The 55,000-nt window shown below is 66.3% G+C and carries 53 protein-coding genes and 2 pseudogenes (2 of these 55 running past the window's edge); 34 read left to right on the forward strand and 21 right to left on the reverse strand.

The window, feature by feature from the left end; translation table 11 throughout:
• From ATF69_RS21625 to ATF69_RS21675, 11 genes and pseudogenes are all read left to right on the forward strand, one after another.
• Positions 1-214, forward strand: the end of a protein-coding gene (locus tag ATF69_RS21625; protein ID WP_244303787.1) for an alpha/beta hydrolase family protein. Its footprint begins 1,043 nt before the window's first position; the window shows 214 of its 1,257 coding nt (coding positions 1,044-1,257); the start codon falls outside the window, past its left edge; its stop codon occupies positions 212-214.
• Between the two features lie 110 nt (positions 215-324).
• On the forward strand, positions 325-1,104 hold the full coding sequence (locus tag ATF69_RS21630; protein WP_146872238.1) for a FadR/GntR family transcriptional regulator: 780 nt from the start codon (positions 325-327) through the stop codon (positions 1,102-1,104).
• Positions 1,105-1,403: 299 nt separating this feature from the next.
• Positions 1,404-2,780 carry a GntP family transporter gene (locus ATF69_RS21635; protein WP_146872239.1) on the forward strand — a complete coding sequence of 459 codons (1,377 nt, stop codon included), beginning with the start codon at positions 1,404-1,406 and terminating at the stop codon, positions 2,778-2,780.
• A gap of 34 nt (positions 2,781-2,814) precedes the next feature.
• Positions 2,815-3,726, forward strand: a complete 912-nt coding sequence (gene ltnD, locus ATF69_RS21640; protein ID WP_146872240.1) for an L-threonate dehydrogenase — start codon at positions 2,815-2,817, stop codon at positions 3,724-3,726.
• Positions 3,723-4,994: a 3-oxo-tetronate kinase gene (otnK, locus tag ATF69_RS21645; RefSeq protein ID WP_146872241.1), complete on the forward strand. Its 1,272-nt coding sequence runs from the start codon at positions 3,723-3,725 to the stop codon at positions 4,992-4,994. Before ltnD ends, otnK begins: the two co-directional genes overlap by 4 nt.
• A 17-nt stretch (positions 4,995-5,011) precedes the next feature.
• Positions 5,012-5,702: pseudogene (locus ATF69_RS21650) on the forward strand (class II aldolase/adducin family protein).
• A 56-nt stretch (positions 5,703-5,758) separates the two neighbouring features.
• Positions 5,759-6,826 carry an alpha/beta fold hydrolase gene (locus tag ATF69_RS21655; protein WP_146872242.1) on the forward strand — a complete coding sequence of 356 codons (1,068 nt, stop codon included), beginning with the start codon at positions 5,759-5,761 and terminating at the stop codon, positions 6,824-6,826.
• 24 nt (positions 6,827-6,850) lie between these two features.
• Positions 6,851-7,648 (forward strand): 2-oxo-tetronate isomerase, encoded by a 798-nt coding sequence (otnI, locus tag ATF69_RS21660; RefSeq protein ID WP_146872243.1) that lies wholly within the window; start codon positions 6,851-6,853, stop codon positions 7,646-7,648.
• Positions 7,649-8,011: 363 nt separating this feature from the next.
• A complete protein-coding gene (locus tag ATF69_RS21665) occupies positions 8,012-9,040 on the forward strand; it encodes an ABC transporter substrate-binding protein (RefSeq protein ID WP_056747381.1) in 1,029 nt (342 codons plus the stop codon).
• Positions 9,041-9,053: 13 nt separating this feature from the next.
• Positions 9,054-10,052: an isopenicillin N synthase family dioxygenase gene (locus ATF69_RS21670; RefSeq protein ID WP_146872244.1), complete on the forward strand. Its 999-nt coding sequence runs from the start codon at positions 9,054-9,056 to the stop codon at positions 10,050-10,052.
• Positions 10,049-10,465, forward strand: coding sequence for a VOC family protein (locus ATF69_RS21675; protein WP_146872245.1), 417 nt, complete (start codon positions 10,049-10,051; stop codon positions 10,463-10,465). The genes ATF69_RS21670 and ATF69_RS21675 overlap by 4 nt, the downstream gene beginning before the upstream one ends.
• A gap of 94 nt (positions 10,466-10,559) precedes the next feature.
• On the opposite strand, the gene ATF69_RS21680 is transcribed toward ATF69_RS21675, so the two are convergent.
• Positions 10,560-11,555 (reverse strand): isopenicillin N synthase family dioxygenase, encoded by a 996-nt coding sequence (locus ATF69_RS21680; protein ID WP_146872246.1) that lies wholly within the window; start codon positions 11,553-11,555, stop codon positions 10,560-10,562.
• A gap of 450 nt (positions 11,556-12,005) precedes the next feature.
• Between ATF69_RS21680 and ATF69_RS21685 the strand changes: the two genes are divergently transcribed.
• The 13 genes from ATF69_RS21685 (at position 12,006) to ATF69_RS21745 (ending at position 22,749) form a co-directional block, all read left to right on the forward strand.
• A complete protein-coding gene (locus tag ATF69_RS21685) occupies positions 12,006-12,521 on the forward strand; it encodes a nucleoside deaminase (protein ID WP_369750496.1) in 516 nt (171 codons plus the stop codon).
• A 65-nt stretch (positions 12,522-12,586) separates the two neighbouring features.
• Positions 12,587-13,243, forward strand: coding sequence for a TetR/AcrR family transcriptional regulator (locus ATF69_RS21690; protein ID WP_146872294.1), 657 nt, complete (start codon positions 12,587-12,589; stop codon positions 13,241-13,243).
• A gap of 189 nt (positions 13,244-13,432) precedes the next feature.
• Positions 13,433-13,735, forward strand: coding sequence for a 2Fe-2S iron-sulfur cluster-binding protein (locus ATF69_RS21695; protein WP_099729425.1), 303 nt, complete (start codon positions 13,433-13,435; stop codon positions 13,733-13,735).
• Between the two features lie 32 nt (positions 13,736-13,767).
• The gene (locus ATF69_RS21700) at positions 13,768-14,355 is read left to right on the forward strand and encodes an NAD(P)H-dependent oxidoreductase (protein WP_044398955.1); all 588 of its coding nucleotides are present in this window, start codon (positions 13,768-13,770) and stop codon (positions 14,353-14,355) included.
• 23 nt (positions 14,356-14,378) lie between these two features.
• Positions 14,379-15,698 carry an amidohydrolase family protein gene (locus tag ATF69_RS21705; protein ID WP_146872247.1) on the forward strand — a complete coding sequence of 440 codons (1,320 nt, stop codon included), beginning with the start codon at positions 14,379-14,381 and terminating at the stop codon, positions 15,696-15,698.
• The gene (locus ATF69_RS21710) at positions 15,695-16,159 is read left to right on the forward strand and encodes a RidA family protein (protein WP_146872248.1); all 465 of its coding nucleotides are present in this window, start codon (positions 15,695-15,697) and stop codon (positions 16,157-16,159) included. The genes ATF69_RS21705 and ATF69_RS21710 overlap by 4 nt, the downstream gene beginning before the upstream one ends.
• 29 nt (positions 16,160-16,188) lie before the next feature.
• A complete protein-coding gene (locus tag ATF69_RS21715) occupies positions 16,189-17,052 on the forward strand; it encodes a creatininase family protein (protein ID WP_146872249.1) in 864 nt (287 codons plus the stop codon).
• An 86-nt stretch (positions 17,053-17,138) separates the two neighbouring features.
• Complete coding sequence (locus ATF69_RS21720) at positions 17,139-18,137, forward strand: ABC transporter substrate-binding protein (RefSeq protein ID WP_425291797.1); 999 nt, start codon at positions 17,139-17,141, stop codon at positions 18,135-18,137.
• A 197-nt stretch (positions 18,138-18,334) separates the two neighbouring features.
• Entirely contained in the window at positions 18,335-19,165 is an 831-nt protein-coding gene (locus tag ATF69_RS21725; RefSeq protein ID WP_146872250.1) for an ABC transporter ATP-binding protein, read from the forward strand.
• The gene (locus ATF69_RS21730) at positions 19,162-20,082 is read left to right on the forward strand and encodes an ABC transporter permease (RefSeq protein WP_370641382.1); all 921 of its coding nucleotides are present in this window, start codon (positions 19,162-19,164) and stop codon (positions 20,080-20,082) included. The genes ATF69_RS21725 and ATF69_RS21730 overlap by 4 nt, the downstream gene beginning before the upstream one ends.
• A 101-nt stretch (positions 20,083-20,183) precedes the next feature.
• The gene (locus ATF69_RS21735; RefSeq protein WP_146872251.1) at positions 20,184-21,569 is read left to right on the forward strand and encodes an FAD-binding oxidoreductase; all 1,386 of its coding nucleotides are present in this window, start codon (positions 20,184-20,186) and stop codon (positions 21,567-21,569) included.
• A 92-nt stretch (positions 21,570-21,661) separates the two neighbouring features.
• A complete protein-coding gene (locus tag ATF69_RS21740) occupies positions 21,662-22,498 on the forward strand; it encodes an urease accessory protein UreD (protein WP_146872252.1) in 837 nt (278 codons plus the stop codon).
• A gap of 23 nt (positions 22,499-22,521) precedes the next feature.
• A complete protein-coding gene (locus ATF69_RS21745; RefSeq protein ID WP_146872253.1) occupies positions 22,522-22,749 on the forward strand; it encodes a hypothetical protein in 228 nt (75 codons plus the stop codon).
• Positions 22,750-22,793: 44 nt separating this feature from the next.
• Here ATF69_RS21745 and ATF69_RS21750 read toward each other — a convergent pair whose 3' ends face one another.
• Both ATF69_RS21750 and alaC read right to left on the reverse strand, forming a co-directional pair.
• On the reverse strand, positions 22,794-23,171 hold the full coding sequence (locus ATF69_RS21750) for a DUF4288 domain-containing protein (RefSeq protein ID WP_056747367.1): 378 nt from the start codon (positions 23,169-23,171) through the stop codon (positions 22,794-22,796).
• 148 nt (positions 23,172-23,319) lie between these two features.
• Entirely contained in the window at positions 23,320-24,546 is a 1,227-nt protein-coding gene (alaC, locus tag ATF69_RS21755) for an alanine transaminase (RefSeq protein WP_146872254.1), read from the reverse strand.
• 174 nt (positions 24,547-24,720) lie between these two features.
• Here alaC and ATF69_RS21760 point away from each other — a divergent pair, with 174 nt between their 5' ends.
• Complete coding sequence (locus ATF69_RS21760; RefSeq protein WP_146872255.1) at positions 24,721-25,467, forward strand: haloacid dehalogenase type II; 747 nt, start codon at positions 24,721-24,723, stop codon at positions 25,465-25,467.
• 28 nt (positions 25,468-25,495) lie between these two features.
• Here ATF69_RS21760 and ATF69_RS21765 read toward each other — a convergent pair whose 3' ends face one another.
• Both ATF69_RS21765 and ATF69_RS21770 read right to left on the reverse strand, forming a co-directional pair.
• Complete coding sequence (locus ATF69_RS21765) at positions 25,496-26,578, reverse strand: adenylate/guanylate cyclase domain-containing protein (protein WP_056060658.1); 1,083 nt, start codon at positions 26,576-26,578, stop codon at positions 25,496-25,498.
• 314 nt (positions 26,579-26,892) lie between these two features.
• Positions 26,893-27,681 (reverse strand): metallophosphoesterase family protein, encoded by a 789-nt coding sequence (locus tag ATF69_RS21770; RefSeq protein ID WP_244303788.1) that lies wholly within the window; start codon positions 27,679-27,681, stop codon positions 26,893-26,895.
• Positions 27,682-27,878: 197 nt separating this feature from the next.
• On the opposite strand from ATF69_RS21770, the gene ATF69_RS23515 reads away from it, so the two are divergent.
• Positions 27,879-28,496 carry a hypothetical protein gene (locus ATF69_RS23515; protein WP_425291798.1) on the forward strand — a complete coding sequence of 206 codons (618 nt, stop codon included), beginning with the start codon at positions 27,879-27,881 and terminating at the stop codon, positions 28,494-28,496.
• On the opposite strand, the pseudogene ATF69_RS23520 reads toward ATF69_RS23515, so the two are convergent.
• Positions 28,490-28,816, reverse strand: a pseudogene (locus ATF69_RS23520) (diacylglycerol kinase family protein); the annotation flags it as partial. The gene ATF69_RS23515 and the pseudogene ATF69_RS23520 overlap by 7 nt on opposite strands.
• A gap of 312 nt (positions 28,817-29,128) precedes the next feature.
• Here ATF69_RS23520 and ATF69_RS21780 point away from each other — a divergent pair.
• Positions 29,129-29,980 carry a phosphatase PAP2 family protein gene (locus tag ATF69_RS21780; protein ID WP_146872257.1) on the forward strand — a complete coding sequence of 284 codons (852 nt, stop codon included), beginning with the start codon at positions 29,129-29,131 and terminating at the stop codon, positions 29,978-29,980.
• A 22-nt stretch (positions 29,981-30,002) separates the two neighbouring features.
• Here the strand turns inward: ATF69_RS21780 and ATF69_RS21785 are convergent, their stop codons facing one another.
• Genes ATF69_RS21785 through ATF69_RS21795 form a run of 3 tightly spaced genes read right to left on the reverse strand, consistent with a single transcriptional unit; the run spans position 30,003 to position 33,922 of the window.
• Positions 30,003-31,904, reverse strand: a complete 1,902-nt coding sequence (locus ATF69_RS21785; protein WP_244303789.1) for a CocE/NonD family hydrolase — start codon at positions 31,902-31,904, stop codon at positions 30,003-30,005.
• Positions 31,905-31,917: 13 nt separating this feature from the next.
• Positions 31,918-32,874, reverse strand: coding sequence for a Bug family tripartite tricarboxylate transporter substrate binding protein (locus ATF69_RS21790; RefSeq protein WP_395458123.1), 957 nt, complete (start codon positions 32,872-32,874; stop codon positions 31,918-31,920).
• A gap of 34 nt (positions 32,875-32,908) precedes the next feature.
• On the reverse strand, positions 32,909-33,922 hold the full coding sequence (locus tag ATF69_RS21795; RefSeq protein WP_146872258.1) for a porin: 1,014 nt from the start codon (positions 33,920-33,922) through the stop codon (positions 32,909-32,911).
• Positions 33,923-34,121: 199 nt separating this feature from the next.
• Here ATF69_RS21795 and ATF69_RS21800 point away from each other — a divergent pair, with 199 nt between their 5' ends.
• Positions 34,122-35,042: a LysR family transcriptional regulator gene (locus ATF69_RS21800; RefSeq protein ID WP_146872259.1), complete on the forward strand. Its 921-nt coding sequence runs from the start codon at positions 34,122-34,124 to the stop codon at positions 35,040-35,042.
• 119 nt (positions 35,043-35,161) lie between these two features.
• Here ATF69_RS21800 and urtE read toward each other — a convergent pair whose 3' ends face one another.
• The 5 genes from urtE to urtA form a co-directional block, all read right to left on the reverse strand.
• The gene (gene urtE, locus ATF69_RS21805) at positions 35,162-35,854 is read right to left on the reverse strand and encodes an urea ABC transporter ATP-binding subunit UrtE (RefSeq protein ID WP_056060636.1); all 693 of its coding nucleotides are present in this window, start codon (positions 35,852-35,854) and stop codon (positions 35,162-35,164) included.
• Between the two features lie 76 nt (positions 35,855-35,930).
• Positions 35,931-36,806 carry an urea ABC transporter ATP-binding protein UrtD gene (gene urtD / locus ATF69_RS21810; RefSeq protein ID WP_056060633.1) on the reverse strand — a complete coding sequence of 292 codons (876 nt, stop codon included), beginning with the start codon at positions 36,804-36,806 and terminating at the stop codon, positions 35,931-35,933.
• Positions 36,803-37,942, reverse strand: a complete 1,140-nt coding sequence (gene urtC / locus ATF69_RS21815) for an urea ABC transporter permease subunit UrtC (protein WP_146872260.1) — start codon at positions 37,940-37,942, stop codon at positions 36,803-36,805. The genes urtD and urtC overlap by 4 nt, the downstream gene beginning before the upstream one ends.
• Before the next feature lie 20 nt (positions 37,943-37,962).
• Entirely contained in the window at positions 37,963-39,543 is a 1,581-nt protein-coding gene (gene urtB, locus ATF69_RS21820; protein WP_146872261.1) for an urea ABC transporter permease subunit UrtB, read from the reverse strand.
• 153 nt (positions 39,544-39,696) lie between these two features.
• The gene (gene urtA, locus ATF69_RS21825; RefSeq protein ID WP_056641426.1) at positions 39,697-40,959 is read right to left on the reverse strand and encodes an urea ABC transporter substrate-binding protein; all 1,263 of its coding nucleotides are present in this window, start codon (positions 40,957-40,959) and stop codon (positions 39,697-39,699) included.
• 417 nt (positions 40,960-41,376) lie between these two features.
• Here urtA and ATF69_RS21830 point away from each other — a divergent pair, with 417 nt between their 5' ends.
• Positions 41,377-42,561 carry an MFS transporter gene (locus ATF69_RS21830; RefSeq protein WP_108497591.1) on the forward strand — a complete coding sequence of 395 codons (1,185 nt, stop codon included), beginning with the start codon at positions 41,377-41,379 and terminating at the stop codon, positions 42,559-42,561.
• On the opposite strand, the gene ATF69_RS21835 is transcribed toward ATF69_RS21830, so the two are convergent.
• Both ATF69_RS21835 and ATF69_RS21840 read right to left on the reverse strand, forming a co-directional pair.
• Positions 42,558-42,896 (reverse strand): darcynin family protein, encoded by a 339-nt coding sequence (locus tag ATF69_RS21835; protein ID WP_056747353.1) that lies wholly within the window; start codon positions 42,894-42,896, stop codon positions 42,558-42,560. The two genes, ATF69_RS21830 and ATF69_RS21835, sit on opposite strands and share 4 nt — an antisense overlap.
• Positions 42,897-42,950: 54 nt before the next feature.
• Entirely contained in the window at positions 42,951-43,727 is a 777-nt protein-coding gene (locus ATF69_RS21840; RefSeq protein WP_158641503.1) for an SDR family NAD(P)-dependent oxidoreductase, read from the reverse strand.
• A gap of 125 nt (positions 43,728-43,852) precedes the next feature.
• Between ATF69_RS21840 and ATF69_RS21845 the strand changes: the two genes are divergently transcribed.
• The 3 genes from ATF69_RS21845 to ATF69_RS21855 all read left to right on the forward strand — a co-directional run bounded on the left by ATF69_RS21845 (position 43,853) and on the right by ATF69_RS21855 (position 47,325).
• On the forward strand, positions 43,853-44,452 hold the full coding sequence (locus ATF69_RS21845; protein ID WP_146872263.1) for a Crp/Fnr family transcriptional regulator: 600 nt from the start codon (positions 43,853-43,855) through the stop codon (positions 44,450-44,452).
• Positions 44,453-44,572: 120 nt separating this feature from the next.
• On the forward strand, positions 44,573-46,843 hold the full coding sequence (locus tag ATF69_RS21850; RefSeq protein ID WP_146872264.1) for a xanthine dehydrogenase family protein molybdopterin-binding subunit: 2,271 nt from the start codon (positions 44,573-44,575) through the stop codon (positions 46,841-46,843).
• Positions 46,844-46,863: 20 nt separating this feature from the next.
• Complete coding sequence (locus tag ATF69_RS21855) at positions 46,864-47,325, forward strand: (2Fe-2S)-binding protein (RefSeq protein WP_146872265.1); 462 nt, start codon at positions 46,864-46,866, stop codon at positions 47,323-47,325.
• On the opposite strand, the gene ATF69_RS21860 is transcribed toward ATF69_RS21855, so the two are convergent.
• Positions 47,316-48,371, reverse strand: coding sequence for a sensor domain-containing diguanylate cyclase (locus ATF69_RS21860; RefSeq protein ID WP_225580894.1), 1,056 nt, complete (start codon positions 48,369-48,371; stop codon positions 47,316-47,318). The genes ATF69_RS21855 and ATF69_RS21860 overlap by 10 nt on opposite strands.
• Positions 48,372-48,428: 57 nt before the next feature.
• Positions 48,429-49,613, reverse strand: a complete 1,185-nt coding sequence (locus tag ATF69_RS21865; protein WP_146872266.1) for an S-methyl thiohydantoin desulfurase domain-containing protein — start codon at positions 49,611-49,613, stop codon at positions 48,429-48,431.
• A gap of 167 nt (positions 49,614-49,780) precedes the next feature.
• Here ATF69_RS21865 and ATF69_RS21870 point away from each other — a divergent pair, with 167 nt between their 5' ends.
• Positions 49,781-50,467, forward strand: a complete 687-nt coding sequence (locus tag ATF69_RS21870; protein ID WP_056062049.1) for a DUF3334 family protein — start codon at positions 49,781-49,783, stop codon at positions 50,465-50,467.
• A 207-nt stretch (positions 50,468-50,674) separates the two neighbouring features.
• Positions 50,675-51,001 (forward strand): hypothetical protein, encoded by a 327-nt coding sequence (locus ATF69_RS21875; protein WP_056060603.1) that lies wholly within the window; start codon positions 50,675-50,677, stop codon positions 50,999-51,001.
• A 24-nt stretch (positions 51,002-51,025) separates the two neighbouring features.
• On the opposite strand, the gene mgtA is transcribed toward ATF69_RS21875, so the two are convergent.
• The 3 genes from mgtA to ATF69_RS21890 form a co-directional block, all read right to left on the reverse strand.
• A complete protein-coding gene (gene mgtA / locus ATF69_RS21880) occupies positions 51,026-53,752 on the reverse strand; it encodes a magnesium-translocating P-type ATPase (protein ID WP_146872267.1) in 2,727 nt (908 codons plus the stop codon).
• 283 nt (positions 53,753-54,035) lie between these two features.
• Positions 54,036-54,281: a hypothetical protein gene (locus tag ATF69_RS21885; protein ID WP_146872268.1), complete on the reverse strand. Its 246-nt coding sequence runs from the start codon at positions 54,279-54,281 to the stop codon at positions 54,036-54,038.
• Between the two features lie 398 nt (positions 54,282-54,679).
• Positions 54,680-55,000: the 3' end of a response regulator gene (locus tag ATF69_RS21890; protein ID WP_146872269.1), read on the reverse strand. Its footprint extends 750 nt past the window's final position; only the last 321 of its 1,071 coding nucleotides appear in the window; the start codon falls outside the window, past its right edge; the stop codon is at positions 54,680-54,682.

The following is a 55,000-nucleotide window of genomic DNA, read 5'->3' on the forward strand; positions in this document are numbered from 1 at the left end:
GACAAAGGGGCAGTTGCAAAAACCCATTCTGATGGTGAACGGGATCCACGAAGACCTGGTGTCCAAGGAGGAGCCGTCTTCTCTGGCCGCGCTCGGCTTCAACGTGACCCAACTGGTCTATGGGGACGATGGGCACACGGCGGAGCTGCACATGCGGGAGCACTTTGATTTCACGGCGAACTGGCTGATGCAGCGGCTCAGGGTGGTGAATTGATATGACCAGGCGCGACCGGGGGTGCGTCCGGCACGGCGCCTTGCGCCGACGCTTGGGGTACAGTCGGCCGTCCCTCGGGACTGCTGCCGCCACCTCTGCCCGCCCCACCCATGTCTTCGCCGTTCTCCGCCGTCAAACCCAGCGCCAAGCTCTCCGACCAAGTCGCCAGCGCGCTGGAGGCCGAGATCCGCGCGGGCCGCATCCAGGCTGCGCAAAAGCTGCCTACCGAGGCCGTGTTGGCGCAGCAGTTTCAGGTCAGCCGCACAGTGGTGCGCGAGGCCATCTCGCGCCTCAAGTCGTTGGGGCTGGTGGACTCGCGCCAGGGCAGCGGCGTGTATGTGCTGGCGCCGGGCATCGAGCCGCTGCAGTTCGATGTACCCCTGGCAGCATCGCGCGAGGCGGTGATGCAGATCGTGGAGGTAAGGCGTGCGCTGGAGGCCGAGGTGGCCGAGCTGGCGGCCCTGCGGCGCACCGATGCAGACATGGCCGCCATACGCGCCGCCATGCAGCACATCGCCGACGCCGTGCGTGCAGGCCGCGACGGGGTGGAAGAAGATGTGCTGTTCCACCGCGCCATCGCCCGGGCGGCAGGCAACCCGTTCATGATCAGCACGCTGGACTATCTGGCGCAGTTCCTCAAGGGCGCCACCCGCGTGACCCGTGCCAACGAGGCGCGCCGCACCGACTTTGCCGATGCGGTGACCCACGAGCACAGCCACATCGTGCGCGCCATCGAGGCGGGCGACCCGGTGGCCGCGCGGGAGGCTGCCGCGCAGCACATGAAGAACGCACTGGCCCGCATCGAGCAGGCCGACCTCACGTTCTGGGCCCAGGACGGCGCTCGGCTGGCCCAGCCGCTGGTGGCCGCATCCACACCGCTGGTGTTTTGAGCCACGTCCCAAGCCTGTGCGCCGGGCTTGCGTCTCAACACATCAGTGATCTGCTACATATTTGGTAGCTGCTCAGGCATATTGCACTAGCGCTTGAGCACCAAAACGCCTCAAAACCGCTTCACCCACCATGCCCACGCACTGGCAGACGCGGGTTAACCCGTGGCAGTGCCGTGCGCGATAATTTGTATGATAACCATATAAACATACCAACCAAGGTGCAGATGAAAACCCCTGCAAGGCCGTTTTGAGCGGCTCCAGCCTGGGTCAGCCCCTTCCATCCCGGAGATATCTCGTTCATGTCCACCCTCGCACTTCTCGGCATCGGCGCCGGCAGCATTGCCCTGCTCCTGTTGCTCATCATCCGCTGGCAGGTCCACGCCTTCGTGGCGATGATGCTGGTGAGCTTTCTGGTGGCGTTTGCCACGCAGATGCCCATTGGCGACATCATCAGCACGCTGATTGCGGGCATGGGCGGCACGCTGGGTTCGGTCGCCATCCTGGTGGCGCTGGGCTCCATGCTGGGGCGCATGATCGAGGTCTCGGGCGGTGCGGCCAGCCTGGCCAACCGCTTCACACAGCTGCTGGGTCCCACACGGGTGCCCATGGCGCTCACGGCCGCCGCGCTAGTTCTGGCCATCCCGGTGTTTTTTGACGTGGGCTTCATCATCCTGGTGCCCATCGTCTATGGCTTTTGCAAGGCAGCGGGCGTCAATCCCATCAAGTTCGGCCTGCCCGTGGCGGGCATCATGCTGGCCGCGCACGTGGTGGTGCCGCCGCACCCCGGCATCGTGGGTGGGGCAGCCATCGTCAAGGGCGACATTGGCTGGATCACCATCATTGGCCTGGCCATCTGCATCCCGCTCGCAGCGCTGTCGCAGGTCGTGTCGGGCTGGCTCAACCGCAAGGGCTACCCCATGCTGCCAACCACGGCAGAGCAGTTTGCGGCCTTTGGCAGCAGCCAAGAAGGCGCGGACTCCAAGGACCCCAAGGCTGCCGTTGCCCCCGGCGTGGGCACCATCATGGCGCTCATCCTGATCCCACTGGCCCTCATCATGGCAGGCACCACCGGCGCCACGCTGCTGCCCAAGGGCGACAGCCTGCGCAACGTGCTGGGCTTCATCGGCTCGCCCATCTTTGCGCTGATGGTGGCCGTGGGCCTGGCCATGTTTCTGCTGGGCCGCAACCAGGGCTGGAACCGTGAACGCACCAACGCCATCATGGAATCCGCGCTGCCCCCTGCCGCCACCGTGATCCTGGTGACGGGCGCAGGCGGCGTGTTTGCCAAGGTGCTCACCGCCAGCGGCATTGGCACGGCGCTGTCGCAAAGCCTCACCGCTACTCACCTGCCGCTCATCCTGCTGGCGTTCATCATCTCGCTGGCGCTGCGCGCCGCCCAGGGCTCGGCCACCGTGGCCATCATCACCACCTGCGGCCTGCTGGCCGACGCCATTGCAGGTGGCGGGTATTCCCCCTTGCAAGTGGCGCTGCTCACGGTTGCCATCGGCTTTGGCAGCCTCGGGCTGTCGCACGTCAACGATTCGGGCTTCTGGATCGTGACCCGCTACCTGGGCCTGAGCGTGGGCGATGGCCTGCGCACCTGGACCGTGCTGACCACTGTGCTGGGCATCGCAGGTTTCGCAATGACCGCCCTGCTCTGGGCCCTAGTGGCCTGAGCCCCCTTGACCGTTTTCTTGAAGGACTGACAACATGACAAAACCCACCGTCGGCATCATCGGCCTGGGCGCCATGGGCGCTGGCATTGCCAAGACCCTGCGCAACAACGGTTTCACCATCCACGTCTGCGACGTGCGGCCCGGCGTGGCCGATGCGTTTGTGGCTGAAGGCGGCACCGCCCACGCCACCACGGCGGCGCTGGCAGCGGTGAGTGATGTGGTGGTGTCGGTGGTGGTCAACGCCGCGCAGACCGAGAGCGTGCTGTTCGGCGACGATGACAAAGGCGGCGCAGCAGCGGCCATGCGCCCCGGCAGCACCTTTGTGATGTGCTCCACCGTGGACCCCAACTGGTCCGTGGCGCTGGAAGCCCGTCTCAACGCCCTGGGCCTGCACTATGTAGACGCACCCATCTCCGGCGGCGCCGCCAAGGCCGCATCGGGCCAGATGACCATGATGACCTCCGCCAAGCCCGAGGCCTATGCCGCAGCCAACGCCGTGCTCGACGGCATGGCCGGCAAGGTGTACCGCCTGGGCGACAAGGCGGGCGCGGGCAGCAAGGTCAAGATCATCAACCAGCTGCTGGCCGGTGTGCACATCGCCGTGGCCGCCGAAGCGATGGCCCTGGGCCTGCGCGAGGGCGTGGAAGCCAGCGCCTTGTATGAAGTGATCACGAACAGCGCGGGCAACAGCTGGATGTTTGAAAACCGCATGGCACATGTGCTGGCGGGCGACTACACACCGCTTTCAGCCGTCGATATTTTTGTGAAGGACCTGGGCCTGGTGCTGGACACCGCACGCGCCAGCAAATTCCCCCTGCCTCTGGCGGCCACCGCGCACCAGATGTTCATGCAGGCATCCACCGCAGGCTTTGCCAAGGAAGATGACAGTGCCGTGATCAAGATCTTCCCTGGCATCACGTTGCCCGAAGGAAAGGAGAAGGCATGACACGCGCGTTGCTGGGCTGCATTGCCGACGACTTCACGGGCGCGACCGACCTGGCCAACAACCTCGTGCGCGCAGGCATGCGCGTGGTGCAGGCCATGGGCGTGCCCACGGCCCCGCTGGATGCGGAGGCCGATGCCATCGTGGTGGCACTCAAGTCGCGCACCGTTCCCAAAGACGAAGCCATCGCCCAGTCGCTGGCCGCACTGCAGTGGCTCAAGGCACAGGGCGCCGAGCAGATCTATTTCAAGTACTGCTCCACGTTCGACAGCACGGCCGAAGGCAACATCGGCCCCGTGACCGATGCGCTGATGCAGGCGCTGGGCACCGACTTCACCATCGCCACACCTGCCTTCCCCGACAACAAGCGCACCGTGTTCAAGGGTTACCTGTTTGTGGGCGATGTGCTGCTGAACGAGAGCGGCATGCAAAACCACCCGCTCACGCCCATGACGGACCCCAACCTGGTGCGCGTGCTGCAAGCGCAAACACCCAGCCGCGTGGGCCTGATCGACCACAGCGTGGTCGCACAGGGCGAGGCCGCCATCCGCGCGCGCATCGATCAACTGAAGGCCGAGGGCGTGCGCATGGCCGTGGTCGATGCGGTGTCGAACGCCGACCTGCTGCGCCTGGGCCCTGCGCTCAAGGGCATGCCGCTGGTCACAGCGGGCTCCGGCGTGGCGATTGGCCTGCCGGGCAACTTTGGCGTGTCCCCCAGCAACGAAGCCGCCCGCCTGCCTGCCGCGCAGGGCCTGCAGGCCATCGTGTCGGGCAGCTGCTCGGTGGCGACCAACCAGCAGGTGATGGATTTCATCAAGGCAGGTAAGCCAGCCCTGGCCATCGACCCGCTGCGCATCGCCGCAGGCGTGGACGTGGCCGCCGAAGCGCTGGCTTGGGCGGAAGGCCACATGGGCCAGGGGCCGGTGCTGGTGTATTCCACCGCCGAGCCCTCGGCCGTGCGCGCCATTCAGGGCAAGCTCGGTTCTGAGAAAGCCGGTGCCATGGTGGAAGAAACCATTGCCGCCGTTGCTCGCGGCCTGGTGCAGCGCGGTGTGCGCCAGCTCATCGTGGCGGGCGGTGAAACCTCGGGTGCCTGCGTGCAGGCCCTCGGCATTACGCAGATGCGCATTGGCGCGCAGATTGACCCCGGCGTGCCGTGGTGCCATGCCGTGGCCCCCGACGCCAAGGACGGGCTGCACATCACGCTGAAGTCGGGCAATTTTGGTAGCACCGACTTTTTCACCAAGGCTTTTGCACAATTGCTGGCATGACCTCTACCCCCGCCTTCATGGATGAGCGCCAAGCCCGCGACGAAATCTGCCGCGTGGGTCGCAGCCTGTTTGAGCGGGGCTATGTGCATGCCACCGCAGGCAACATCAGCGTACGCCTGGCCGATGGCTACCTCATCACCCCTACCGATGCCTGCCTGGGCACGCTACAGCCCGAGCGGCTGGCGCGCCTGGACGCACAGGGCCAGCAGGTGGCGGGCGACCGGGCCAGCAAGACCATTGCGCTGCACCGGCAGATTTACGAGACATCGGCATCGACAGCAGCCCCCGCGCGCTGTGTGATCCACACGCACAGCACGCACCTGGTGGGCTGCTCGCTGCAAGCCGACACCGCTGCAGGTGGCCAGCTGGCGCCCGATGCGCAATTGCTGCCCCCCCATCACGCCCTACTTTGTGATGAAGGTGGGCCGGGTGCCGCACATCCCTTACCACCGCCCGGGTGATGCTGCCGCTGCAACGCTGGTGGCGCAGACCATCACCCGCTATGCCGCACAGGGCAGCCCTGTGCGCGCCGTGATGCTGGCGCGCCTGGGGCCCAACGTGTGGCACGACACGCCCGCCGCCGCCATGGCCGTGCTGGAGGAGCTGGAAGAAACCGCACGCCTGTGGATGCTGTGCCAGCCTCGCCCCACGTCGCTGACCGAGCCCCAGATCGAGGAGCTGCGCCAGAGCTTTGGTGCCCACTGGTAACGGGCGGGCTGTGCCCATGGCGCGGGGATGAAAGAACACACACAAGGAGACAAACCATGACCCTTTCTTTCTGGCGCAAAGCCTTTGCTCCCATGCTGCTGGGCGTGCTGGCCGCAGGCGGTGCATCGGCTGCGGACTACCCCGCCCCCAAGCACGGCGAGTGGATCGTCAAGGATTTCCGCTTTCACACCGGCCAGACCCTGCCCGAACTCAAGCTGGCCTACTCCACCGTGGGTGATCCCACAGGCGAGCCGGTACTGGTGCTGCATGGCACCAATGGCTCGGCAGAGAGCATGCTCACGCCCGGCTTTGCAGGCACGCTGTTTGGCCCCGGCCAGCCGCTGGATGCACGCAAGTACTTCATCATCCTGCCGGACGCCATCGGCACCGGCCGCTCCAGCAAGCCGTCAGACGGCCTGCGCACCGCTTTTCCGGCATACAACTATGACGACATGGTGCAGGCCCAGTACCGCCTGCTGACCGAGCACCTGGGCGTGCGCCATGTGCGCGCCATCATTGGCAACTCCATGGGCGGCATGCACACCTGGGTGTGGGCCCAGCGCAACCCCGATTTCATGGACGTTGCCGTGCCCATGGCCTCGCTGCCCGCCGCCATGTCAGGCCGCAACTGGATGATGCGCCGCCTGCTGGTGGATGCCATCCGCAACGACCCCGAATGGCAGGGCGGCAACTACACCCGCCAGCCCCGCAGCCTGCAGTTCGCGTCGGTGTTCTTTGGCACGGGCACCAACGGGGGTCACCAGGGCCTGCAAAAGCTGGCTCCCACCCGCGCTGCGGCCGATGCGCTGGTGGAGCAACGCCTCAAAGCGCCTTTCCGTGGCGATGCCAACGACCACATCTACCAGTGGGAGGCATCGCGCGACTACGACCCCGAGCCCGGGCTGGAACGCATCACCGCGCGCGTGCTGGCCATCAACTCGGCAGACGATGAGCGCAACCCACCCGAGCTGGGCGTGCTGGACAAAGCCATCGCCCGCATCCCGCACGCCCAGGCCTACGTGATCCCTGCCAGCGCCGACACCCTCGGCCACAGCACGGTGGGCCTGGCGCGCTTTTACCAAGACCGGCTGGCACAGGTGCTCACCAGCGCACCGCGCCGCTGACCGCTTTTTTCTCAGGAATCTTTCATGCCCCGCTTCGCCGCCAATCTGTCCATGCTCTACAACGACGTGGACTTTCTCGACCGTTTTGCCGCCGCTGCCCGCGATGGCTTCCAGGCGGTGGAATACCTCTTTCCCTACGCCTACCCTGCGCAAGAGCTGGCCGCGCGCCTGCAAGCCAACGGCCTGCAGCAAGTGCTGTTCAACGCCCCGCCCGGCAACTGGGACGCGGGCGAACGCGGGCTGGCCTGCCTGCCCGGGCGCGAGGCCGAGTTCCGCGAAGGCATTGCCAAAGCGGTTGAATACGCCCAGGCACTGCAATGCCCCCGCATCCACGTGATGGCCGGGCTGGTGCCCCAGGGTGCAGACGCAGCCACCGTGCGCGCCACCTATATCGCCAACGTGCGCTACGCTGCCGAACAAGCCGCGCCGCACGGTATCCAGATCCTGCTGGAACCTATCAATGGCCGCGACATGCCCGGCTTCTTCCTCAGCCGCCAGGACCAGGCCCATGCGCTGATCGCAGAGATCGGCGCCGCCAACGTCAAGGTGCAGATGGACCTGTACCACTGCCAGATCGTGGAAGGCGACCTCGCGATGAAGGTGCGCCAGTACCTGCCCACAGGCCACGTCGGCCACTTCCAGATTGCCGGTGTGCCCGAGCGCCACGAACCCGATGTGGGCGAGATCAACTACACCTACCTGTTCCAACTGCTGGACAGCCTGGGCTACGACGGCTGGATTGGCTGCGAATACCGCCCCGCGCGCGGGGCCGCCGCCCACGCCACCAGCGACGGGCTGGGCTGGCTCAAGCCCTGGCTGTAAAGACCTACCTCGCACCACAGTTGCCGTTGCACGCCTGACGCTGGTGCAGCGCGCACCATGGCGCGGCACGCGGGGGCGTTCGGGCATGGTTTCTCCTTGGGTTGGCATGGCACAGATCCTGCAAATACGCAGACGCCAAGAGTAGAAGCGTTCAGCGGCCACCGCCCGGAAATTGCTCTTGAAGCATGCAATGGACTGACGCCACCACGGGCGCGCAGGACTGTGCGTCTTCAGGAGGCCGGTGCCCCCACCTCGCAGCCCCAGCGCCCTGTCGGTTGATTGCATGCACCCCGTTCGGAGGGGTGTGAAGCCTGGCTTTTCACTCCCCCGTGGTTACCCGCCAACGACCAGGAGTGCTCCACCATGCAACGCCGTTCCCTCATCCGCGCCACCGGCGCCGCCGCCCTTCTGTCTGCCACACCGTTTGTGCGCGCCCAGGGCAATCTGCAAAAGTTCAAGTTCAACCTGGGCTGGAAGGTCGAGGCCTCGGGCGCAGGCTTTTTGCTGGCGCAGCAGCGCGGCTACTACAAGGATGCAGGCCTCGATGTCACCATCGACACCGGCAACGGGTCTGCCTCGGCCATCAGCCTGGTGGCGGGTGGTGCCTATGACGCGGCATCGGCCGACCTCTCGACCATGATCGAGTTCAACACCGCCAATCCGCAGTCCAGGCTGGCAGCGGTCGCCATCCAGTACGACCTGAACCCCAACTCGGTCATGGTGCGCAAGGACGGCGCCATCAAGAAGCCCGCTGACCTGGCGGGCAAGACCATCCTGGGCCAGCCCTTCAACGCTTCGCGCAAGCTCTTTCCCGCCTTTGCCAAGGCACAGGGCTTTGATGGCAGCGGCGTGAAATGGGAAAACGTGGCCCCCGACATCGGCGACACACGCTTCGTCAAAGGCGATTTCGACGCAGCGGCGTACTTCTTCTTCACCGGTCTGCTCAACCTGAAGGCGCGGGGCCTGACACCGGATCAGATCACTGTGTTCCGCTTTTCGGACTATGGCCTCAAGTCGTATGGCAACGGACTCATTGCCAACGCCAAGAGCATGCAGGACAACCCGGATGCCATGAAGGCCTTCGTCAAAGCCACCACACGCGGCTGGGTCGACGCGATTGCCGACCCGCGCGCCGGCGCTGCCGCCATCAAGGCCCGAGAGCCCCTGGCCCATGAAGAGATCGAGTTCGAACGCCTGCAGCTCATCGTGGACGGCACCATGAAGACCGCCGAGACACGCGCCAACGGCTGGGGCGCTGCCACGCCTACGCGCCTGCAGGCCACCATCGATGAGACCGTGGCCGCCTTTGGCCTCAAGAGCAGCCTGGCGGTGGCCGACATCTGGACTGACCGCTTTCTGCCCCCGGCCGTAGACCGCAAGCTCAAGGCCTGACCAGGGGAAAGCCATGGGCATCCCCCTCCTCGACCTCAGCGGCGCCCTGCAGCCGGGCGCGCCGCGCAGCCCCGCCGTGATGGCCGTGGCCGCCCAACTGCGCCAGGCCTGCACGGGCCCGGGGTTCTTCTACGTGCGCCACCACGGTGTGCCGCAGGACATCATTGCACGCCAATTTGCTCTGGCGCAGCAGTTCTTCGACCTGCCGCTGGCCTCCAAGGAAGCGATTTCGCTGCACCACTCACCCGCGATGCGGGGCTACGAAAGCCTGGGCGGGCAGACCCTGGACGCGAATGCGCGCCCGGACCTCAAGGAGAGCTTCTACTGCGGGCTGGACTACGCGGCAGACCATCCGTATGTACAGCGCAGCTACCACTCATACGGCAGCAACCAGTGGCCGGAGGCGTTGCCCGAGCTGGCCACCCAGAGCCGCACCTACATCGCCGCCATGCGGCAACTGGCCCTGCGGCTGATGCAGCTGCTGGCGCTCTCGCTCGACCTGCCAGAAGACTATTTCGACCACACACACCAGAGCCCCATGCTCACGCTGCGGCTGCTGCGCTACCCACCCCATCCTGAGAGCGCCGATGCGCTCACCTTTGGCGCGGGCGAGCACACCGACTGGGGAGCCATCACCCTGCTGGCCCAGGACCACCATGGCGGGCTGGAGGTGAAACTGCCCACCGGCGAATGGGTGGCTGCCACACCCATCGAGGGAGCGCTGGTGGTGAACCTGGGCGACATGATTCCGCGCTGGACGAATGGGCTGTACCGATCCAACCCCCACCGCGTGCGCAATGTGCACAGCGGGGGCGCACCGCGCCACTCCATTCCGTTCTTCTACACGCCCGACTACGAGGCCCAGGTGGTCCCCGTCCCCACCTGTGTGCCTGCGGGTGAGTCGCCGCGCTTTGCACCCTGCACCGTGGGCGAGCACCTGCAGGCCATGTACCGCAAGACGTACGGCCTGGGTCAGGCCACCAACCCAGCCAGCGCGGCGGTGATGTCATGAGGCTCTGGTTCAACCTGCTGTGCCAGGACATCGAGGCGCAGCTTCAGTTCTATCAAGCCCTGCTGCAGTTGCCCGAGGCGCCGGGGACGCGCTCGGCCATCTACCGGGCGGTGGAGACCGAGCACTTCCAGCTCGGCTTCAATGCTCCTGAGGCCTATGCCCTGCTGGGCCTGGCCGACCGGCAGCCTGGCGCAGCCTTGCCTTCACCTCGCGGCGTGACAGGCTATGCCACCTTCATGCTGGACACACCGGACGCGGTGGAGGCTGCCACCGAAAAGGCCAAAGCTCTGGGCGGACAGGTCATCAAACCACCCTACGCCACCTATTACGGCCAATGGCAGGCGGTGCTGGCGGACCCGGAAGACAACGTGTTCCGGATAAGCGCTGTGGGTGTACCGCGCCACGTCGCTTGAGCCTGCCCCTGCCCGGCCGCGCCATCGACGGCAGCCGACCACCCAGGCATCGGCGGGGCGGACAAGCGCCCACCCCTGCCTCCCAAGTCACGCGTCAATACGCCTTGAAGTTGGCCGCCACCCGCTGGTTCAGGTAGTCGCCCGCGGCAATCGCCGGGTACTTCTTGCCGGGCCCTTCGATGATGGCGTCGCGGTTGGCCTGGGCAAAGAAGGCGATGCTGTAGCGCGGCCCCATGTACTCGCCGGGCAGAGGGTTCTTCACACGGTGGAAGTTGCTGGGCAGCTGGTCGTCGCTCCAGCGCATCAGCATGTCCCCGATGTTGCAGGTGATGGCCTGCTCGTCGGGCTCCACCGAGGTCCAGGCCTGGGTGTCCATCTCCTTGCCCGGGCACACCTGCAGGCCGCCCTGGCCCTGGCGCTGAAAGAGCAGGGTCAGGCAATCAAAGTCGGTGTGCGCCCCGGCGCGCCACAGGCCCAGGCTGGCTTGTTGCTCGGGCGGGGTCGCAAAGTAGTGCAACAGGCGCAAGGTGCTTTGGTAGCTGGCCTGTGCAGGGTCGTGCGCGCGGGCAAAGAAGGCCTCGTCAAACCCCAGCTTCCATGCAAAACACGACAGCACCTGCATGGCCACCTGCCAGCACTGGCCCTCAAAGTTCAGCATGGTGGCCTGAAAGCCCGCCAGCTCCTCGTCAGTGGGCCAGAGGCCCGCCATGTGCGGGCGGGTGATCTGGTACGACTCCTTCTGGTCCGGTGTGCCGGTGGAGGGGCGCACCTGCGCGCGGCTCTCCCAGCCCACGTTGAGCGCCTTCTTGAGCGGGTACTGCGCCTTCACGGCATCCGGCAGCGCAAAAAAGCGCTCGGTCATCGCAAACGCTTTGTGCACCTCGGCCAGGTCAATGCCGTGGTTCACGATCTGGAAAAAGCCGACATCGACGGCGGCGTCCCACAGCTGATCGGCAATCTCGGTCTTGCGCTGCGCAAAGTGGCTGAGGTCGATGCGGCGGATCTCGCGGCTCGCGGTTTCCGAGCCCATCGCGCCCATGCGCGTTTCTTTTTGCAGCTCGGCGAGGTCGTAGGTGGCAGTGGTGGTCATGCAGTTCTCCTGAAGACAAGTGGAAGGAAGAAAGGCCCTCCCGCTGGGTGCTTCAAGAGTGGGTGGCACCGCATGCGGCGGCCGTCCTTTCAACCCTTGAAGCCACGGTGTGCCAACGCACACCGCTGCGCGCACAGCGGGCTTCAAGAGCAATTTCCGACTGGCATCTCCCCGCGCAGGATGGCACAGGGGGCAATGCAGTGAACGCTTCTACTCTTGCCAACAGCGATGCAAGAAGAATGCCCACGGCGCCATGCATGTGTGCCCACGCAGGTTGAGAGCGCTTGTGCACGCGCATCAAAAGCCATGCATACATGTCACTGATTGTGATTGGCATGCCAAATGCATAGCGCCCTGCACCACAACGGCGGGCGTGCAGACAGTCCGGCGTTGCACAACGACAGCCACCCACCCACCATCGACGGAGACACCTACACCATGCACGCGCTCATGTCTGCACCCCCAGCCAGCTTTGACGACCCCACCCCCATCAACGACACGGACGGCACCTACCTGCGCCAGGCCATCGCGTGGTCGTGCACGGCCCGCGCGCGCGGCAACCGCCCGTTTGGTGCCGTGGTCATCAGTGCCGAAGGGCGCCTGCTGGCCGAGGCCTACTGCAACACCACCGAGACCGGCGACTGCACCGGTCACGCCGAGACCAATGCTGTTCGCCAGCTCAGCCCGCGCGTGGGGCGCGATGCCCTGGCCAAGGCCACGCTGTATTCGTCGGCCGAGCCCTGCGTGATGTGTGCGGGCGCCATCTTCTGGTCGGGCATTGGGCGCGTGGTGTTTGGCATTGATGCCGAGCGCCTGCGCGTATTCCGGGGCGAGCGGGCCGAGCAGCGCGACGCCGAGCTGTCGTGCCGCGACGTGTTTGCCGCCTCGCCCCACGCCATCGAATGCATCGGCCCGGCGCTGGTCGAAGAAGCCAGCGCGCCCCATATCGGGTTCTGGAAAGTCTGACCCAATCCCGCGCGGGCAGAATCTGCAGCGCATACTCTGCACTCCCCATGCCTCGCACCAAAGCCATGACCGAATCAGAAGCCGAAGCCGCCTCCGGCGCGCTGCTCAGCCGCGCCAAACAGGGGCGCGAACGCATCCTGGGCGCCATCCGCGAGGCAGCCATTGCCGAGTTCAGTCGCCATGGTTTCAAGGGGGCATCCACCAAAGCCATTGCCGAGCGCGCCGGCCTGACCAAGCCCCAGCTGCACTACTACATCAGCAGCAAGGAAGAGCTGTACGAAGAGTTGCTGTACTCGGTGCTCAACGGCTGGTCGGGCGCCTTCATTTTTGACAGCAACAGCGACGATCCCAAGAAGGTGTTGAGCAGCTATGTGCGCAAGAAGCTCGACTACGCACTGGACAACCCGGGCCTGTCGCGCATCTTCACCACAGAGGTGCTGGGCGGTGGGCGCAACCTGGGCAAGTACTGGCCGGTGGCCGTCAAGTCCACCCAGCAGAAGGTGGACCTCATCAACCGCTGGATTGCCGAAGGCCGCATGCGCAAGGTGGACGCCAAGGTTTTGCTGATGCAGATCTGGGGCATGACGCAGCACTACGCCGACTACGGCGTGCAGGTGCACATCATGCTGGGCCTGGCGCCCGACGAGCCCATCGACCGCAAGCCCATCGTGCGCGAACTCACCAGCTTTGTGCTGCTGGGCTGCGGCCTCGCACCAGACTAAGGCCTCCGCCCCATTCTGGGCATGCCTCGGGTGCCCGAGGGGCGAATCCCGGGCAATTTGCACCAGCACGCGGCGTCAAAAGCCCCTTTCAGGCCGCGTTGATCCACCACAAAGACGTTTGACCGCTTTTTGTGGCTGGCACAGCCTTTGCAATAGTTTGACCAATCGATCAAATCACATGGTCAAACAATGCAGACAGCCCCTGACACCGCCGACGCCGCCCGCACAGAACACGCATTCGAGCTGATCCTGCAGCGCAGCCAGATGCGCTTGCCCGTCGCCCCCGGCGAGAGCATGGCCGATGTGCTGCAGCTCGCTGGCGTACCGCTGGAAACCCTGTGCGAGCAGGGCGTGTGCGGCACCTGCGTGACCCGCTGGCTGGACGGCGAGCCCGACCACCGCGACAGCTGCCTGAGCGCTGCAGAGCAAGCCACCCACGTCGCCGTGTGCTGCGCGCGCAGCCACAGCGCCACGCTCACGCTGGACCTGTAGGCCCATCCCCCACAACCCGAAGGACCCCCGCCATGCGCATCCTCGTGATCTATTGCCACCCGGTAGAGACCAGCTACAACGCCGCACTGCACACCGAGGTGGTGCAGCAGCTGCGCGGCGCGGGCCATGAGGTGGACGACTGCGACCTGTACGCCGAGGGCTTCAACCCCGTGATGACACGCGAAGAGCGCCTGGGCTACCACGAGGTGCCCAGCAACCAGTTGCCCGTGCAGGGTTATGTGGACCGCCTGCTCTGGGCCGAAGCCGTGGTGTTCTGCTTTCCCACCTGGTGCTTTGGCATGCCGGCGATGCTCAAGGGATTTTTCGACCGCGTGCTCATGCCCGGCGTGGCCTTTGACATCAGCGACCCGCACAACGTCAAGCCCTCGCTCACGCACATCAAGCGCATCTCCGCCGTGGTCACCTACGGCCGCCCGCGCTGGACGGCCCTGTTCATGGGCGACCCGCCGCGCAAGTCCATCACCCGCTACATGCGCCTGCTCACGGGCGGCAAGGCGCGGGTGGACTACCACGCCTACTACCACATGAACGTGGCCACACCGCCCCGACTCGCGGCCTTCAAGGCCCGCGTGGGCCAGGCGATGGCGCGCTTTGCATAAGACAACGTTCTAAGGGCCACGGCATGCACGCATCCAACACCCCCGACCACATCCTGCGCGCCCGGCTGCCGCGCTGGCTGCTGCCCTCCGCGTGGCCGCAGCAGGGCCACCAGCCCGCACTGGCCGATCTGCGCCTGGCCCAGGGCCGCATCGTGCAGGTGCTGCCCCACGGCACCCAGCCTGCGCTACACGGCGCTGTGTGGGACGTGGCAGGCGCGCTGGTGCTGCCCGGCCTGGTCGATGCGCACACCCACCTGGACAAGGCCTTCACCCTGCCGCGCATGGGAGAGGTCAAACCCGGCCTGCTGGGCGCCATCGAGGCCATGATGTTGGATCGCCAGGGCTGGACCGAAGCCGACATCCACGCCCGCGCCAGCCGCGCGCTGCAATGGGCCTACGACGCAGGCACCGTCCACCTGCGCACCCACTGCGACTGGTGGGAGCCCGACGCGCAGCCGCTGGCCTGGAACGTGTTGCACGCACTGGCCCACGACTGGGCCGACCGCATCACGCTGGAGCGCGTAAGCCTGATCCCCTTGCATCTGTACACGGACCGCAGCGCCGCCCTGCGGCTGGCGGCCACCGTGGCTGCGAGCGGCCCTGGCGCCTTGCTGGGCGGCTTTGTGCACTCTACCAACTGGGACCCGCAGGCGCTGCGCCACCTGTTGGAAGCCGCACAACACCATGGCCTGAACGTGGACCTGCATGTGGACGAAGAACTGCACCCCGGCGCCCAGGGCTTGGCGACCACCGCCGCACTGCTCAAAGAACTGCGCTTTGAAGGCCATGTGGTCTGCGGCCACACCTGCGCGCTGGCCGCACAGGACGAGGCCACGGCCCTCGCCACGCTCGATGCCGTGGCACAAAGCCCCATCACCCTGGTCACCCTGCCCATCACCAACCTGCTGCTGCAGGACGCCACCACCGGCCGCACGCCGCGCCAGCGTGGTCTGACGCTGGTGAAGGAGGCCCGTGCACGCGGCATCCCGGTGCTGGTCGCCAGCGACAACGTGCAAGACCCGTTCTGCCCCGTGGGCAGCTTTGACCCGCTGGAAGCCCTGGCCACGGGTGTGCTGGCTGCGCAGCTGGATGCACCTTTCGACCAATGGAGCGAATCGCTGTGCCGCGCCGACTGGCTGTGCACCGGCCGCACTGGCACCACGGCGCTGCCGCTGCAGCCTGGCACGGTGGCTGACCTGCTGGTCTTCACGCAGGCTGACCACTGGGGCTTTCCATCGCGCGCACAAAGCCGTGTGGTGCTGCGCCAGGGCCGCGTCGCCAGCGGCCATGCACCGGCTGCCTGGCATGTGCCAACCACCCAATCCGCAAGGAGCCTCGCATGAGCCCCACATCTGCGCCAGGTATCGCCCAGCCCCTGGCCCGCTACGCCGCGTGGCGCCGCGCAGGCGACTTCATCTACCTGAGCGGGATCATTGCCGTGGACCCTGCCGCCAGCCGCATTGTGCGCGGCTACGACGACATCCCGCATGAGGCCGCCACGCTGATTGGCCGCACGGGCGAGTTCAGCAGCGACATCAAGGAAGGCCCCATCCTCGCGCAGAGCTGGTATGTGCTCGACCGCATCCGCCAGACCATCGAGGCCGCAGGCGGCCAGATGTCCGACGTGTTCAAGCTGGTGCAGTACTTCAAGAACCTAGACCACTTCCCGCAGTACAGCCGCGTGCGCAAGCTGTTCTTCCCCGGCGATCCCCCCGCCTCCACCGTAGTGGAAGTAAGCGGCATGCTGCCCACGCCCGACATCCTCATCGAGGTGGAGGCCACGGCCTACCTCCCTTTGCGCTGACAACGCCTTCCTTCACGAAAGAACCACCCATGCTGCACGGCTACAACCCGCCCCACCGCTACCTGCCCTACCTGAGCTGGACCGAGATCGCCGACCTGCCGGACAAGGAGAACACCGTCATCGTGCTGCCCACAGGCGCCACAGAACAGCATGGCCCGCACCTGCCGTGTGCGGTGGACACGGTGATCAGCGCGGGGGTGGTGGGCCATGCACTGGCCCGCCTGCCGGCCGATGTGCCTGCGTTCGCGATGGCCCCCATCACCTACGGCAAGTCCGAAGAGCACCTGCACTTTCCCGGCACCGTCACGCTCAGCGGCGAGACCCTGCTGGCCACCATGAACGAGGTGGGCGAGTCGGTGTACCGCGCGGGCTTTCGCAAGCTGCTGTTTGTCAACGGCCACGGCGGCCAGCCGCAGGTGATGGAGATGTGCGCGCGAGAGCTGCGCCTGCGCCATGGCGACTTCATTGTGGTGCCCAGCTTCACCTGGCGGGTGCCGCATGTGGCGGGCAAGTACCTGTCCGACACCGAAAAGAAACTGGCCATGCACGCAGGCCACGCCGAGACGGCGCTGATGCTGGCGCTGGCCCCCGACACCGTGCACATGGAGCGTGCGGTAGTCAACTACCCGCCCGTTTTTGACTCGTCCCTGCTCTCACCCGACGGCCGCCCAGCCTGCGCCTGGAGTGCGCGCGACTTCGGCCCCAGCGGAATCATTGGCGACCCGCTGCCCGCCACGGCCGAACAGGGGCACGCCATCCTCGACTCGCTGGCCGTGAGCTGGGCCGCCGCCATTACCGAGCTGCATCGGTTGCAGTGGGCGCCACGCCCAGAGCCCACCTGGGGCCGCGCCCATCACACCGGCCACGTGGAGCACTCCAGCGCACTGGCCTGAAACCTGCGAACGCCACCGCAAAACCTTTTCGCCTTCCCCTTCGTTGTCCCTTCGTTCCACCTCCACCACCCTACCGGAGTACCACCATGATGAAGACCGCCTCCCACCTTTCCAAACTTGGTGCAGCCGCGCTGCTCGCTGTTGGTGCCGTCGGCACCATGCAGGCCCACGCGCAGGAAAAGTTCACCTACATGACCAACTGGTATGCGCAGGCCGAGCATGGCGGCTTCTACCAGGCGGTGGCTACGGGCCTGTACAAAAAGTACGGGCTGGATGTGACCATCAAGATGGGCGGCCCGCAGGTCAACATCGTGCAGATGATGGCCGCCGGCCAGGCCGAATGCGTGATGGGGTCGAGCGACCTGCAGATGATCCAGATGCGTGAAGGCGGCGTGCCCGTGGTCAATGTGGCGGCCATATTCCAGAAGGACCCGCAGGTACTCATCGCGCACGAGGACGTGAAGAAATTCGAAGACCTCAAGGGCAAGACCATCCTGATCGCCTCGTCGGCCCAGCGCGGCTACTGGCCCTGGCTCAAGGCCAAGTACGGCTTCACCGACTCACAGACGCGCCCCTACACCTTCAACATCCAGCCCTTCGTGGCCGACAAGAACGCCGCCCAGCAGGGCTACCTGACGTCCGAGCCGTTTGCGATTGCCAAGGCGGGCGTCAAGGCGAACACGCTGATGTTCAGCGACCAAGGCTACCCAGCCTACGCCACCACCATCTCGTGCATGGAAAAGACGGTGAAGGACCGCAGCGCCGCCGTGGCCTCGTTCGTGAAGGCATCGATGGAAGGCTGGAAGAGCTACCTGGCCGACCCCGCCCCGGCCAACGCGCTCATCAAGAAGGACAACCCCAACATGACCGACGAGCAGCTCGCCTACAGCGTGGCCAAGCTCAAGGAAATGGGCATGGCCACGGGTGGTGACGCCGCCACCATGGGCATCGGCATCATGACCGACGCACGCGCCAAGGCCAGCTACGACTTCCTGGTGGACGCCAAGCTCATCGACCCTGCCAAGGTGAAGCTGGCCGAGACCTACACCACGTCGTTCGTCAAAGACCTCAAGGTTCTTCCTTGATCCCCCCTGAGTCGCTTCGCGCCTTCCCCCAAGGGGGACAACGCCCTCGCTGCGGGGCGGCCCTTGCTCGGCGTTCGCTGGCTCGGGCCGCGCCAGTTTCCAGCGGCTAGCGCCAAGCCAAGTGCTACGACAGATAAGCCCCATCGCCCTGACACAGCGGCCAGCCTCCCCGGCCACATCCATCGAAAGGCACCACCATGTCCATTCCCGCTGCCTCGCCACCTCTGGCACCCGCGCCGCGCCCCACACCCGCCGTGGAGGTGCTCTCTGCCGAAAAAACCTACCCCAATGGAACCCAGGCCCTGCTGCCGGTGGACCTGACCATTGAGGAAGGCGAATTCGTCACCCTGCTCGGCCCCTCGGGCTGCGGCAAGAGCACGCTGCTGAAAATGGTGGCGGGCCTGCTGGAGCCCACCGACGGTCGCCTACACCTGTGGCGTAAGCCCGTGGCACAGCTGGACGAAAGCGGCAAGAAGATGGCGTTTGTCTTCCAGTCGCCCACGCTCATGCCCTGGGCCGGTGTGCAGACCAATGTGCGCCTGCCACTGGACCTGGCGGGCGTGCCGCGTGCAGAGGCCGATGCCCGCGTGACCGAGGCGCTGGCTCTGGTGGGGTTGTCGAAATTTGCCCATGCGCTGCCCCGCGCGCTGTCCGGCGGCATGCAGATGCGCGTGTCGATTGCGCGCGGCCTGGTCACCCAGCCCGACCTGCTGCTGATGGACGAGCCCTTTGGCGCACTCGACGAAATCACGCGCCACAAGCTCGACGCCGACCTGCTGGATCTGTGGCGCAAGAAGAAGCTCACTGTGATCTTTGTGACGCACTCGATCCACGAGGCGGTGTTCCTCTCCAGCCGCGTGGTCATGATGGCCGCGCGCCCGGGCCGCGTGGTCGAAGAGTTCCGCATCGATGCGCCCTACCCCCGCACGGCCGACTTCATGGTCTCGCCCGAATTCAGCCGCTACGCCAAGCTGCTGCAGGACAGCCTGCTGCGCGCCAGCGTGGACACCGAGGAGACCGTGGCATGAGCACCCCTTTCCCTTCCGCACCCATGGCGTCGCCCGTGGTCACCGCCCACCCCGCAGCCGCCCCGCGCTCAGCGCCTGCACCAGTCGCTGCCAAACCTGCCGCCAAGGCCACACCCAAGCGCCCGCCGCTCATGGCCCAACCCCGCGTGCAGCGCGTGGTCTACCCCGTGCTGGTCGGCCTGGTGCTGATCGCGCTGTGGCAGGGGCTGGTCACGGCCATGGAGCTGCCACCCTACCTGGTGCCCTCGCCCATCCTGATGATGAAGACGCTGTTCACCGACTGGGCCGCCCTGGGCGGCTCGCTGTGGGTCACCGTCAAGATCACGGTGCTGGCCTTTGTGGTGGCCACCGTGGCGGGTGTGCTCATCTCGTTCCTGTTTGTGCAGAGCAAACGCATCGAGACGGCGCTCTTCCCCTACGCCGTGCTGCTGCAGGTCACGCCCATCGTGGCCGTGGCGCCGCTCATCATCATCTGGGTGAAGGACCCGACCGCATCCATGGTGATCTGCGCCGCACTGGTCGCCCTGTTCCCCATCATCAGCAACACCACGCTGGGTTTGCGCAGCGTGGAGCCTGACCTGCAAAGCTACTTCCAGCTCAACCGCGCCACGCGGCTGCAGACGCTGCTGCGCCTGCGCATCCCCAGCGCGCTGCCCTACTTTTTTGGCGGGCTGCGCATTTCCAGCGGCCTCGCGCTCATCGGCGCCGTGGTGGCGGAGTTTGTGGCGGGCACCGGGGGCCAGGGTGCGGGGCTGGCGTACCAGATTTTGCAGGCCGGCTTTCAGCTCAACATCCCGCGCATGTTTGCTGCACTGCTGCTGATTTCGCTCACTGGCGTCGCCTTGTTCGTGCTGATGGCCTGGCTCACCCGTGTCGCCCTGGGCGGCTGGCACGCCAGCGAAACGTCGCACGACTAGCCCTTTCAACCCCATCGCCAACACACCGCGCGCAGCCACTGGCGCGCGGCACGGGCTTCCTTTTGCCCAAAACGGCCACCAGCGGCCAAGGAGATACCGATATGACCACCACCGCCCATCAACTGCCCGACCTGCTGCCCGATCTGGACTGGATTGCCGACCCGCTGCGCGTGGGCCGCCTCTCACAGGACTTTGCCTGGTTTAGCCCCGTGCTCAAACGCGACCTGGCGGGCAAGCGTGGCGACATCGCCGTGCGCCCACGCACCGAAGCAGAAATCCGCCAGGTGGTAGCCGCATGCGCCAGCGCGGGCATCCCTCTCACCGTGCGCGGCAGCGGCACCGGCAACTACGGCCAGAGCACGCCACTGCACGGCGGCGTGATCCTGGACCTGTCGGGCTACAACGCCTTTGGCTGGGTGCGCGGCGGCGTTGGCCGCGCGCAGTCTGGCATTCGGCTGGCAGACTTTGACACACAGGCCAAGCCCCACGGGCAAGAGCTGCGCTGGCTGCCCAGCACCTACCGCAGCGCCACGCTGGGCGGGCTGTTTGGCGGCGGCTTTGGGGGCGCAGGCTCCATCAACCACGGCCCGCTGGCCGCGCCTGGCAACGTTCTGGCCGTGCGTGCGATGACGGTGGAGCCCGAGCCGCAGGTCATCGAGTTGCGCGGCCCCGAGGCCATGCTGCTGCACCACACCTACGGCACCAACGGCATCGTGCTGGAGCTGGAAGTGGCCCTGACCCCCGCCGTGGAGTGGACCGAATGCATCGCCACCTTCGAACAGTTTGACGCCGCGCTGGACTTTGCCGACCGCTTTGGCAGCGCCCCCGGGCTGGAGAAAAAAGAGGTGTGTTTTCTGGCCGCGCCCATCCCGCAATACTTCACCAGCCTGGCCGAGCACCTGCCTGCCGATCAGCATGCGGTGCTGCTGCTGGTGGCCCCGCACTCAGAAGCCGGCATGCGCGACATGGTGGCCCAGCACGGCGGCCAGGTCACCTACCGCAAGACGGCCGACGAAGTGGCCAGCAGCCACAAGACGCTGCTCGAATACACCTGGAACCACACCACCCTGCACGCCCTCAAGGTGGACAAGGGCCTGACCTACATCCAGAGCGGCTTCAACCCCATGCACCGCCTCAAGCAGGTGAAGGCGCTGGAGGCCGCGCTGAAGGGCGAGGTGATGATGCACCTGGAGTTCTTGCGTACCAAGGAAGGCGCCTTCAACTGCAGCGGCCTGCAGATCATCCGCTACACCACCGAAGAGCGCCTGAACCAGATCATGCAGATCTACCGCGACCACGGCGTGCAGATCAACAACCCACATGTGTACATCGTGGAAGACGGCAAGCAGAACAACCTGGACCCGGCCGTGGTGGGCATGAAGCGCCGCTTTGACCCCCAGGGCCTGCTCAACCCGGGCAAGCTGCGCAGCTGGTACACGGCCGAACCCACAGCCCCCGTGCAGACACCTGTACGCCAAACAGCGTAGAGAAAACGGGTGGCGCGTGTCGCACCCACGGGCCTCTACCGCTTACCTGCAGGGCATAATCAGCTACTCATTTAGTAGCAAACCATCGAAACATGCCCTGGCACGCCCGCCTTCAGCTCGACTACACGGCAGAACACAACGCCCGCACGGTAGCCCGCTACGAGCACAACGGGCCGCTGCGCATCCTGCAAAGCCTGTACCCCGAGGGCGACGCCATCTGCCACAACGTGCTGGTGCACCCGCCCGGCGGTCTGGTGGGCGGCGACACGCTGGACATCACCGCCACCGTGGGCCCCGGCGCCCATGGCCTGGTCACCACGCCCGGTGCCACGCGCTTCTACCGCTCCACCGGCCCGCTGGCGCTGCAACGCAGCCACCTCACCCTGGCCGAAGGCGCGCGCCTGGAATGGCTGCCGCTGGAGGCCCTGTGCTACAGCGCCTGCCATGCTGAAAACCACCTCACGCTGAGCCTCGCCCCCGGCGCCGAATGCATCGCCTGGGACGTGACCGCACTAGGCCTGCCGCACGCGGGCCAGCCGTTTGAACAAGGCCGCTTCACCCAGCACCTGGAAGTGCCCGGCCTATGGCTGGAGCGCGGCGTCGTCGACGCCGCCGATGACCGGCTGCTGAGCAGCCCCTTGGGCTTGGGGGGCCACCGCTGCATGGCCAGCATGTTCTTTGCCGCAGGCCCCCCACTTGACCGGACGCGCCGCGACACCGCACTGGACGCGGCCCGTGCGGTGATGGATCAGCACCCCCTGGTCAAGGCCACCGCAGGCGCCACCAGCCCCAACGACCGCATGGTGGTGGTGCGCGTGCTGGCGCCGCAGGTGGAGCCCGCGATGAGGCTGCTCAAGGCCGTGCGGGTGGTTTGGCGGGAGGTGTTGTGGGGGTTGGAGGGGGAGGCGCCCAGGATTTGGGCGATGTAGGTGGGCCGCGTGAGGCGGCGCATGTGGCCGACGACAATCCGGCTGAATTGAAAGGTTGTATGGACGCCCTTTTTGAACTGATCACGATGTTGGCGTTTCACTGGCGCATTGGACTCGCGGTGCTTTTTGCGCTGATTTCAGCCGTCTTTTTGGCTATCAACATCAGTTGGTTCACCGGGTGGTACGGCGTGTTGCTAGTGATATTCAGCTTTGGCGCAGGGCTGATTTGGGAAAGCGCCCCCAGGGATTGATTTCGAAAGCCGATGATTTCCAACATCCGCGTAGGGATTGGCATCTACTGCCGAAAATCCCCCTTCTGCCTGACCATCTGTTTGAGGTTCTTGAGCTTTCGAGGGGCACGCTCCGTCCACATGATTTCCGCCCCATCTGCCAGCTCTTCGTAGATAGGCAGGACATCAGTGATACCTACCAACCTCCATTGAACAGGTACACCTTCGGGCCCACCCTTGTAGGGTTTCGAGTTCTCGCGAGCAACCGACAGACCCTTTTGATGGGCTTCATCGAGGTTTGACGCACGTACAAGAACGGTGTTTTCCCAAGACAGGAATCGAGCTTCATCATCGTCTTTCCTGTCGTCATTCAACTCCACGAAGCGCAGCAGGTAGGAAACCACATACCAGCCCACAGGTGAAATATTCTTGTCGTATTCCATTGAAGAATTCCATGCATGGGGCCGCTACAGCCTGTCAATTGAAATGCTCTGCAGCGGTTTTTTCGGACACCGAACGGTGGCCCCGTTCAAGGCCAACCGCTCGGAGTCCGTGTGTAGTGTGATCCTCAAACCGGCAGTTCTCGCTGGCTTACACCGGCGCCACAGTTGGCACCTTCAGTAAGCCATCGGCCTTGAACATCCCCCGAATCCCCCGCACCGCCTGCCGAATCCGCGCCTCGTTCTCGATCAACGCAAACCGCACGTACTCGTCCCCCTGGTCGCCAAACCCAATGCCAGGCGACACACACACCTTGGCCTTGTCCAGCAACTGCCGCGCGAACTCCAGCGAACCCAGCGCGCGGTAGGGCTCGGGGATGCGGGCCCAGATGTACATGCTGGCCTTGGGGCAGTCCACGGCCCAGCCGGCTTCGGTGAGGCCCTTGTAGAGCACGTCGCGGCGGCGCTGGTACTGGGCGGCGATGTCTTTCACGCACTGCTGGTCGCCCTCCAGTGCGGCAATCGCCGCGACCTGCAGTGGCGTGAAGGTGCCGTAGTCGTGGTAGCTCTTGATGCGGGCGAGCGCGGCCACGAGGTCGGGGTTGCCCACCATGAAGCCCACGCGCCAGCCGGCCATGTTGTAGCTTTTGCTGAGCGTGAAGAACTCCACCGCCACGTCCTTGGCGCCGGGCACTTCCATGATGCTGGGCGCGCGGTAGCCGTCGTACACGATGTCGGCGTAGGCCAGGTCGTGCACCACCAGGATGTCGTGCTTCTTGGCCAGGGCGATCACGCGCTCGAAGAAGCCCAGGTCCACACACTGCGCGGTGGGGTTGCTGGGGAAGCCAAAGATCATCATCTTGGGCTTGGGGTAGCTGCCGCGGATGGCCTTTTCCAGCTCGGCAAAAAAGTCCACATCGGGCGCCACGGGCACGCTGCGGATGTCGGCACCGGCAATCACCGCACCGTAGATGTGGATGGGGTAGCTCGGGTCGGGCACCAGCACGGTGTCGCCCCGGTCCAGCGTGGCCAGCATGAGGTGGGCCAGGCCTTCCTTGGAGCCGATAGTGACGATGGCCTCGGTATCGGGGTTGATGTCCACCGCGTAGCGGTCCTTGTACCAGTGGCTGATGGCGCGGCGCAGGCGCGGGATGCCTTTGCTGGCGCTGTAGCCGTGGGTGTCGGGCCGCTGGGCCACTTCGGTGAGCTTGGCGACGATGTGCGGTGGTGTGGCCCCGTCGGGGTTGCCCATGCTCATGTCGATGATGTCTTCGCCCCGGCGGCGGGCGGCGAGCTTGAGCTCGGCCGTGATGTTGAAGACGTAGGGAGGGAGGCGATCGATGCGCGCAAAACGGCGCTTGCCCTGCGATGCAGACATGCGGTGTGACTTTCACGTAAGCGCCCGGAACCGTCCGAGCGACGTGGCTGGCAGAAAGGCCAGCCCGCAGCCAATGTAGCGCAAGCTGCGGGCAGCACTCCAGCCCTTTGTGCGCAGTGTGGCGGCAATGCCGCAGTGGGGACGAGGGCTTGCCGCCGCCTCTACGATGGGCGCATGAACACCCTCCCATCCACCAACCCCACTGCCCTGCCTGCCGACCATCCCTTTGCCCAGGTGCAGGTGCTGGCCTTCGACATCTTTGGCACCGTGGTGGACTGGCACGGCAGCATTGCGCGCGAGGTGCGGGCACTCTATCCCCAGGTGGATGCCGATGCGTTTGCACTGGCGTGGCGCGCGGGCTACCAGCCCGCCATGGCGCGGGTGATGCGCGGCGAACAGGGCTGGACGTTGATCGATGCCCTGCACCGGCAGATCCTGGACGAGATCCTTCCGCGCTTTGGGCTGGCACACCTGGGCGATGCCGAGCGCCACCACCTCAACCGCGCGTGGCACCGGCTCCATGCCTGGCCCGACAGCGTGCGGGGGCTGACGCGGCTCAAGCAGCGCTACACCATCACCACGCTATCGAACGGCAACATCGGCCTGCTGACCGACATGGCCAAGCGCGCCGGGTTGCCCTGGGACTGTGTGTTGAGCGCCGAGGTGTTCAAGGCCTACAAGCCGCATCCCGACACCTACCTGGGCGTGGCGCGGGTGTTTGACCTGCCACCACAGCAGGTGGCGCTGGTGGCGGCGCACCACGATGACCTGGCCGCTGCGCGGGGCTGTGGCCTGCGCACGGCGTACATCGAACGGCCACACGAGTTTGGCGTGGCACAGCCCAAGGATGTGTCGCCGCAGCTCGGCAATGACTTGCACGCCAAGGACCTGGCCGATCTCGCCCACATGCTGGGATGCTGAACGGCCAGCGGTGCGGTGTCCGCGCGCGTCAGTGCGCCACCAGCAGCTGCACAAACATCTGCACCTTGGCGCGGCATTCGGCGCTGATGGAGGTGAACTCCAGCCCGGCCACCCATTCGTCGCCCTCTTGCTTGAGGGTGATGACCCGCGCATACACATCGGCCACGCGGTAGTCCACCAGCGGCAGCTCGAACTCCAGCTTGATCTCGCTGTGGGGCTCCAGCGGCTCGATCAGCTCGACCAGCAGGCCGTGGTAGCCAATGTCGCGGATGGCACCGTGCACGATGTGGGGCACCACGATCTTGTCCTGCATGCGCTGGCACAGGCAGGGCAGGCGCGCGTCCACACGGTGGCTGCGGCGGAACTCCTGGCGGGGCACCTTGAGCTTGTGAGAAGGGATGGCAATCAGCTCACGCAGGCTGACAGGCTGCGTGCGCCCCTTGACGAACACCTGCATGGGCGCGGACGCCGACACCAGCCCCCAGCAGCGCTGGTAGGTGGAGTCGCTGATGAGCACCTGGCCCCGCAGGCTCAGCGCCTCGATGCGCGACGCCAGGTTCACGGCCTCGCCGATCACCGTGTATTCGGAATACACATCCGAGCCAAAGCGCCCGGCCATCACCGTGCCCGTGTTCACGCCAATGCCCAGAAACACCTCCGGCAGGCGCTCGGTCAGGTGGGCCAGGTTCAGCTCGCGCATGGCGATCTGCATCTCCACCGCACACAGCAGCGCGCGGTCCACATCGTCGTCTCGAGCCACCGGGGCGCCGAACAGCACCATGATCGAGTCGCCCATGAATTTGTCGATGGTGCCCTGGTACTTGAACACCACCTCCGACAGCCGTGCCAGGCAGCGGTTGAGCGCCGCAATGACCACCGACGCGGGCTGTGAGCCCGACAGCGCAGTGAACCCGCGCAGGTCGGCCAGCAGGATGGTGACCTCGCGCGGCGCCACCTCCAGGCCGTTGGCGGCAGCACCTTCGGGGTTTTCCATACCGTGCAGGATGCCCGCCATCTCGGCCTGCGCCGCCTCGCCCAGAGGCTTGCCGGTTTCGCGTTCGATCAGCGCCTGCAGGCGGCGCACAGCGTCGTGGTGGAATTCTTTGTGCATGGAGGTCTGGGGCGTGGAGCGGCCGGGTTTTTGTGGGTGGGGGTAAGAACCTGTTCAGGTTCTAAAGGCAATGCCTGCCATTCACCACCCAGAATAGGCGCCGCCCCACGGCTGGTCAACCGGTGAAAACACCCCGGGCAAAGCAGCAACAGCGAGGTCAGCGGCACCTGCCCGCTATCAGCAAACCGGTGTGGGGCGTGCCAGCAGCGCCGCAGCGCTTCCCAGTAGAAGAATTCGGCCTTTTTGGCTGGAAGCGCTACATCCATAAGCATCAAATGCTATCAACAACATAGCAATTGATGCGTCTTCCGCCGTCACCTGGCAGTCACCCGGTCCACACACACAAACTCGCCCACCGCGCCGTCATAGTCCCACCGTGCCGCCACCCTCGCCTGGCCGTCTGGCGCAGCGCCCGATGCCTCAGTGCTGAGCACCACCAGGCTGTTGGGGCTGCCGTGCCGCAGGCGGTGCGACACTGCCGTGCCCGCGCTGCTGGCCCACAGCCCCGGCATTGGCTGCAACAGGCGCGGCTGGTGCACGTGGCCGGACAGCAGCATTTGCGCACCGGCAATGCGCCAGCGCTCCACGGCTTCGTCGGCGCGATGGGGGCGGTGGTCGCGGTCCTCGGCGTCGCGGGCCACCAAGGGGTGGTGGCTGGCCACGATGCGCCATGCACCAGGTGGGGCGCGCGCCAGCAGCAGCGCCACATGCTCGATCTGGGCAGACGACAGGCTGCCGCGCTCGTGCCGCCAGGCACGCGTGGTGTTCACGCCCACCACGTAGAACGCTCCCATCTGCCGTACCGGCTCTTGGTCCATGCCGAACTGTTCAGAGAACCTTTCGTACGAACGGCCCCAGCGCATCCACCACGCAAACAGGGGCAGGTCGTGGTTGCCCGCCAGCACCAGGGTGCTGCGCGCATGCAGGCCCTGCACAAACCGCGCGGCCTGCTCAAACTGCTCGGCAGTGGCGCGCTGCGTGAGGTCGCCCGACACCACCACCATGGCCACCCCCAGGCGTTGCGCCAGCCGCTGCACAGCAGCACACACCAACGGGTCGTGCGCACCGAAGTGCAAGTCCGACAGGTGCATCAGAACAGTCATGGCAGGTGGTCGCAGGCAGTGGGCAGGCGCAAGGGGGACCCCATCATGCAGGCAGCAAGCCGGGGGCGGGGGTAGTTCCGGGCGCAGGCGTGTCGGTTGCGGAGGCTGCGAAAGCAATCTCTTCTGGTGGTGGGGTCTGCGCTGCACCATCACGCACCAGCGGGCTCGGTGCCACCAGCCACAGCGGCCGCGCACTGATGCGGAAATGCAGGGGCGGCGCCATCCACTCCCGCTCGCCATCAAACGCCACCTTGACCTGCGGGGGCCGCCAGCTGGCGGGCGCCACGGTCAGCTCGGCACACGCCATGCTGACCACCGCGTTGTCCTTGTCGAGCTGGCCGGTGGCCGCGTTCCACACGGTGCGGGCGATGGCCCAACGCCCCTGGGGCTTGAGCATCACCACGGCCAAGTGCCCGCCGTCTGCCACCTTCTGCGCCTGCGGCAGGCCCATGCGGTCCAGCTGCAGGGGGTTGTTGCCCACAAACAGGGTGGTGACCAGATGCTCCTCCTGGTGCGCCTCAGCGCCCTGGTGCGTCTTCATCACCACGCGCCAGCGGCGGCCCGATGCGGGACGAAACAGGCTCCACACCGCCGCCGCTATGGCCACCCAGCGCTTGCGGCCAAAGCGGCGCGATGCCATCTCGCGGTCGGCCAGCATCTTGGGGTACAGGCCCACGCTGGCGTTGACCACAAACATGCGGCGGTTCACAAACCCCACCTGCACCGGCCGCAGGTCCCCGGCATGCAGCGCCTGCAGCAGGTCCTGCACGGCGGTCTCGGGGTCCAGCGCCAGACCGTGCTCGCGGCTGAAATAGTTGAAGGTGCCCATGGGCACCACCCCCAGCGGCACCCCGGCGCGCAGCGCGGCCGACGCCACCGCGTTGATGGTGCCGTCACCCCCGGCGGCCACCACCAGTCCGCCATCATCCTGCGCGGCCTGGGCGGCTTGCTCGGCCAGCTGCACGATGTCGGCGCGCCGGTCAGGCACGTGCCACACCACGTCGTGCGCCTGCAGGGCAGGCACACCTTCGAGCTTGGCGCGCAGCAGGTCCAGGTCGGCACCTGGCCGCCGGGGCACCACCAGATGGATGGGGCCACGGGGCTGGGGAGGGAGGGTGTGTTCCGAAGGTGTCATTCAAAAACTCTGCAACAAACAAGAGCAACCCCACACCGCGCTGAGCCAATCGCAGCGACCGGGCGAGCCCGCAGGCCCACACCACACCATGAGCGCCAACACGGATTGCAGGGCACTCCATGGTGACAAACGGCTGACCCCCGTGCAGCCGGTAGCCACGCCTACCCTTTGTCAGCCGGCTCCGACAGCGGCAGCGACGATGCAATACACCCACCATGCAACGGGATGCTGGGAACTTCGGTACAACCCACGGCTTCTCTCCATGGGCCGCCTGCCCTGCGGGTGCATCCGAAGAAAGGACCCACTATCTCCATGACCACAACCTCCAGCGCTTTGACCGCCACCGACATCGGCGCCCTGCTGGCGCAACACCCCCTGGGCTGGTGGATGGCTGGCGTGCTGTCGTTTGCCCTGCTGGGTAGCGTCGCCTTGACCGGCTTGCGCCGCCTGCGACAACACGCAGGCGCCCCGCTGGGCCGCATGTTTCCGGCGCAAGCGCGCTGGGTGTTGGTGGCCGCCATGGCCACCTCGGCCTGCACGCTGGCTCTGGCAGGTGCCACGCTGGCAGAGCTGGCCGAAAGCGGGCGCGCCCCGGGCACCTGGGGCGCACTGGACGACGCACTGGCTGCAGGCCTGCAAGCACAGGCATCCGCAGCCGTGCTGCAATGGTTTGCCACCCTCACCCACCTGGGCGACACCTGGGTGCTGACCGCGCTGGCGCTGGGCGTGGCCGCCCTGCTGTGGCTGCGCCGGCACCGCCTGCTGGCCACCGGCTGGCTGGTGGCCATGGCGGGCAACGGCGCGTTGACCAAGGTGCTGAAGCGTCTGTTCGAGCGCGTGCGGCCCGAGCACACGCACGGCATCGCCGAGGCCAGCGGCTACAGCTTTCCCAGCGGGCACAGCAGCGCATCGATGGTGGCCTATGCCATGCTGGCCTACCTGGCCACGCGGCTATTGCCCCGCGCCTGGCACCTGCCTGCGGTGGTGCTGGCCGGCGCGCTGATCTTCACCACCGGCTGGAGCCGTGTGGTGCTGCACGTGCATTACGCCAGTGATGTGCTGGCAGGCTGGCTGCTGGGCGGCACGTGGATGGTGTGCACGGTGCTGATCATGGAGAGCGTGTCGCGCTGGCGCGGCGCGGCGCCCACGGCGACGCGCCGCTGAGCCGCCGCCCGGGCGCCCTGGTTCACCGCGCGGGGGAGTCCTCGGCAGACGCCATGGGCTGCATCGGCAAGACCACACAGGACGCACGCCCCGGCCCCATGTGCACGGTGTTGAACGCCACCACCCGTGGCCCCGCACTGCCCTCCGGAGCGCCGGTGTTGGGGTTGACGTCGAACCGCGGGAAGTTGCTGCTCGAGATGTCGAGCCGTATCCGATGGCCCCGGCGGAAGAGGTTGGACGTGGGCATGGGCTCGATGGTGATCTCCACCACTTCGCCAGGCGCCATCAGCCCCGGCTGCTCCCACGAGTCGCGGTAGCGGCAGCGCAGGATGCCGTCGGTGAGGTTCATCGCATAACCCTCGGGGTAGTCCTCGCTGGGCGGGTACTGGTCGATCAGCTTGGCCGTGAAGTCGGTGTCGGATGCGGTGGACGACACCCACAGCGCGATGGTCACCGGGCCGGTGATCTCCACATCGCTGTCGAGCGGCGGCGTCTGGAACACCAGCACGTCGTCCCGGCCCGCCAGCGGCCCGAACGGCGCCTGCGCACCGAACAGCCCGTCGTGCGTGCGCTGGTCGTAGGCACCGGCCACCATCAGCGGTTCGCCCGAGGTGACGGAGCCCCCGATGGTGGGTACCGGCCTTGCGGGGTCGAAGCAAAAACCGGCCTGGGCCTCGGCCTGCGGTACGGACTGCGACAGCAGCCCGCCCGGCGCGAGGTACCAGGGCACCAGCGTGGTCGCCGGTACAGGCCAGCGGGCCGCGCTGCGCCAGACGCCGCCATGGTCGAGCCGGCCTTGCGGCGTGCGCCGACCCGTGCCCCCGCCCATGCGGAAGTAGCGCACGGCATCGTCCTGCCCCTCGGGCAGCGGGTGCCCGCGCAGCCAGTGGTTGAACCACGCGAGCCGCATGTGCACGTAGTCGGGTGCAAGCGTGCCATCCAGCACCGCATCGCGGCCGAAGTCCACATCACCCGCGTACGGCACGCTGCGCTCGCCATGCGTCCAGGGGCCCAGCACCATGCGCACGTCGCCCTGCCCGCGCTGCGAGAGCCCGAGGTAGTTGTCGGTGGTGGTCTGCGCATACGGGTCCCACCAGCCGCACATCAGCATCACGGCCACGCCTTCGAAGGCGCCGTAGTGGCCTGCCGCATACAGCTCGGGCTGGCGCCAGTGGTCATCGAAACTGCCGCGCTCCCATTGGCCGAAGAGATAGTCCTCGTACTCGGGCGCCCACTGCAGCGGCGAATCGCCGCGCGTCCAGGGCAGGCGCAAGAACCATTCGCCGATGTCTGCCTGGTCGAGCGCCTGGCGCGCGGCGTCGCTCAGGCTGTTGCTGCCGCTGCGCGCATTGCGCAGGGCCCACACGGCCTGCTTGAGCTCGAAAGCGCCCCCATGGCGGATGCCGCCCCGGTAGGCATTGGCAAAGCCGCCGCATTCGAGAAACATGGCCTTGAGCCCGGCGGGCCGCTGGCTGGCCAGCGCCGTCTGAGTGTGTGCCGCGTACGACAGGCCGTAGGTGCCCACGGAGCCGTTGCACCAGGGCTGCGCCACGATCCAGGCCATGGTGTCGGCGCCGTCGTGGGCCTCGCCCAGGTACTTGGTGAACTGCCCTTCGGAGTCGAAGCGGCCCCGGCAGTCCTGCACCACCACCGCGTAGCCCTCGCGGGCAAACCGCTCGGCCACCTCGCCGCGCCGCAGGGGTGCGGGGTTGGCGGCGGTGCGCTCGCGCCGGGTGGGTTCGTCTTTGCCGTAGGGTGTGCGCTCCAGCAGCACCGGCAGGGGGCCGGTGTGGCCGGCCGGCAGATACACATCGGTGGCCAGGTGCACGCCATCGCGCATGGGCACCCGACAGGTGTGCCGCACCACCCCGCCCACACCGGCCGGGGCAGCGGACGGAGCCATTGGATTCATCATCGTGGTCATGGAAGGTCCTGCCTCAGTCGAGCTTGAGGTTGCGGTCCTTGACCAGCTTGGCCCAGCGCGCCGTGTCTTCCTGGATGAAGCGGCCGAGCTCCTGCGGCGTGGTGGGCGCGGGCTCCGCACCCTGCGCCACCAGCGAGGCGGTCACCTCCGCATCGGCCAGCGATGCGCGCAGCACCTTGCTGATTTTTTGCACCGCCTCCGCCGGCGTGCCCGTGGGCGCGAACAGGGCGTACCAGATGTCGTACTCGAAGTCCTTGAGGCCCGCCTCGGCCATGGTCGGCACCTGCGGGAAGGCGCGCGAGCGCTTGGCGCTGGCCACCGCCAGCGGCACCAGCTTGCCCGCCTTGATATGCGCAGCCACGCTGGGCACCGCATTGATGCCCAGCTGCACATGCCCGCCCGCCAGCTCGTTCACCGCCGGGCCGCCGCCCTTGTACGGGATCTGCACCATGCGCGTGCCGGTGGCCGCCTGGAACATCTCCATCGACAAATGCCCCGGGCTGCCGTTGCCGCTGGTGCTGTAGTTCAGGCCGCCGGGGTTCTTGCGCGCCAGCTCGATAAGCTCCTGCACCGTGCGGACCTGCAGGCTCGGGTGCGTGGTGAGAATGGGCACGTTGACCACCACCCGCCCCACCGGCACGAAGTCGCGCGACGGGTTGTACGTGAGCTTGCTGGACAGCAGCGGCGCCGTCACCATGCCGGAACCTGCGCCCATGAGCAGCGTGTACCCGTCGGCCGGCGCCGAGGAGACCGCCTGGAAGCCGTGCGCACCGGGCCGGTTGTCGATGACGACAGGCTGCCGCCACTGGTCCGACATCTTGCGTGCCACCACACGCATGGCCGTGTCCGCAGCTGCCCCTGCCGGAAACGGAATCACGATGCGCACGGGCTTCTCGGGGAACTCGGCCGCGCCCGCGATCAGCGGGTGGCACAGCATGAAGGAACACAACAGCGCGAGCGTTTGCGGCATGCGGGACAACCAGGGAATCATGCGGTGCTTGTTATCAGAAATCATGGCGAACTCCCGCGCCAATGGCGCGCACGGACACATTGCTGCGGCTCGAATCGACGCCGTCGCGGTCGATGAAGGCCTGCAGCTCGGTGCGTTTGGACAGGGCATAGGTATAGGCTACCTGCTGGCGCTTGCGCAGGCCGCGCAGCGACGCCTGCACATCGCGCTGCATCACGTTGACGACGATGGCGTGCTGGCCAGCTGAAAAGCGGGTGCCCACCAGCCAGTAGTCCACATCGGCGCGGGTGGTGGCCGACGTCCTGGCGTACGTATCGCGGCCCAGCAGCACATAGGGCTCGATCGCGCCGAAGTCGTAGCGCACGCCGGCCTGCCATTTGCTCGAGAACTCGTTGGCCAGCAGTCCACCGGGGCGCGTGTCCTTGCCGTAGCCGATGCCTGCCGACCAGGGCCCGTCGGCATAGTTGAGGCCCAGGTCCAGCGACTTGGCGCCGTTTTCCTGCTCGGGCGTCTTGGCATCGCCGCGCAGGTAGTAGCGCGCCCGCAGGTTGACGCCGCCCCAGGTGGGGCTTTGGTAGCCGATGGCGTTGGACGTGCGGTTGCGCGCGTTCAGGATGGAGGTGCCGATGGCCGTGGCCCCGGCATCGTTGGCGGCGAACGAGGTGATGCGCGTGACTTGCGAGTACAGCGGCGAACCGGTCGGGTTGGCGGAGTCGAGCCGCCCCAGCGCCACCGTGCCCAGGCTGCCGCGCAAGGCGGCATAGCTGTTGCGAAACGCTGGCGTGGTGGCGGCGCCGGAGTCGGCTTCGAGCCCCATCTCCAGACCGAACAAGGCGGCCAGGCCATCGCCCAGGTCTTCCTTGCCGCGAAAGCCCAGGCGGGATGCGTTGTCGCGCTCTTCCGTGACGGAACCGGCGTTGCCGGTCTTGACATTGTTGACGGTGAGTCGCACCTGGCCATAGACCTGCAGGTCCTGTGCGGCAGCGGGCCCCGCAGCCGAAACGGAAAGGCCGCAGGCGGCCAGCGCGAAGGGAAATGAGCGCCTCATGAAATCTTGCTCCTTGAAGGGGTGGTGCCAGGTTGGCTGATGACGCCGCCGATTCTGTGGAGCGAGGTGCTCGGCCACAACGCTATGACGAACGCTGATGACCCTATGCAATAGACCGCAGGTTTGCGCTGTCGTGGCAGCAGTGCAAAGATGCAGGCTGGCTGCCTGCATACCCGAACGTCTGCCCCTTTTCCACCCCATGAACTTCAAGCAACTCGAGGCCTTCCAGGCCATCATGCTCAGCGGCTCCACCACCGGCGCGGCCGAGCGCATGGGGCTGTCGCAGCCCGCCATCAGCCGCTTGCTGGCGCAGCTGGAGGAGGACCTGGCCCTGCGTCTGTTCGTGCGCGGAAAAGGCCGCCTGAGCCCCACGGCCGAAGCCCATGCGCTGCTGCACGACGCCCAGGTGCTGATGGATTCGGCCCAGTGCTTTCGCCGCCATGCCGAACAGTTGCGCCTGGGCGGCTTCAAGCGGCGCCTGCTGAAGGTGGCGGTGCCCAGCACGCTGGCCACCACGCTGATGCCGCTGCTGGCCAAGCGCTTCATGCAGGCGCACCCGGACGTGGTGCTGGAGGTGCTGTCAGGCTCGTACAACGACACCGAGCGCGCGCTGCTGAGCCGCGATGCGGACATCGGCCTCGTGCGCCTGCCCATGGAAATGCAGGGACTGAGCACCCGCGCCAGCCTGGACTCCGAAGCCGTGTGCATCATGCCCCGGGGCCATGCGCTCGAAGGCCTGGCAGAGGTCAGCCCCACCGACCTGATCGACGTCAGCCTGATCCTGCTGGGGCGCCAGCGGCAGATCCGCCACGACATCGACATGGCCTTTCGCCAGCGGCGCGTGCAGCCGCGCGTGGCGCTGGAGGTGCACTCCATCAGCGAGGCCTGCGCCCACGTGGCCCAGGGGCTCGGGGTCTCGATCGTGAACGCCTTGCTGGCGCAGCACTGCCCGTACGAGGCGATCACGTCGCGCCCGTTCAGGCCCCGCATCGCCTACCAGCTGGGCATCGCTACGGTGAACAACGCACCGGCTTCGCCGTTGCATGACACCTTCACGCGACTGCTGGTGGAGGCGATGGAAGCACCTTCCCCCGCCGTGGCATTGCCTTCAGCTCTCTGAAACTGGCACGCCCCTCGCTAATGCACCCGTGGAACTGGCCCCGCCAGGCCACCGGGTGCGTCCCCTCCCGCGCAGCGAGAGACGGGGCAGGCGACCCAGGCGACTCAGGGGGTGCGCTCTTAAATCGCCACGAGGTTGCGAATGCCTTTGGCCTCCATCTCGCTACCTGGCCCGCGGGCAATGACTTCGCCGCGCTCCATCACCAGGTACTCATCGGCCAGTTCCTGCGCAAAGTCGTAGTACTGCTCGCACAGCAAGATGGCCATTTCTCCCTGGTCGGCCAGCATGCGGATCACGCGGCCGATGTCCTTGATGATGCTGGGCTGAATGCCCTCGGTGGGCTCGTCCAGGATGAGCAAACGCGGGCCAGGGGCCAGCGCGCGGGCAATGGCCAGCTGCTGTTGTTGCCCGCCCGACAGGTCACCGCCCCGGCGCTTGAGCATCTGCTTGAGCACAGGGAAGAGTTCGTACAGGTGTGCAGGCACCGGCGTCGATCCGCTTTTGTAGGCCAGGCCCATGCGCAGGTTTTCTTCCACGGTCAGGCGGCCGAAGATTTCGCGGCCTTGCGGCACAAAGCCGATGCCTGCGCGCGCCCGGTCGTAGGGCGTGGCTTTGTCGATGGGTTTGCCGTCGAAGCTGATGCTGCCGCTCTTGATGGGCACCAGCCCCATGAGGCTTTTGAGCAGCGTCGTCTTGCCCACGCCGTTGCGGCCGAGCAGCACAGTGACCTTGCCCGGGGTGGCGGTGAGGCTCACGTCACGCAGGATGTGGGAGCCGCCGTAGTACTGGTTGATGTTCTGGACGGTGAGCATGGTGACTTGGGGTGTTTTTGGCCGCTAGCGCTAGTTCAATATGCGCCGGCAGCTATATTTTTGATAGTGAATACTTTTACCGGCCGAGGTACACCTCGATCACGCGCTCGTCGGCCTGCACCTGGTCGAGCGTGCCTTCGGCCAGCACCGAGCCATCGCACAGCACCGTCACCTTCTCTGAGATGGTGCGGATGAAGCCCATGTCGTGCTCCACCACCATGAGCGAGTGTTTTCCCTTGAGCGTGAGGAACAGCTCCGCAGTGCGGGCGGTTTCTTCATCTGTCATGCCGGCCACGGGTTCGTCCAGCAGCAGCAGCTTGGGGTCCTGCATCAGCAGCATGCCAATCTCCAGCCACTGCTTTTGCCCGTGGCTCAGGTTGCCCGACTGGCGCGTGACGCTGTCGGCCAGGTGAATGGTGTGCAGGATCTCGGCCAGGCGGTCCGACTGTGCGGAGTCGAGCTTGAAGAACATGCTGGACTTCACGCCCTTGTGGGTCTTGAGCGCCAGCTCCAGGTTCTCGAACACGCTGAGCTGCTCGAACACCGTGGGCTTCTGGAACTTGCGGCCGATACCCAGGCTCGCAATCTCGGGCTCGTTGTGGCGTAGCAGGTCGATGGTGGAGCCAAAGAACACCGTGCCTTTGTCGGGCCGGGTCTTGCCGGTGATGATGTCCATCATCGTCGTCTTGCCCGCACCATTGGGGCCAATGATGCAGCGCAGCTCGCCGGGTGCGATGTCCAGGCTCAGGCCGTTGATGGCCTTGAAGCCGTCAAAGCTGACATGCACGTCTTCCAGGTACAGGATGCGGCCGTGGGTCACGTCCACTTCGCCCGGCGTGGCAATGCGCGAGAAGCCTGCAGCGCGGCCACCCGACTCGGTCTGACCCAGTGCGACGGGCGCCAGCGTCTTCTGCAGCCGCCGCGCGCCTTCTTCCATCAGATCGGGCGTCATTGCGCGGCTCCCTTCGTTGTTGTCATTTTTGCCTTGAGCTTCTTGACCAGCCCCACCACACCGTCGGGCAGGAACAGCGTGACCGCAATGAACAGCGCGCCCAGAAAGTACAGCCAGAACTCCGGCGCCGTCACCGTGAGCCAGCTCTTGGCACCGTTGACGATGAACGCCCCCACGATGGGTCCGATGAGTGTGGCGCGCCCGCCCACGGCCGCCCATACGGCGATCTCGATGGAGTTGGCGGCGCTCATCTCGCCGGGGTTGATGATGCCGACCTGGGGCACATACAACGCCCCCGCCACGCCGCACATCATGGCGCTGATGGTCCAGATGGTGAGCTTGTAGGGCAGCGGCGAATAGCCCGAGAACATGACACGGCTCTCGGCATCGCGCACCGCCTGCAGCACGCGGCCAAACTTGCTGCGCACCAGCCAGCGCGCCAGCAGGAAGAAGCCCAGCAGCGACAACCCCGTCAGCACAAACAGCGTCATGCGCATGTTCTGCGTGGCAATGGGCGTACCCAGGATGCGCTTGAAGTCGGTAAAGCCGTTGTTGCCGCCAAAGCCGGTTTCGTTGCGGAAGAACAGCAGCATGGCCGCATACGTCATGGCCTGGGTGATGATGGAGAAGTACACCCCCTTGATGCGCGAGCGGAAGGCGAAGTAGCCGAACACAAACGCGATCACGCCCGGCACGGCCACGATGAGGATCAGCGTGGCGATGAAGCTGTCGGACAGCGCCCAGTGCCAGGGCAGTTCTTTCCAGTCAAGGAACACCATGAAGTCCGGCAGGTCGCTCTTGTAGTTGCCGTCGCGGCCGATCTGGCGCATGAGGTACATGCCCATGACATAGCCGCCGAGCGCAAAGAACAGGCCATGACCCAGGCTCAGGATGCCGGTGTAGCCCCAGATCAGGTCCATGGCCAGCGCACAGATGGCGTAGCACATGATCTTGCCGAGCAGCGCCACGGCGTAGTCCGACAGGTGGAACATGCTGCTTGCGGGCACCCAGAGGTTGAGCACGGGGGCCACGGCGCACACCACGATGAGCGCCACGATAAAGGCCGACCAGCCACCGCGCGTGAGCAGCGGCGCCGGTGCGGGCAGTTGGATGTTGGGAGAGGTTGGCGTAGTCATGATCAGTCGTCTCTGGTGCTTCAGTCGGCCGTACGCCCTTTGACCGCGAAGATGCCCTGGGGCCGCTTCTGGATGAAGATGATGATGAACACCAGCACCGCAATCTTGGCCAGTACCGCGCCCGCCCAGCCTTCGAGGAACTTGTTCAGGATGCCCAGGCCCAGCGCGGCATACACCGTGCCCGCCAGCTGGCCCACGCCGCCCAGCACCACCACCATGAAGGCATCGACGATGTAGCTCTGCCCCAGGTCCGGCCCCACGTTGCCCACCTGGCTCAGCGCGCAACCCGCCAGGCCCGCAATGCCCGAGCCCAGCGCAAAGGCCATGGTGTCGATGCGCGCCGTGTTCACGCCCATGCAAGAGGCAATGGGGCGGTTTTGCGTCACACCACGCACGAACAGGCCCAGGCGCGTGCGGCCGATCAGGTAGCCCATGCCCAGCAGAACGGCGATGGCAAAGCCGATGATGACGAGGCGGTTGTAGGGCAGCGTAAGGTTGGAGAGCACCTGCACGCCACCGCTCATCCACGCGGGGTTTTCCACACCCACGTTCTGCGCGCCAAAAATCGTGCGCACCAGTTGCATCAGCACCAGGCTGATGCCCCAGGTGGCCAGCAGCGTCTCCAGGGGGCGGCCGTACAGAAAGCGCAGCACGCCGCGCTCCAGCACCGCACCCACGGCTGCCGAGGCGCCAAAGGCCAGGGGCAGCGCAGCGACCAGGTACCAGTCGAACGCACCCGGAAAATACTTCTGGAAGATGCCCTGCACCACATAGGTGGCGTAGGCGCCAATCATCATCAGCTCGCCGTGGGCCATGTTGATCACGCCCATCAGGCCGTAGGTGATGGCCAGGCCCAAGGCGACGAGCAGCAGGATGGAGCCCAGGCTGATGCCCGAGAACGCGGCGCCCAGGCGCTCGCCCCAGGCGAGCTGGCCTTCCATGGCGCGCAGTGCGGCCTGCAGTGCGGCCTTGACCTTGGCGTCTTCTTCGATGGTGACGCGTTCGTTGAGCAGCAGCCGCGTATCAGGTGTGGCGCTGAGCGACAGTGCCTGGGCGGCCGCGATGCGTTGTGCGGGGTCGTCGCTGCCCAGCAGCGTGGCGGCACGCGCCAGCTCCAGCTGGGTCTTGATCTTGTCGTTGGTCTCCTGCGCCAGTGCCTTGTCGAGCAGGGGCAGACGGCCTGCATCCGGCTCCTTGGCCAGCGCCTTGGCAGCGGCCATGCGCTGGGTTTCGTCCTTGCCAAACAGCGCCAGGCCCGCCAGGGCCGTGTCGATCTCGCCGCGCATGCGGTTGTTGTTGATGATGTCTTCGGCATCGGCGGGCACAGGGACCTCGGCGCCAGTGACAGGGTCGATGCCCTTGTCATCGCGCACGATCAGCGCCTTGCCATCGGCCACCTTCACCGCGTCGTCGGCCAGCGCCTGCAAGAAGGCGGCGGTGCGTTCGCTGGGCTCCACCACGGCCTGCTGCACGGCGGCCACACGGTCGTCGGTGTCACCAGCGGCCATGGCCAGGGCCTGCTCGGCGGTGAGTGCTTGTGCCTGCGCAGTTGCGTAGAGCAAGAGGCAGACAATGAGGCGAGATACGAAAGAGAAATTCATGGAGGGGCCAGTCGGTCAATATGCAAAGGCCCATGCAGAGGGCAGGGCCTAGACCAGGGCCCCCGCGCAAGGGCCGCCCCGCCGCGCTGGGGGCGTCCCCCTCCCACGCGCAGCGTGAGAGAGGGGGAAGCGGCGTAGCCGCTCAGGGGGAGATCACTTCTTCTCAGGTTCGTCTTTTTTCTTGTCGTTGCCTTCGATGTAAGGAGACCATGGCTTGGCCTTCACGGGGCCGGGGGTCTTCCACACCACGTTGAACTGGCCGTCGGCCTTGATCTCGCCGATGAACACGCTCTTGTGCAGGTGGTGGTTCTTCTCGTCCATCTTGGAGACGATGCCCGACGGTGCCTTGAAGGTCTGGCCGGCCATGGCGGCAATCACCTTGTCCACATCGGTGCTCTTGGCCTTCTCGACAGCCTGCTTCCACATGTTGATGCCGATGTAGGTGGCTTCCATCGGGTCGTTGGTGAGCGGCTTGTCCTTGTGGCCGGCAATGCCCTTGGCCTTGGCGTAGTCGCTCCACTTCTTGATGAACTCGGTGTTGGCCGGGCTCTTGATGGACTGGAAGTAGTTCCAGGCGGCCAAGTGCCCCACCAGCGGCTTGGTGTCCACACCGCGCAGCTCTTCCTCGCCCACCGAGAAGGCGACCACGGGCACGTCCTTGGCCTTCAGGCCCGCGTTGCCCAGTTCCTTGTAGAAGGGCACGTTGGAGTCACCGTTGATGGTGGAGACCACGGCCGTCTTGCCGCCCTGGCTGAACTTCTTGATGTCGGCCACGATGGTCTGGTAGTCGGAGTGGCCAAACGGGGTGTACTTCTCGTCGATGTCGCTGTCCTTCACGCCCTTGCTCTTGAGGTAGGCGCGCAGGATCTTGTTGGTGGTGCGGGGGTAGACGTAGTCGGTGCCCAGCAGCACCCAGCGCTTGGCGCTGCCGCCGTCCTTGCTCATCAGGTAGTCCACTGCGGGGATGGCCTGCTGGTTGGGCGCGGCGCCGGTGTAGAACACGTTCTTGGACAGCTCTTCACCTTCGTACTGCACGGGGTAGAACAGCAGGCCGTTCATTTCTTCCACGACCGGCAACACCGACTTGCGCGACACCGAGGTCCAGCAGCCGAAGATGACCGAGACCTTGTCCTGGCCCAGCAGCTGCTTGGTCTTTTCGGCGAACAGGGGCCAGTTGGAGGCTGGGTCCACCACCACGGGTTCGAGCTTCTTGCCCAGCACGCCGCCCTTGGCGTTGATCTCGTCGATCGCCATGAGCACGGTGTCTTTCAGCACGGTCTCAGAGATGGCCATGGTGCCCGACAGGCTGTGCAGGATGCCGACCTTGATCGTGTCCTGGGCGTGGGCTGGCAGCGCAGACAGGCCAGCGAGCGTAGCGACGGCCGCGAGGGCCTTGAGGGAATAACGACGTTGCATGTGTGCTTCTCCGGTGGTGGTTTCAATCAGGAAATCAATCAAACCGCTTCGCCCGGTGGGCCCCGATGTGGAGCCCCTGTGGATCGGGCGATGGAATGGATTCTGGAGAGCGGGGCCGGTTGGCGAAATACGCCGGGTGGCGTACAAGCCCCGCTGAGAGCCCGCATCACAAGGGGGCCGTTGCGAGGCGACTCACCCCCCCCCCGATGCACGCCACAGGCGCACAAGGGCAAGGATGGCATTCACTATGAAAACAATAGCTGTCACGGCATGTACCACTAGCGCTACCAGCCCATTTCATGCAAAAACCTTGGCCTGCAAAGGTTGTGGGGCCTCCGTAGAATCCAAGGGTTTTCCCTAGTTTTGCGCGCCTGGGCCCATCGGCTCTGGTGCCGCTTTCTTGTCCCTCTGCGCTCCATGAACCTCCCCCTGCTGGCCCTGGCCATTGCCGCTTTTGGCATTGGCACCACCGAATTCGTGATCCTGGGGCTGCTGCCCGAAGTGGCAGGTGACCTGTCCGTCTCCATCCCCGCCGCCGGCATGCTGGTGTCGGCCTACGCACTGGGCGTGGCTGTGGGTGGACCGCTGCTGGCGGTGGCCACCGCGCGCTGGCCGCGCAAGACCACGCTGACCTGGCTGATGGTGCTGTTCATCGTGGGCAATGTGGGTTGCGCGCTGGCCCCCAGCTATGCGTGGCTGATGGTGGCGCGCGTGGTCACCTCGTTCTGCCACGCCGCGTTTTTTGGCATTGGCGCCGTGGTGGCCGCCAGCGTGGTGGAGCCCCACAAGCGCGCCCAGGCCATGGCGCTGATGTTCACCGGGCTCACGCTCGCCAACGTGCTGGGCGTGCCGCTGGGCACGCTGCTGGGCCAGCACCTGGGCTGGCGCTCCACCTTCTGGGCGGTGGTGGTGATTGGGGTGCTGGCCGTGGCCGCCGTGGTGCGCTGGGTGCCACACCTGCGCCACCAGATCAGCGGCAGCGCGCTGGGCGAGTTCCGCGTGCTGCGCATTCGCCAGGTGTGGCTGGCGCTGGCGGTGAGCGTGCTCGCATCCACCAGCATGTTCACGCTGTTCACCTACATCACGCCCATCCTGCGCGACGTGACCGGTGTCTCCCCCCAGAACGTGAGCGGCGTGCTGCTGCTGTGCGGCGTGGGCCTGACCATTGGCAACCTGCTGGGCGGCCGCCTGGCAGACTGGAAGCTGCTGCCCTCGCTGATGGGCATCTTTGCCGTGCTGGCGGGGGTGCTGGCAGCGTTTTCGTTCACCAGCGTGTGGCTGTGGCCTGCCGTCATCACCGTGGTGGTGTGGGGCATGGTGTCGTTCGCGGCGGGCACGCCGCTGCAGGCGCGGGTGGTGTCGCAGGCGGGCGACGCGCCCAGCCTGGCGTCCACGCTCAACATCGGCGCATTCAACCTCGGCAATGCCATTGGTGCCTGGCTGGGGGGCGCGGTCATCACGGCCGGGTGGTCGCTGCAGACCATTCCGCTGGTGGCGGCCGCCGTCACGCTGAGTGCGCTGGCGCTCACGGCCTACATTGCCTGGCTGGACCGGCAGCCCACGCACAAGGCTCCGGCGCTGGCCGACTGCAAGGCAGCCTAAGCCGTTTCGGCGCGCTCGAACGCCACATAGCCGTCTTCGATGGCAGGCAGGATCTGCAGCACCTCGAAATACGGCACGGTGAGCAGGGGGGAATCGCGCAGCCGCTCCATGAAGTCGTAGTGCTTGAGCGGGTCATCGGTTTCCACCAGCATCAGGTCGCTGCAGGGCGCTGCGAAGGCCTCGGCATCGAAGTGGCGCAGGCGCAGGGCTCCCTGGTAGCGGGGCAGCAGGTCATGCAGGTGCGCCTCACCCAACTCACGCCTTTGCTCACGGGGCAAACGCAGCCACTCGGGCAGTGCACGCAGGTGGATGAAGAAGGCATAACGGGTTGCCATGGGGTGATCTCCTGGGGTCGATGAGAAGACAGGTGTTGAGCCAGCAGGCTTGGATCAAGCCGTGCGCAGCAGGCGGGCCAGCAGCCCGGGTGCCCAGCGCTGCAAGTGCCAGGCCGCGCGCGCCTTGCCGATGCGGATGTCGGCGTGCCCCGCCATCAGGCCGCGGACCAGTGCCTGTGCAGCGACATCGGCAGGGATCTTGCCGCGCCCTCGGCCCCGGGTCATGGGCGTGTCCACCAGCGGCATCACAGCGTGAACCACCCGCACTGGGCTGCCTTGCATCTGCACCCGCAGCGCCTGGGTGAACAGGTCCAGCCCGGCCTTGGTGGCGCTGTAAACCGCCGCCGTGCGCTTGGGGCAAGAGCCCAGCACCGACCCGACATTGACCACCCATGCGCGCTGCTGGGCCTGCAAATGGGGCAGCAACGCACGCGTCAGCGCCATCGGCGCCAGCAGGTTGATCCCGACCTCCGCGCGCATGTCCTGTGCCCTGTAGCCGGCATCGTCCACCCGCAGGTCGTGCTGGACGCCTGCGTTGTTCACCAGCGCGCCAATATCGGGATAGCGCAGCAGCCACTTCGCCGCCAGGCCGTCCATCTCTTCGATGCGGGACAGGTCGGCCACCCAGGGCTCGATCAGTCCATGGACATCTGCCAGCGCCTGCAGCGGCTCGGCCTGCCGTGCCACGGCCAGCACGGGTACGCCGCACCGTGCCAGCTCCAGGGCCAGCGCCCGGCCAATGCCCGAGCTGGCGCCGGTGACGATGGTGCGTGGCAAGGGGCCTGCGGACGTGGCTTGGCGTGCGGTGGTGGGGGTGAGAGCGTGTGACATGGGCCGCACTCTAGGCATGGCGTCGTCCGTCGTCATCAACCCAGGTTAATTGGCGAACGAAGGAGGCTCTCACCCTCAGGCGCGGCGGAAACTTCGCCACGCTGCCACGCGGCATACTGCGCGCCATGGCCCCCATCCCGCACCCCGCCTTCTGGTCGCTCCTCACACAGGCGGCGGGCACGCAGGCCCTGCCCGACTGGGCCACGGCAGAGCGCGCCATCACCACGCACGCGGTACAGACAGGCGGCACGGTCTTTCTGCAGGGGGTGCAGCACCCGTATGTTTACGCTGTTCAAGCAGGCTTGTTCAAGCTGAGCTACCTGCAGGATGACGGCACGGAATGGATCAAGTCGTTTGCCGAAGAAGGACGCTTTTTTGCCAGCGTGTCCGCCCTGCAGCCGGGCGGCCGCACGGCCTTCATGGTGACGGCCATCGAGTCCGCCACCCTGGAGCGCATCGACCACGGCGTGCTGCTCGCGCTGGCCGAACGCCACCTGCCCTGGGCAAAGGCGCTGTACCAGCTGACCCTGGTGTACGCCGCGCGCAAGGAGGCGCGTGAGCGCGAACTGCTCACCCTCACCCCCGAGGGCCGCTACCGTGCCTTCCTGGCATCACACCCCAACCTGGCGCTGCGCATCCCGCAAAAAGACCTAGCCCGCCACCTGGGATTGACGCCCGTCGGGCTCAACCGCATTGCCGTGCGCGTGCGGCGCAGCGTCACATAGCCGACATTCGCCGGCAGCGCAGCGCTGCGCAGTGGCGCTAGGATGGCCCCCTGCCCTTGCCACGCGGTGATTGCCATCGAAGGCGCCGGCGTGCACTTTCTCAACCGCTCAGGACAACCCATGGTGAAACGACGCACAGTGCTTCTCGGTGGCGCCGCAACAGCCGGCGCGCTGGTCATCGGCTGGGGCGTGGTGCCCCCGCGCCAGCGGCTGCACACCGCGCAGCCCCTGCCCCAGGGCACAGGCCAGGTGGCTCTGAATGGCTGGCTCAAGGTAGCCGCCGACAACACAGTGACGGTGATGATGGCCAAGTCCGAAATGGGCCAGGGCGCGCACACCGGGCTGGCCGCCATCCTGGCGGAAGAGCTGGACGCCGACTGGGCCCAGGTGCGGCTGGAGATGGCGCCCATCGACGACATCTACAACAACCTGGCCACGGTGGTGGACGGCCTGCCGTTCCACCCCGACAACGACGGCTCCATCAAGGCCGTGGCGGGCTGGCTGACCGCCAAGACCATGCGCGAAGTGGGCGTGATGATGACGGGCGGCTCCAGCAGCATCAAGGACCTGTGGCGCCCCATGCGCGAGGCCGGTGCCCACGCGCGCGCCATGCTCATCAATGCAGCCGCCGTGCAGTGGAAGGTGCAGGCCGCCGAATGCAAGGCCAGCGCTGGCGTGGTGGAACACGCGGCAGGCCAGCGCGCCACGTTTGGCGAGCTGGCCGCACTGGCGGCGCAGCAGCCGCCACCGGGCAAGGTGCCCCTCAAGGCGCCTGCTGAATTCAAGCTGATCGGCAAGCCGCTCACCCGCATCGAGGCGCCCTCCAAGCTCGACGGCAGTGCGGTGTTTGGCATCGATGTCCACCCGCCCGGCCTGCTGTACGCCAGCGTGGCGATGTGCCCCACGCGGGGCGGCAAAGTGGTCCAGTTCGATGGCGCAGCCGCGCAAAAAATGCCCGGGGTGAAGCAGGTGCTGGCCGTAGCGCCGTACCACGGCGGCACTGGCGGCGTGGCCGTGATTGCCGACACGCCCTGGCACGCCAAGAAGGCCGCCGCCGCAGTCACCGTGCAGTGGGACCATGGCCCCGCCGCCACGCTGTCGAGCGCCGCCGTCATGACCCAGCTGACCCAGGCGCTGGACCAGGCCCAGGGCTTTGGCTACCACAGCGTGGGCGATGTGGAGCAGGCCCTGCAAGGCGCTGCAACCACCCTCACTGCCGACTACCGCGCGCCTTACCTGGCCCACGCCACCATGGAGCCCATCAACTGCACCGTACAGTTCAGGGATGGCGCGGCCAGCGTGTGGACATCCACCCAGGTACCGGGCCTGGCGCGCATGGCGGCCGCCAAGGCCCTGGGCATCGACGACACCAAGGTGACCGTGCACCAGCTGCTGCTGGGCGGTGGCTTTGGCCGGCGGCTGGAGGTGGACTATGTGGCCCAAGCCGCCGCCATTGCCAAGGCCGCGGGCGGCGCGCCGGTGCAGACGCTGTGGTCCCGCGAGCAGGACATGCAGCACGACTTCTACCGCCCCGCCTGCGTGGCCCGGTTCAAGGCCGGGCTGGACGCACAGGGCCAGCTGGTGGCCTGGCACAACGTGTCGGCAGGCCAGGCCATCGTGCCGCAGGTGCTGGCCCGCACCTTTGGCCTGCCGGGCGCCGGGCCGGACAAGACCGCATCCGAAGGCGCGTTCGACCAGCCCTACGAGTGGCCCCACGCACGCATTGCCCACGAGATCATCGACCTGCCGCTGCCCGTGGGCTTCTGGCGCTCGGTGGGGCATTCGCACCAGGCGTTCTTCAAAGAGAGTTTTGTGGACGAAGCAGCCCACGCCGCCAAGAAGGACCCGGTGGCCTTTCGCGCCGCGCTGCTGCAAAAACACCCGCGCCACCTGAAGGTCCTGCAAAAGGCGGCCGAGCTGGCGGGCTGGGGCCAGCCCTTGCCGCCGGATGCGTCGGGCGTGCAACGGGCGCGCGGCGTGGCGCTGCACCAGTCGTTCGGCTCCATCGTCGCGCAGGTGGCCGAGGTGTCGGTGGGTGCCGACAAGGCCATCCGCGTGCACCGCGTGGTGTGCGTGGTCGACTGCGGCGCGGCCATCAACCCCAACCTCATTGCCCAGCAGATGGAAAGCGCCGTGGTCTTTGGCCTCACCGCTGCGCTATGGGGCGAAGTGACGATCAAAGACGGCCAGGTGCAGCAGAGCAACCTGCACGACTACCCGCTGCTGCGCATGGCCGACTGCCCCCGCGTGGAAACCCACATCATCGCCAGCGCCGAGCCCCCCGAGGGCGTGGGCGAGCCCGGTATGCCGGCCATTGCACCCGCCGTAGCCAATGCCTTGTTTGCCCTCACCGGCCAGCGCCTGCGCGCGCTGCCGCTCAAGCTCAGCTGACCCGACGCACCGGAGCCCCCATGACCACCACCATCAACCTCAACGGCAAACCCGTCGCTGTCAACGCCGAACCCGACACGCCCCTGCTGTGGGTGCTGCGCGGCGAACTGCAGATGAACGGTACCAAATTTGGCTGCGGCATGGCGCTGTGTGGCGCCTGCACGGTGCACCTGAACGGCGAGCCGGTGCGCGCCTGCATCACGCCCCTGTCGGCCGTGGGCAGCGCCCAGGTCACCACCATCGAGGGCCTGCAGGGTCCCGAAGCCTCTGCACTGCGCACCGCATGGACCGCGGTGGATGTGGCGCAGTGCGGCTACTGCCAGAGCGGGCAGCTGATGTCGGCCTGTGCCCTGCTGAAGAAAACGCCGCAGCCTACCGATGCCGACATCGACGCCGCCATGTCGGGCAATGCCTGCCGCTGTGGCACCTACCCGCGCATCCGGGCGGCGATCCACCAGGCTGCGCGCGGGCCTCAGGGCTGAGAGATCCCCCCTCCCAGGTCGAGCGAAACCTGCTCGACCACGCCCCCTTTTTCGGGTGGCATGTCGGCGCAGTACACGGCATTGCGCCCTGTGCCCTTGGCTTGGTAGAGGGCCTGGTCGGCACGGTTCACCAGCTCTTCAAAATTCATCCCCGAGCCCTTGTACAGGGTGGCTACGCCAATGCTCACGGTGACGGCCACCTCCTGCCCTTCGTCGCCCACGCACACCAGCAAGGACTCGACCTCGCGGCGCAGCGACTCTGCCACTTGCAACGCGCTCGCGCTGTCGGTCTCGGGCAGCACGATGACAAACTCCTCGCCCCCAAACCGCGCGACGATGTCCACACCGCTGCGCTTGTGCCCAGCACACACCTGGGCCACGGCACAGATCACGCGGTCGCCCGCCAGGTGGCCGTACAGGTCGTTGACGGTCTTGAACAGGTCGATGTCTGCCACCAGCACGGACATCGGGTGCCCAAAACGCTCCGTGCGCTTGTATTCCTTGGCACCCAGCTCCATCAGCGTGCGGCGGTTGGACAGGCCCGTGAGCGAGTCGTTGGCGGCCAGCCGCTCCAGCGTGGCGTTGAGCTGCTGCAGCAGGCGGTTCTGCTCGGTGAGCTGCTGGTTGATCTGGGCGATCTCGGTCTCGCGGCACTTGCGGTCGTGGATGTTGAACGTGACGCCGATCAAGCGCTTGCCGGGCGTCTCGCTGTGGCCGTCCATGATGCGGCCATAGTTGGCAAACCAGATCCACTCGCCACTCTTGGAGCGCAGCCGGAACTCACACCGGTACTGCGGCGTGACGCCCGTCAGGTGGTCGGCCACGGCCTTGCGCACGGTGTCGATGTCGTCGGGGTGGAACAGGCCGTAGATGTCCTGCACGCCCGAGACGATTTCATCCTCGGAGAACCCCAGCTCTTCAAACGTCTTGGTCGCCTTGCGCGTGACGTTGCCGGTGATGAGGTCGTTCTCCCACAGGTCGAGCCCGGCGGCCTCCAGGGCCAGCTCCAGCCGCTCCTTGTTCAGGTCCGCCTCACCCATGGCCATGACCACCTTTTTTCACAGCGTTCCGTTTCTCTCGTGCGTCGGTGCGGGCTGCAGGGTTCAGCCGGGCGGCATGCCACCCGCGTAACCGATATTGCGCAGCAGCGCGGCAAACGATGCCACGACACCAGGGGTGTTGTAGAGCTGGGGCGCAGTCTGCACCGCAATCACGCTCACCTGGTTGCCGGTGCTGCGGCCCGTTGTGGCATCGAAATACTGGGCCAGGTCGTCGCTCGCGTTCGAGAAACCGCGCCCCGTGCTCTCGGAGTAGTAGCAGATCGAGTCGGGCGCAATGATGTCGGGGGGGGTGCTGGCCGCCGAATACATGATCAGGTTCTCGTTGAGGTTGTAGAGGTAATGTGTCTCGGTGCTCTGGGCCGGGTCGGGTGCATTGTCCAGCCGGATGATGCCCGAGTCCAGCGACGCGCTGGACGTGGACTGGCTGACCGAGGTGATGAAAAAGTTGGTGACCACGGCGCGCGCGGCACGGCCGGTGAGGTTCTGGATGCCCGCCGCCACGGCCTGGGTGCTGAGCGGTGCGACCGCCTGCAAGAGCTGCAGGCCCAGCTGGCGTGCCTGCTCCAGCGTGCCCGGAATGTAGCTGCCCGACAACGCGAACTGGTTGCCTGCGTTGGAGGGCCACATCGCAATGCCCGAGTACCCGCCAAAACCGCCCACCACCCCGCCCGCCAGCGACTCGATGCCCGACGCTGTGCCGGAGCCCAGCACCGCGTACTCCGCCGCCACGAGCGTGGACGCATCGCTGGCCAGCACGGCGGGACTGGGCGCTGGCCCGGAAGGGGCGGTGAAGGTGGTCTGGGGCAGCTCAGGCACGGCACGGCCTGCGCCATCGCCGTTCACCACCCAGATGCTGCCGCCCGACATGGCCGCGCCAATCAACGGCACCAGCGAATTGATGGGCCCGATCTCCACCGGGATGAAGGCGCCTGGCTGCATGCCGGTGTACGCCTGCATCACGGCCACGGTGTTGCTGATGGAGTTTTGCACCGCCGTGAGGGTGAGGTTGTCGGCCGCGTCGGGCGAGCCCATGATGGCCAGCACACAGGCATTGGTGGCGCCGTCGTAGTCCTGCACCTGCACCGTGCCCGTGTAGCCTTGGTCTGCCAGCTGCTGCACGATGGCGCAGGCGTCTTGGTAACTGCCACCACCGCCGCTGGCCAGCACGGCCGCCCCGGTGGCGATCGCCTGGAAATCGGTCAGGCCATAGAAATAGACATTGCCCATCGGGCCCCCCTCTCTTATTTGGATGAAAAGCACGATATCCGAGCCCCGTCGAAAGTCAATGACCGGGATACCACGGGGGGATCGGCACCACGGCAGGGCCTGCACTCTGGTTTACGGCGGCATCATCGCCTATGCTGTGCACCAAGTTGTTTTCCGCTACCCCCACCATGAGCACCCCCGAAAAATCCCCCGTTTACGGTACCGAAGACCTTTTGATCAGCCTGTGCAACTCCGTCACCCGCGTGCTGGGCGTGGCTACACACAGCCAGATCCACTATTCCGGCATGGTGCAGCGCATCAGCAAGACCTGCCTGAAACCCGACATTGGCTGCTTTGTGCTGTTTGACGGCGGCTTCTCGGGGTTGGTGATCATCAATTTCTCAGGCCAGGCGGCGATGGAGCTGTACGCCAACTACCTGCTGAACATGGGCATGTCCAAGGATGACCTGGTCAGCTCTTACACCTCCGACGAGGTCAGCAACGTGATGGGCGAGCTGATGAACCAGGTGGTGGGCGACTTCACCGGCAAGGTGCGCCGCGAGCTGCAGACCCACATCACACAAAACCAGCCCAAGATGCTGGTGCTGAACAAGCAGGTGCAGCTGTCGGTGGACGCCAACCTCGACAAGCCCGAGGCCCGGCGCGTGACCTTCTACACCAGCAACAACAACATCTTCTACCTGGAACTCGCCATCGACCGCACCGAGTTCATCAAGCTCTACGACTTTGAAGCGCAGGAAGCTCCCGACCCGGACGCGCTGATGGCCCAGTCGCAAGAAGCACCGCCCGTGCCCGCCCCACCGCCAGCCGGCCAGGACGACACGGATGCGCTGCTCAAGTCGCTGGGGATGTAGAAACACTACAAAAAAGATAGCTGCCAGCGCATGAAACACTAGCGCTTGCAGCCACTTTTTCTCAAATATGCGCCCGAAGTGCCTGCGGCGCTCCTCCGGCCAGCCCAGCGGGCCCGTCCTACAAACGCCGTCACGAAGTACTGACGATGCTTCCCGGTCACAGGCCTAAGCTGAAAAACCCAGCTGTTGATCGGAAAGGAGCCCCCAATGCCACGTGCAGCCTGGAGCGCCAAACGCGAGCGCCAGTACGAACACATCAAGGACAGCCTGCTGGAACGCGGTGAGAGCGAAAGCACCGCCGAAGAGATTGCCGCGCGCACCGTGAACAAGGAGCGCGCGCAACATGGCGAAGCCCGCACGGCCAACCCCAAGACCCTGAAAGCCACGCCGGCCCCTGTGCGCGGCGGCAAAAACTCACACCGCGGCCCGCAGGGCCGCACGCGCGAGCAGTTGTACGAGGACGCCAAGCGAGAGAACATCCGGGGTCGCTCCCGGATGAACAAGCAGCAACTGGAGCAGGCGCTGGCGCGCTGACCCGGGCCCGCGCCAGGCGCCCGCTCACTGCCAGCCGTAGCGCCGCACGTACCAGCGCTTCATCACGGTCGTCAGCAGCACGTAGCCCGCCAGAATGCCCACCAGCCACGGAAAGTAAGCCAGCGGCAGCGCCTGCAGCTTGAAGTGCCCGGCCAGCGGCCCCATGGGGATGAAGATGCCCACCGCCATGATGAGCACCGTGGCTGCAAGCAGCGGCACCGAGGCCACGCTTTGCACAAAGGGCAGCTTGGGCGTGCGGATCATGTGCACGATCAGCGTCTGCGTGAGCAGCCCCACCACGAACCAGCCCGACTGGAACAGCGTCTGCGCCTCGACGTTGTTGGCACCAAACACGTGCCACATGACGGCGAAGGTGGTGATGTCGAACACCGAGCTGATGGGCCCGAAGAACACCATGAAGCGGCCGATGTCGCTGGGGTTCCACTTCAACGGGTTGCGGATGAGCTCCTCGTCCACGTTGTCAAACGGGATGGCGATCTGCGACAGGTCGTACAGCAGGTTCTGCACCAGCAGGTGCAGCGGCAGCATGGGCAGGAAGGGTAGGAACGCGCTGGCCACCAGCACCGAGAACACATTGCCGAAGTTGGAGCTGGCCGTCATGCGGATGTACTTGAGCATGTTGCTGAAGGTCTTGCGGCCTTCCATCACGCCCTCTTCCAGCACCATCAGGCTTTTCTCCAGCAGGATGATGTCGGCCGCCTCCTTGGCAATGTCCACCGCGCTGTCCACGCTGATGCCGATGTCGGCCGCACGCAGCGCGGGGGCGTCGTTGATGCCGTCACCCATGAAGCCCACCACATGGCCGCCCGCGCGCAGCGCGCGCACCAGCCGCTCCTTGTGCAGTGGCGAGAGCTTGGCAAACACGTTGTGGGTGTCGGCTGCGCGCGCCAAGGTGGCGTCGTCCATGGCGTCCACGTCCTTGCCCAGCAACACGCCCTGCACCGCCAGGCCCACCTCGCGGCAGACCTTGAGCGTCACCAGCTCGTTGTCGCCGGTCAGCACCTTCACGGCCACACCGTGCGCGGCCAGCGCCTTGAGCGCAGGGGCGGTGGATTCCTTCGGTGGGTCCAGAAACGCCACGTAGCCGATCAGCGTGAGGCCCGATTCATCGGCCACGCTGTACACCGTCTGCTGGGGCGGCGTCTCCTTCATGGCCACGGCGACCACGCGCAGGCCCTCGTTGTTCAGACCGCGCGTCACCTCCAGCACCCGTGCGCGCAGGGTGGCGTCCAGCGGCAGGTCTTGCGCGCCGGTGTCTTCCACCACACGGACATGGGTGCACACGTCCAGCATCTCCTCCACCGCACCCTTGCAGATGAGCTCGTGGTGGTCGTTGCGCTCGCTGACGATGACCGACATGCGCCGGCGCACGAAGTCGAACGGCACCTCATCGACCTTGCGGTAGTCCTGCGCCAGGCGCAGGTCGGTCTGCAGCTCCACATGCTCCAGCACGGCGTGGTCCAGCAGGTTCTTCAGGCCGCTCTGGTAGTGGCTGTTGAGGTAGGCAAAGGCCAGCACCTCGTCACTGTTGTGGCCAAACACGTCGGTGTGGCGCTCCAGAAAGATCTTGTCCTGTGTGAGCGTGCCGGTCTTGTCGGTGCACAGCACGTCCATGGCGCCAAAGTTCTGGATCGCGTCCAGCCGCTTGACCACCACCTTCTTGCGCGACAGCAGCACGGCGCCCTTGGCCAGCGTGCTGGTCACGATCATGGGCAGCATCTCGGGCGTGAGGCCCACGGCCACCGACAGCGCAAACAGAAACGCCTCCAGCCAGTCGCCCTTGGTAAAGCCGTTGACCACCAGCACGATGGGCACCATGACCAGCGCAAAGCGGATCAGCAGCCAGCTCACGCTGTTGACGCCTGCCTGGAACGCGGTGGGCGTGCGGTCGGTGGCCGTGACGCGGGTGGCCAACGTGCCAAAGTAGGTGTGGTTGCCCGTGGCCACCACCAGCGCCGTGGCCGAGCCCGAGACCACGTTGGTGCCCATGAACAGCAGGTTGGTGGCGTCCAGCGCACTCGTGCCGGGCTGGCTGCGCTCGGCAAATTTTTCGACCGGCAGCGATTCGCCCGTCATGGCCGACTGGCTCACGAACAGGTCCTTGGCCGTGAGCACGCGGCAGTCCGACGGGATCATGTCGCCCGCCGACAGCACGATGTGGTCGCCCGGCACCAGCTGGTGGATGGGCAGTTCGCGCGGCGTGGCTGCGGCCTCCGCGCCGCTGCGGCGCAGCACCGTGGCGGTGTTGCTGACCAGCGACTTGAGGCGCTCGGCCGCGCGGTTGGAGCGGCCCTCCTGCACAAACCGCAGCAGCGTGGAGAGCACCACCATGGCCAGAATCACGACGGTGGCCTCGTGGTCCTCGGTGAGGTACGAGATCAGTGCCAGCACCGTGAGCAGCACGTTGAACGGATTCTTGTAGCAGTGCCACAGGTGCAGCCAGGCGGGCAGCGGCTTTTCGTGCTCCACCTCGTTGGGGCCGTGCTGGGCCAGGGCGGCGGCGGCCTGGGCGTCACTCAGACCCGCAGGGTCGGACTGCAGGCGCTCGATCAGTGGGGGCAGGTCATCGCTGGCGGCGCGCTGCAGCTCGCGGCTGAGCAGGTCGGGCGAGGTGGCGGGGGTGGGCGCGCGGCCCAGGGTCAGCGTGTCCAGGATCAGCCGCCGCGCAAAGTGGCGCGTCACATGGCGGGTGTGCAGAAAGCGATCGAACAGGTGGTGCAGGAAGCTCATGGCGGTCTCCCTAGCAGCAAGCGCTGACGGCGTTGCGCGTCACGGGCAGCGGTGCCGTGTGCGCAGAAATGTTGATGAAACGGAACATGGTGAGTCACTCCTTCTGGCCAGCACCGGCCAGAGGCGTGAGGCTCACGCCGTCACGCGAGCCATCGCCCCGGGCCCTGGGCCTGGTATGCAAAGTTCAATGGGGATGTGGTGTGGGGCGGCGCTTCGGAGCGCCTGCGCGGGTCTGGGTCCATGGGGCCTCCTGGGTAGTGGTTGCAATACAGGCTGGGCCGGCTTAAAGCGGCCGCGCCCGGCGGCGCAATGCCCGCGCAGGCGGCTGGCCATGCAGGTAGCAGCGAATGCGGTGCGTGGGCCACAACGTGGTGCCGTCAAGTTCGGCCACGGCTTGCAGGCTGTCAGCGGCCCCATGGGCAGGGCCCTGTGCGCCTGAAGGCAGCAATGCAGCATGCTCGGCGCGTTCAGCGCCAGGCGCCACCGCACGCTGGAAAAGGCGGGGCAGATCCACAACAAAAAAACGCATGGCCGTTGTCCTTGGCAGGCAGGGCGGAGCACGCAGACGCAGATGGGCGCCAGGGGGCACCGTCACAGCAGGCGGGACATGCCCCAGCCAAAGGGGCGCGGCCCGTGCAGACGGCACAGATGCAGCAAAGCGGCAAGACGGTAAAGCCACCCACACCGCCATGGCCGACGGGGGCGCACGGGGTACAACAGGGGCTGGGAGAGACGGGGCCGGAGCTTGCACAAGGCAATCCACGGCCCAGGAGCGGGCGTCAGGAGGCCTGGCAGGCAGCAGCCGTCACGGCTTGCTGGGGTTCACTGCAACAACTGGCACTTTCCACGCTGGGGCTCCGGAAATGAAGGTGCGCGATTATTGCGCTGCAACATGACGAGGTCAATGCGTTTTTTTGGTCCCGACGGTCACCCTTCAAACTGGGGATGCAACTGCCGGATGCGGTTCATGGCCATGGCCGCTGCAGCAGTGCGTGTTTCCACCCCCAGCTTGGCAAACACACGCTCCAGGTGCTTCTTGACGGTGGCAGGGCTGGCGCCCAGGATGTCGCCGATGTCGCGGTTGATCTTTCCCTTGACCACCCAGTACAGCACCTCGGCCTCGCGCGCGGTGAGCTTGAAGGACAGGCTCATGGATTCGATGATCTTGGCATCCGACACCTCGCGCATCACGATGAGCCAGTCGCCGCCCCCGGCGCTGTCGCCAGCCTGCTGGTGCAGGCGGAAGGT

The organism is Acidovorax delafieldii (assembly GCF_007993815.1).
Taxonomy (GTDB): domain Bacteria; phylum Pseudomonadota; class Gammaproteobacteria; order Burkholderiales; family Burkholderiaceae_C; genus Acidovorax; species Acidovorax delafieldii.

Excerpts from the sequence above, each read along its gene's own strand:
- ATF69_RS21630 (WP_146872238.1), top strand. The coding sequence starts at position 325 with ATGTCTTCGCCGTTCTCCGCCGTCAAACCCAGCGCCAAGCTCTCCGAC.
- ATF69_RS21635 (WP_146872239.1), top strand. The coding sequence starts at position 1,404 with ATGTCCACCCTCGCACTTCTCGGCATCGGCGCCGGCAGCATTGCCCTG.
- ltnD (WP_146872240.1), top strand. The coding sequence starts at position 2,815 with ATGACAAAACCCACCGTCGGCATCATCGGCCTGGGCGCCATGGGCGCT.
- otnK (WP_146872241.1), top strand. The coding sequence starts at position 3,723 with ATGACACGCGCGTTGCTGGGCTGCATTGCCGACGACTTCACGGGCGCG.
- ATF69_RS21655 (WP_146872242.1), top strand. The coding sequence starts at position 5,759 with ATGACCCTTTCTTTCTGGCGCAAAGCCTTTGCTCCCATGCTGCTGGGC.
- otnI (WP_146872243.1), top strand. The coding sequence starts at position 6,851 with ATGCCCCGCTTCGCCGCCAATCTGTCCATGCTCTACAACGACGTGGAC.
- ATF69_RS21665 (WP_056747381.1), top strand. The coding sequence starts at position 8,012 with ATGCAACGCCGTTCCCTCATCCGCGCCACCGGCGCCGCCGCCCTTCTG.
- ATF69_RS21670 (WP_146872244.1), top strand. The coding sequence starts at position 9,054 with ATGGGCATCCCCCTCCTCGACCTCAGCGGCGCCCTGCAGCCGGGCGCG.
- ATF69_RS21675 (WP_146872245.1), top strand. The coding sequence starts at position 10,049 with ATGAGGCTCTGGTTCAACCTGCTGTGCCAGGACATCGAGGCGCAGCTT.
- ATF69_RS21680 (WP_146872246.1), bottom strand. The coding sequence starts at position 11,555 with ATGACCACCACTGCCACCTACGACCTCGCCGAGCTGCAAAAAGAAACG.
- ATF69_RS21685 (WP_369750496.1), top strand. The coding sequence starts at position 12,006 with ATGTCTGCACCCCCAGCCAGCTTTGACGACCCCACCCCCATCAACGAC.
- ATF69_RS21690 (WP_146872294.1), top strand. The coding sequence starts at position 12,587 with ATGACCGAATCAGAAGCCGAAGCCGCCTCCGGCGCGCTGCTCAGCCGC.
- ATF69_RS21695 (WP_099729425.1), top strand. The coding sequence starts at position 13,433 with ATGCAGACAGCCCCTGACACCGCCGACGCCGCCCGCACAGAACACGCA.
- ATF69_RS21700 (WP_044398955.1), top strand. The coding sequence starts at position 13,768 with ATGCGCATCCTCGTGATCTATTGCCACCCGGTAGAGACCAGCTACAAC.
- ATF69_RS21705 (WP_146872247.1), top strand. The coding sequence starts at position 14,379 with ATGCACGCATCCAACACCCCCGACCACATCCTGCGCGCCCGGCTGCCG.
- ATF69_RS21710 (WP_146872248.1), top strand. The coding sequence starts at position 15,695 with ATGAGCCCCACATCTGCGCCAGGTATCGCCCAGCCCCTGGCCCGCTAC.
- ATF69_RS21715 (WP_146872249.1), top strand. The coding sequence starts at position 16,189 with ATGCTGCACGGCTACAACCCGCCCCACCGCTACCTGCCCTACCTGAGC.
- ATF69_RS21720 (WP_425291797.1), top strand. The coding sequence starts at position 17,139 with ATGATGAAGACCGCCTCCCACCTTTCCAAACTTGGTGCAGCCGCGCTG.
- ATF69_RS21725 (WP_146872250.1), top strand. The coding sequence starts at position 18,335 with ATGTCCATTCCCGCTGCCTCGCCACCTCTGGCACCCGCGCCGCGCCCC.
- ATF69_RS21730 (WP_370641382.1), top strand. The coding sequence starts at position 19,162 with ATGAGCACCCCTTTCCCTTCCGCACCCATGGCGTCGCCCGTGGTCACC.
- ATF69_RS21735 (WP_146872251.1), top strand. The coding sequence starts at position 20,184 with ATGACCACCACCGCCCATCAACTGCCCGACCTGCTGCCCGATCTGGAC.
- ATF69_RS21740 (WP_146872252.1), top strand. The coding sequence starts at position 21,662 with ATGCCCTGGCACGCCCGCCTTCAGCTCGACTACACGGCAGAACACAAC.
- ATF69_RS21750 (WP_056747367.1), bottom strand. The coding sequence starts at position 23,171 with ATGGAATACGACAAGAATATTTCACCTGTGGGCTGGTATGTGGTTTCC.
- alaC (WP_146872254.1), bottom strand. The coding sequence starts at position 24,546 with ATGTCTGCATCGCAGGGCAAGCGCCGTTTTGCGCGCATCGATCGCCTC.
- ATF69_RS21760 (WP_146872255.1), top strand. The coding sequence starts at position 24,721 with ATGAACACCCTCCCATCCACCAACCCCACTGCCCTGCCTGCCGACCAT.
- ATF69_RS21765 (WP_056060658.1), bottom strand. The coding sequence starts at position 26,578 with ATGCACAAAGAATTCCACCACGACGCTGTGCGCCGCCTGCAGGCGCTG.
- ATF69_RS21770 (WP_244303788.1), bottom strand. The coding sequence starts at position 27,681 with ATGACTGTTCTGATGCACCTGTCGGACTTGCACTTCGGTGCGCACGAC.
- ATF69_RS23515 (WP_425291798.1), top strand. The coding sequence starts at position 27,879 with ATGCGGAAATGCAGGGGCGGCGCCATCCACTCCCGCTCGCCATCAAAC.
- ATF69_RS21780 (WP_146872257.1), top strand. The coding sequence starts at position 29,129 with ATGACCACAACCTCCAGCGCTTTGACCGCCACCGACATCGGCGCCCTG.
- ATF69_RS21785 (WP_244303789.1), bottom strand. The coding sequence starts at position 31,904 with ATGACCACGATGATGAATCCAATGGCTCCGTCCGCTGCCCCGGCCGGT.
- ATF69_RS21790 (WP_395458123.1), bottom strand. The coding sequence starts at position 32,874 with ATGCCGCAAACGCTCGCGCTGTTGTGTTCCTTCATGCTGTGCCACCCG.
- ATF69_RS21795 (WP_146872258.1), bottom strand. The coding sequence starts at position 33,922 with ATGAGGCGCTCATTTCCCTTCGCGCTGGCCGCCTGCGGCCTTTCCGTT.
- ATF69_RS21800 (WP_146872259.1), top strand. The coding sequence starts at position 34,122 with ATGAACTTCAAGCAACTCGAGGCCTTCCAGGCCATCATGCTCAGCGGC.
- urtE (WP_056060636.1), bottom strand. The coding sequence starts at position 35,854 with ATGCTCACCGTCCAGAACATCAACCAGTACTACGGCGGCTCCCACATC.
- urtD (WP_056060633.1), bottom strand. The coding sequence starts at position 36,806 with ATGACGCCCGATCTGATGGAAGAAGGCGCGCGGCGGCTGCAGAAGACG.
- urtC (WP_146872260.1), bottom strand. The coding sequence starts at position 37,942 with ATGACTACGCCAACCTCTCCCAACATCCAACTGCCCGCACCGGCGCCG.
- urtB (WP_146872261.1), bottom strand. The coding sequence starts at position 39,543 with ATGAATTTCTCTTTCGTATCTCGCCTCATTGTCTGCCTCTTGCTCTAC.
- urtA (WP_056641426.1), bottom strand. The coding sequence starts at position 40,959 with ATGCAACGTCGTTATTCCCTCAAGGCCCTCGCGGCCGTCGCTACGCTC.
- ATF69_RS21830 (WP_108497591.1), top strand. The coding sequence starts at position 41,377 with ATGAACCTCCCCCTGCTGGCCCTGGCCATTGCCGCTTTTGGCATTGGC.
- ATF69_RS21835 (WP_056747353.1), bottom strand. The coding sequence starts at position 42,896 with ATGGCAACCCGTTATGCCTTCTTCATCCACCTGCGTGCACTGCCCGAG.
- ATF69_RS21840 (WP_158641503.1), bottom strand. The coding sequence starts at position 43,727 with ATGTCACACGCTCTCACCCCCACCACCGCACGCCAAGCCACGTCCGCA.
- ATF69_RS21845 (WP_146872263.1), top strand. The coding sequence starts at position 43,853 with ATGGCCCCCATCCCGCACCCCGCCTTCTGGTCGCTCCTCACACAGGCG.
- ATF69_RS21850 (WP_146872264.1), top strand. The coding sequence starts at position 44,573 with ATGGTGAAACGACGCACAGTGCTTCTCGGTGGCGCCGCAACAGCCGGC.
- ATF69_RS21855 (WP_146872265.1), top strand. The coding sequence starts at position 46,864 with ATGACCACCACCATCAACCTCAACGGCAAACCCGTCGCTGTCAACGCC.
- ATF69_RS21860 (WP_225580894.1), bottom strand. The coding sequence starts at position 48,371 with ATGGCCATGGGTGAGGCGGACCTGAACAAGGAGCGGCTGGAGCTGGCC.
- ATF69_RS21865 (WP_146872266.1), bottom strand. The coding sequence starts at position 49,613 with ATGGGCAATGTCTATTTCTATGGCCTGACCGATTTCCAGGCGATCGCC.
- ATF69_RS21870 (WP_056062049.1), top strand. The coding sequence starts at position 49,781 with ATGAGCACCCCCGAAAAATCCCCCGTTTACGGTACCGAAGACCTTTTG.
- ATF69_RS21875 (WP_056060603.1), top strand. The coding sequence starts at position 50,675 with ATGCCACGTGCAGCCTGGAGCGCCAAACGCGAGCGCCAGTACGAACAC.
- mgtA (WP_146872267.1), bottom strand. The coding sequence starts at position 53,752 with ATGAGCTTCCTGCACCACCTGTTCGATCGCTTTCTGCACACCCGCCAT.
- ATF69_RS21885 (WP_146872268.1), bottom strand. The coding sequence starts at position 54,281 with ATGCGTTTTTTTGTTGTGGATCTGCCCCGCCTTTTCCAGCGTGCGGTG.